Genomic DNA, 45,413 nt, shown 5'->3' with positions numbered 1-45,413 from the left:
TATGCGTCAGCGCGAGCCGCGGGCCGCTGCCTCGACGAAGTCCGAGAACGCCTTCGACGTCACCTTGAAGGCGGCCGCGCCACCACCCGCAGGCTAAGTAACGCCTACTTACGAGACAGCCCTTAGCCGTCCACAGCGGCTAGGCCGGCGAGGACCCTGCGCACCCGCTCCCCGAAGTCGACCTGCCCCACCTCGTGGTGCGCGGCCGGGAAGGACCGCGTCAGGGGCTTGTCCTTCCAGTCGAGCTGGGAGCGGGCGGCGCGGCGAACGTGCACCATGGCGCCGACCGCATTCTGCAGGAAGACGACCTCCAGCTCCCCGAGCCGGTCCAGGCCCCGCGCGGGGTGGGTGACGAAGAAGGTCTGATAGTGCGGGCGGTGCTGTTCGACGCCAGGGATGTAATCGAAGATCACCTGGGAGTCGGCGCCGCGGTAGCCCTCCTCGGCGAACGCGTCCAGGACCGCCTCGTACAGCGGCGGCGCCGTCACGTGCAGGAAGTCCAGGTCCCGGACCGGAGAGTTGCCCGTGTCGAGCTGGGTGGTCAGCGACAGGTCGACGCCGAGGGTCTGGCCGCCCAGTTCGGTGACCGGGCACTCCCACGGCAGGCGCCCGCTGAACGGGACCCGCTCCTCCGTCCCAGGCGCCACGCCGAAATGGCCGCGCCGGACGTCCAGCCTGGTCATCTCCAGGTCCTTGGGGGTGCCCCCGTTGTCACGGACCTTGGCCACGACCGTCAGGTAGAAGTACTCGATCGCGATGCCCCGGCTGCCGCCCTTCAGGACGATCTCCCCCTCGATGGGGTGTCCGGGCAGTGGGGCGAGCGTGGTGATCTGCGTGTCGATCTCCGGCGGCTCCGGGGCGTTCCCGTCGTCCCCGAACCCGAACAGTCTGCGGAAGACCATCCCCTGATCCCTCCCCTGTGATCGTGAGGGCAGCCTATCCAGGCTCCGTAGTCGGCGATCAGGATCCCCGCAGCCGTGCCCGGCAGGCCGCCGACCACGCCCAGCCACGTGAAGATGGCGAGCATGGTCAGCGTGATGTGCCGGTACCCGCCCGGACAGCGGCGGACGTTGAGGATTCCCCATCCGGGCAGCCACAGTGGGTGGGGCGCTATCGGTAGCCAACCGGCGGGGCGAGTGCGCCGGTCCAGGGTGTGAACAGGGCCTTGCAGAGTGATCCGATGTCTTGGAGGATCGGCTAGGCCTGCGATGGCCGCCACCCATCCGACGGGCCCGATCTCGACCAAGGAGAAAGACCGTTGAAGCTGCTTCGTGTGGGTACGGCAGGTGCGGAACGGCCGGCGCTGCTGGACCGGGACGGAACCCTGCGTGACCTGTCGGGAATCGTCACCGACATCGACAGCGCCCTGCTCGCCGACGATTCCGCGCTGGCGCGGGTGCGGGCCGCCGCGGCCGCGCCCGGCGAGCTGCCCGCACTCGACGCCGAGGGGCTGCGGGTCGGGCCGCCGCTCGCCCGCATCGGCAAGATCGTGTGCATCGGGCTGAACTACCACGACCACGCCACCGAGACCGGAGCGGCGATTCCGGCCGAACCGATCCTCTTCTTCAAGGCGCCGGACACCGTCGTCGGACCCGAGGACACGGTGCTGGTGCCGCGCGGCAGCGTCAAGACCGACTGGGAGGTCGAGCTCGCCGTCGTCATCGGCCGCACCGCCCGTTATCTGGACTCCGCCGAGCAAGCGCTCGGCCACGTCGCCGGGTACGCGGTCGCGCACGACGTCTCCGAGCGCGAGTTCCAGATCGAGCGCGGCGGCACCTGGGACAAGGGCAAGAACTGCGAGACGTTCAACCCGCTGGGGCCGTGGCTCGTGACGGCCGACGAGGTCCCCGACCCGCAGGCGCTGCCGCTGAAGCTCTGGGTCAACGGCGAACTGAAGCAGAACGGCACGACCGCCGACCAGATCTTCCCGGTGGGCGAGGTGGTCCGCTACCTCAGCCAGTTCATGACGCTGTACCCGGGCGATGTCATCAACACCGGTACGCCCGCGGGCGTGGCCCTGGGGCAGCCGGATCCCAAGCCGTATCTGCGGGCGGGGGATGTCGTCGAGCTGGAGATCGAGGGGCTGGGGCGGCAGCGGCAGGAGCTGAAGGACGCGTAGCCGTCGCGTAAAGGTCGGAGGGGTGGTGTGCCGCTGGTGCGGCGGGCCACCCCTCCGTCGTCTCATGTCGGCCGTCTCGGCCGTGTCAGCCGGCTCAGTCGGACATCGTGGTGGCGAACTGTTCCAGCGCCTCCACGACCAGCGCGTGGTCCTCCGCCTGCGGCAGCCCGGACACGGTGACCGAGCCGATCACGCCCGCGCCCTCGACCGCGATCGGGAACGAACCGCCGTGCGCGGCGTACATGTCCGGGTCCAGCCGCGAGGAGTCCTCGAACGTCGTCCCCTTCGCCCGGAACCGGGTCCCGACCAGGTACGAGCTCTCGCCGTACCGCTCGACGACCTTGCGCTTGCGGTCGATCCACGCGTCGTTGTCCGCGCTCGAACCGGGCAGCGCGGCATGGAACAGCTGCTGGGCACCGCGCCGGATGTCGATCGCGACCGGCGCGTGGCGCTCCCGGGCCATGGAGACGAGCAGCCCGCCGAGCGCGTACGCGTCGTCGTAACTGAAATGCGGCAGTGTCAGCCGGCGCTCCTGCGCGATGAGCTCGGAGATGGTCGGAGCGGTGGGGTTCATGCGGGCTGCTCCTCGGAAACGGTGGACAGGGTGACGGCGACGCCCTCGCGGGCCGAGCGGCGGGCGGCCTCCAGGACGTCCAGAGCCGCGGCGGCCTGCAGTGCCGTCACCGGATTCTCGCCCTTTCCGCGCACCGCGTCGGCGACCGCCGCGTAGTACGCCGGGTAGTCGCCCTGCAGGGTGCGGACCGGGATGCCGCCACCGGTCAGCGGCGACTCGCCCGAACCGGCCCGGCCCCACAGCGCCTCGGGCTCCTCGCCCCAGCCGGAAGCGGCGGCGGACGGGCGGTGGCCCTCACGCAGGGCGGCCTCCTGCGGGTCGAGACCGTACTTCACATAACCGGCCCGCGAACCGAGCACGCGGAAGCGCGGCCCGAGCTGGGCGGTGGTGGCGCTGACGTACAGATGCGAGCGGACCCCGTTCGCATGGGTGATCGCGAGGAACGTGTCGTCGTCGGTGACCGCGCCGGGCCGGCGTACGTCGGACTCCGCGTACACCCGCACCGCCGGGCCGAACAGCACGAGCGCCTGGTCGACGACGTGGCTGCCCAGGTCGTACAGCAGTCCGCCGATCTCCTCCGGGTCGCCCGACTCGCGCCAGCCGCCCTTGAGCTGCGGGCGCCACCGCTCGAAACGGGACTCGAAGCGCTGTACGTCACCGAGCTCGCCGTCCGCGATCAGCTGGGCGAGCGTCAGGAAATCGTTGTCCCAGCGGCGGTTCTGGAAGACGGACAGCAGCAGCCCGCGCTCCTGCGCCAGCGCGGCGAGCGCGCGCGCCTCGGCGGCCGTGCCGGCGATCGGCTTGTCCACGACGACCGGCAGACCGGCTTCGAGCGCGGCGGTCGCGATCGGGACGTGGGTCTTGTTGGGGGAGGCGATCACGATCAGGTCCAGCTCGTCGGCGCGCGCCCACAGCTCGTCGGGCGACGCGGCGAACCGGACGTCCGGGAATTCGGCACGGGCCTGGGCCCGCCGCTCCTCGTTCGACGTGACGACCGTGTCGAGGGCCAGTCCCTCGGTCGCGGCGATCAGCGGGGCGTGGAAGACGGAGCCCGCCAGGCCGTAGCCGACGAGTCCGACGCGGAGGGGGGAGCCGGGCGTCCCGGGTGTCGTGATGCCAGTCATGCAATCCACTTAAGCAACGCTGTTGCCAAAGTGCAAGCGAGGGAGACAATGGGGCGGTGAACATGAGTAACACCGGGGCGAACCTACCGACACTGCGCAGCCACAACGCGGCGCTCGTGCTGGATCTGCTGCGTGTCGCGGGCGAGCGCGGGATCAGCCGGCTGGAGCTGGCGGAACGGACGGGGCTCACCCCGCAGGCCGTCAGCAAGATCACCGCCCGGCTGCGGGCGGAAGGCCTGGCGAGGGAGGCGGGCCACCGCGCCTCCACGGGCGGCAAGCCACGCACGGTGCTGCGCCTGGTTCCGGACGCGGGACACGCGGTGGGGCTGCACCTGGACCGGGACGAACTGACGGTGGTCCTGGTCGACCTCGCGGGCACGGTCGTGGCGAGCCGCAGGGCACCGCTGGACTTCGGCGCACCGGCGGGCGAGGTGGTAGCCGCTGCCGTGCGACAGGTGGAGCTGGTGCTGGGCGAGTCGGGCTCGGGCGAGGCCGCGGAAGCGGGGCCGGGCGGCTCCGCGCCCACCACCCCCGACGGGACCGGCTCCGGACCGCACGCGGCCTCCCCGGTGGCTGCGCCGTCCACCGTGCTCGGGCTGGGTGTCGCCGTGCCCGGGCCGCTTGATCACCGGGGCGGTGTGCTGCATCGCGTCACCGGGTTTCCGCAGTGGGACGGGTTTCCGCTCCGGGACGCTCTCACCACGCGCACCGGGTTGCCCGTCGTCGTCGACAAGGACACCAATGCCGCCGCTCTCGGGCTCGCCCTGCGGGCCGACGGGCCGGGGGACTTCGCGTATCTGCATCTCGGGACCGGGCTCGGCGCCGGGCTCGTGCTCGGTGGGGCCGTGCACCGCGGGGCCCGTACCGGGGCCGGTGAGTTCGGGCATCAGACCGTGCTGCTGGACGGGCCCCTGTGCAGCTGCGGCGGGCGCGGCTGTATCGAGGCGCTCTGCCTCGCCGCCGTCTCGGGCGGCGACGCCGCGGAGGCCGCACGGGTGCTCGGGACCGGCGCCGCCAACCTTGTCGGGCTGCTCGACATCGACCGGGTGGTGCTGGGCGGCCGCACCGTCGACGCCGACCCCGATACGTACGTCAGTGGGGTCCGGGCCGTGATCGGTGAGCGCGTCCGGCGTGACGGCATCGGTGCGGCCGTGCCCCTCGTCATGACCGCGGGCGGGGACCGGCCGGTCGCCGAGGGGGCCGCCCAGCTCGTCCTTGCCCCGCTGTTCGGGCGACTCGGCGGCGCCGGGGTGTAGGGCGTGTTTCGACAGTCCTGCCTGCCGGGCGACGCCTGGCAGGCAGGACTGGGGCCGTTCGAGCGGTTCGGGTCGCTCGACTGGGCGGACCCCGGGCATGTCGGCGCCCGTTGGGTCGCGCCGGCGTGGCAGCGTCACTCCACAACCGGTGAACTCCGGGCACGGGGCGATCCGGCCGTTTCGCGAGCAGCAAAGGGTGTCCCCCCAATGCCTCCCACGCCTCCCCCTCCCCGGCCGCGCCACGGAATCGCCCTCGGACTGGCCGCGGTGTCCGTCGTCCCCGCCGTCGTGCTCGGCGGCGCGTCCGCCGACGCCGCCGCGGTGCCCGTCGCCGTCACCGCCGACCAGGAGCCCACCTGCGGTGACCCGACGGCGGCCGACTTCCCGATCGCGACCCGGATCCGCGGCGGCCCGGAGACGTATGCGTCCGGCGGGGGATACGGCACCTGGTTCCTCGATCTGACCAATACGACCTCGAAGCCCTGCAGCTCCATCCACCCGGTTCTGGTCCTCACCGACGAGGACCAGCAGCTGACCTCCGACCAGATCCAGATGGAGTTCTCCGAACCGGACCGCCCCGATGTCCCGCACCGCGTCACCTGGGAGACGACCGACCGCGATGAGCACATCGGCGTCTTCGGCGGCGACGGCGCCGACACCTTCGGCGGCTTCACCATCCCTGCGGGGCGCACCGTCAGCGTCCTGGTCCGGATGGCGTTCACCTCCGACACCGACCCCAATCGGATCATCGCCAAGGCCGCGATCGTCCAGCGTAAACAGGCCGCGGATGACGACGGCGGCAAGAGGACGTCGGCGGGTGACGACGGGGACTGGGTCGGCGAGTCCGACGACTACGTCTTCGACGTGGTCGAGGACGAGGGCGACGGTGGCGACACCGGTGGTGGCGATACCGGTGGTGAAGTCACGGGAGGTACGGGTGACGTCGGCGATTCCCGTCGAGAGGGGGACGTGCTGCCCGAACCGCCCCGCGGCAGCGCTGCCCCGAAAACCGGTGATGCGGGCGGTGTCGACGGTGGTGGTGGCATCGGTCGAACCGCTGACATGGGTGGAGCCGACGGCAATGGTGGCATCGGGGGATCCGGCGACACCGCTGGGGTCGACCGTGGTGGTGGCGTCGGCGGAACCGGCGACGCGGGTGGGGTCGACGGCGGCGACGGCGGAACCGGTGACACGTCCGGTCTCAGCGCCTCCGGAGAGGCGCCGACCACCGCCCGGGATCCGCAGGGCCCGCCCGAACTCGCCAGGACCGGACCAGGGGCCGTCGTCCGGGCCGAGGGTCTCGCCGCCGGGCTCTGTCTGGCCGGCGGTGTGACCGCCCTGAGAGGGGCGCGGCGGCTCCGCCGCACCCGCCGTTGACCTGCGGGCCCCGAAACGTTCACCGTCGTTCATGTCCGTCTGCCACCATCGCGCGGTGGACTACCTGCACGACCAGACACCTGGCGCACCGATCCGTTCCGGCATCCCGGAGCACGGCCGTATCCCCAAGTACTACGCCGTGAAGGCCCATGTCTCCGTCCTCATAGAGGAGTTGGGTGAGGGCGGCATGCTGCCCACCGAGCGTGATCTCGCGATCCGCTACGAGGTGTCGCGCGAGACCGTGCGGCAGGCGCTGCGCGAACTCCTGCTGGAGGGCCGCCTCGCCCGTCAGGGCCGCGGCACCGTCGTCGCGGGGCCCAAACTGGAGCAGCCGCTCTCCCTCGCGAGCTACACGGAGGGCGTACGCCGCCAGGGGCGGACGCCGGGCCGTCACCTCATCGGCCTGGAGCAGTTCCCCTGTCCCGCCGCACTCGCCGCCGAGACCGGCGTCGAGCGGGGCGATCCGGTCTGGCACCTGGAGCGTGTGCTGCTCGCCGACGACGACCGGGTCGGCCTGGAGAGCACATACGTTTCCGTCGCCCGCGTGCCGGACCTGGACACGGAGTTCGACCCCGACTCCTCCTTCTACGCCTACCTCCACGACCGGCTCGGGATCACTTTCGGCGACGCGGACGAGCGGATCGAGACCGTGCTCGCCACCCCGCGCGAGGCGCTGCTGATCGGTACGCCGCCCGCCCTGCCCATGCTGCTGCTCCACCGCGTTTCGCGGGACACGGGCGGGCAGCCGCTGGAGCGGGTGCGCACGCTCTTCCGCGGCGACCGGTTCTCCTTCACCGCACACCTGGGCCGCCAGGGCTGAGCGGCACAGCGCGGCAATCGACTCGCATTGATCACGAGAAGGTAACGGGTCTAGGCCAACATTGGGTCCCGGTTCACCTTCCCGTCGCCCTGCCGATCTGTACGAGTCATTCGCCGCCAGGAGCGTGGCCGTCGTGAGAGTCATCGTCGTAGGAGCCGGCGTGGTGGGAACCATGCACGCCTGGCACGCAGTGAACCGCGGCCACGAGGTCGTACAGATCGAGCGCGAGAGCGAGGCACGCGGAGCATCACTCCGCAATTTCGGACAGATTTGGGTCAGCGGCCGGGCCGGCGGCGAAGAGCTGGAGACCGCGCTGCGCGCCCGTGAACTGTGGGAGGGCATCGGCGAGCAGGTGCCCGGCCTGGGCTTCCGGCCCTGCGGTTCGCTGACCCCGCTCCGCACCGAGCTGGAGATCGCCGTCGCCGAGGCGGCCGTCGCCCGCCCCGACGCCGCGGCCCGCGGCTACAAGCTGCTGACGGCCGGCGAGGCCCGTGCGATCAACCCCGCGCTTCGCAGTGACTTCGTCGCCGCCCTGTGGTGCGAGCGGGACGCCGCCGTCGAGCCGCGCACTGCGCAACTGGCCCTGAAGCAGAGGCTGGTGGCGTCCGGCCGGTACACGTTCCTCGGCGGCCGCGAGGTCCGAGAGGTCGTCGGTACCGCCTCCGTCCGCGACGACCACGGCGACGTGCACACCGGTGACGCCGTCATCCTGTGCACCGGCGCCTGGCTCGGCGGCCTCGTCCGCGAGCTGGCCGGACCCGAACTGCCCGTGCGCCGCGTCCGCCTCCAGATGATGCAGACCGACCCGCTGGGCGAAACGCTCACCACGTCCGTCGCCGACGCCGACAGCTTCCGCTACTACCCGGCGTACCGGAGCGAGGCACTCGACGCCCTCAACGCCGGCCAGGCCCAGGCGCCGACCGCGGCCGAGCACGGGATGCAGCTGCTGATGGTGCAGCGCCGGGACGGCGGACTGACCATCGGCGACACCCACGAGTACGAGCACCCGTTCGCGTTCGACGTCGTCGAGGAGCCGTACGAGCACCTCACCCGGGTCGTCGAGTCCTTCCTCGGCCGCCCGCTGCCGAGGATCCGCCACCGCTGGGCCGGGGTCTACGCCCAGTGCACCGACACCAGCCGGGTCGTCCACCGCCAGCAGGTGCGGGACGGCGTCTGGCTGGTCACCGGGCCGGGCGGCCGCGGCATGACCTGCTCGCCCGCCATCGCCGAAACGACCGCCAACGAACTGGGCTGGTGAAGAAGTTGAGCAACACCGACAAGCTGAATCTCGTCGTCCTCGACATGGCCGGGACCACCGTCGCCGACGGCGGCCTCGTCGAGCAGGCCTTCGGCGCCGCCGCCGGGCGCCTCGGCGTGACTCCCGGCTCCGCCGACCACGCCGAGAAACTCGCCTATGTGCGCGCCACCATGGGCGAGTCCAAAATCTCCGTCTTCCGGCACCTCTTCGGCGACGAGGACAAGGCCCAGCGGGCCAACCTCGCCTTCGAGGAGGCTTACGCGGAGCTGGTCGACGGCGGCCGCATCGCGCCGGTCCCGGGTGCCCGCGCAGCCATCGAGCGACTCACGGGCGAAGGGCGGACCGTGGTCCTGTCCACCGGTTTCGCCCGCACCACCCAGGACGCGATCCTCACCGCGCTCGGCTGGCAGGACCTGGTCGCCCTGACCCTCTGCCCGGCCGACGCGGGCGGCCGCGGCCGCCCCTACCCGGACATGGTCCTCGCCGCGTTCCTGCGCACCGGGGCCGTGGACGGCGTCCAGCAGATCGTTGTCGCGGGGGACACCTCGTACGACATGCTCAGCGGCGTACGCTCCGGCGCCGGGATCGTCGCCGGTGTGCTGACCGGCGCACACGACAAGGACCAGCTGCAGCGCAACGGCGCAACGCACGTACTCGGCTCGATCGCCGAGCTGCCGGACCTCATCGCCCGGGCGGAAGCATGACCGGCGGGGCCACCCAGGGCAGCGGCATCCGGTTCGACCAGGTCAGCGTCGCGTACGGCGGGAACATCGTCCTCGACCGGCTCGACCTCACCGTGGAACCCGGCGAGGTCATGGCCCTGCTCGGGCCCTCCGGGTCCGGCAAGACCACGGCCCTGCGCGCCGTCGCCGGCTTCGTCCAGCCCGTCTCCGGGCGGGTCCGGATCGGCGACCGCGACGTCACCGGCCTGCCGCCGCACAAGCGCGGCATCGGCATGGTCGTCCAGCAGTACGCCCTGTTCCCGCACATGAGGGTCCGGGACAACGTCGCCTTCGGCCTCAAGGCCCGCAAGGTCGCGAAGGCGGAGATCCCCGAGCGGGTCGCCGAAGCCCTCGAACTCGTCGGCATGGCCGCGTACGCCACGCGCTACCCGCGCGAGCTCTCCGGCGGACAGCAGCAGCGCGTCGCCATCGCCCGCGCGCTCGCCATCCGCCCCGGCGTGCTGCTGCTCGACGAACCGCTCTCCGCGCTCGACGCCCAGCTGCGCTCCGGGATGCTCGCCGAACTGGCACGGCTGCACCGGGAGTTGCCGGACGTCTCCATCCTGTACGTCACGCACGACCAGGTCGAGGCGCTGACCCTCGCCGACCGGATCGCGGTCATGGACAAGGCGCGGCTCCAGGACTGCGGCACCCCGCAGGAGCTGTACCGCCGCCCGCGTACGGAGTTCACCGCGTCGTTCGTGGGCAATGCCAACCTGCTGCCGGTCACCGTCGCAGGCACCACCGGCGCCGTGGACTTCGCCGGGCACGCACTCGCCGTACCGACCGGCGAGGTGGCCGGCGGCGTCACCGCAACCCTCTGCGTCCGGCCCCATCTGGTCGGACTCGGTGACGGCCCCAACGCGCTGACCGGCACTCTCGCCGAGGTCCAGTGGCGCGGCTCCACCCACCGGCTGTACGTCGACGTCCACGGACACCGGATCAAGGCCGACCTGCGCGAGCTGCGCGAGACCCCGCCGCTCGGCGACAAGGTCACCCTGCACTTCGCCGCCGAGGACGCGGTGCTGCTGCCGACGGGCGCCGGATTCGGGGGAGGGGCTCATGGCTAGCGCCGTGGCCCCAGACGTGTCCTCGGGTGCGTCCGGCAGCCGCCTTGTCCCCAATCGCCGGACGGGCTTGAGTGGTCTCGTCTGGGCGCTCCCGCCCGTCGCCGTCCTCGCCGTCGTTTTCCTCTACCCGCTGGCCCTCGTCGTCCAGCAGTCCGTCAGCCCGGACGAGGGCGGTACCTCGCTCGCCCCGTACGGCGACGTCTTCGCCTCCGCGTCGTTCCGCTCGGCACTGACCACCACCGTCTGGCTCGCCGTCGGCTCGACGGTCGGCTGTCTGGTGCTGGGCTTCGTCCTCGCGCTGGTGATCGCCTTCGTACCGTTTCCCGGCGGCCGGGCGGTCGCCAAGTTCATCGACGTCTTCCTCTCCTTCCCGTCCTTCCTGATCACCCTCGCCCTGCTGTTCATCTACGGCACCGTCGGCATGGCCAACGGCGTCTGGACGGATGTCACCGGGGCGGCGGACGGGCCCTTCCACTTCCTCACCACCCCGTGGGGTGTCCTTCTCGCCGAGATCACGTACTTCACCCCGTTCGTGATGCGGCCGCTGCTCGCCGCGTTCTCCCAGCTCGACACCGCACAACTGGAGGTGGCGTCCTCCCTGGGCGCGAGGCCGGCCCGGATCGTGCGGCAGGTGATCCTCCCGGAGGCGCTCCCGGCGCTCGCCGCGGGCGGCTCCCTCGTCCTCGTGATGTGCCTCAACGAGTTCGGCATCGTGCTGTTCACCGGCGCGAAAGGCGTCACGACCCTGCCGATGCTGGTCTACAGCAAAGCGATCCTGGAGTCCGACTACCCGGCCGCCTGCGTCGTCGCCGTCGTCAACATCGCGATCTCCGTCGGTCTCTACAGCCTGTATCGGATGGTGAGCCGCCGTGTTGGTGCATAGCCGTACCGGGAAGTGGGCCACCTGGGCCGTGTTCTTCCTGCTCTTCGTCCCGCTGTTCGCGGTGCCGCTGCTGGTGATCGTCGCCGCGTCGTTCACCACCAACTGGTCCGGCGCCTTCCCGTCGGGGCTGACCACCGAGCACTACAAGGCCGCCACCAGCGGCGACTCGCTCCAGGCCCTCACCACCAGCCTGATCACCGCCGTCAGCGCCAGCCTGCTCGCCCTCGCCGTGGGCGCCTGGGCCGCGCTCGCCGCCGCCTCGCTGCGAAGGCGCGGACGCCGGCTCCTGGACGGGCTGTTCATGCTGCCGGTCGCCGTGCCGTCCGTCGTCGTCGGTCTCGCCGTGCTCGTCGCGTTCAGCAAGCCGCCGATGCTGCTCAACGGAACGCGCTGGATCGTGATCCTGGCGCACACCATTCTTGTCACAGCGTTTGCCTATCAGTCGGTTTCAGCCGCAATAGTGCGTCTTGACCCGATGTACGAACAGGCGGCGGCCAGTCTCGGCGCCCGCCCGTCCTATGTCCTGTGGCGGATCAGACTGCCACTCCTGCTGCCCGCCCTCACAGCGGCCGCAGGGCTCTGCTTCGCCCTGTCCATGGGCGAGTTGAGCGCCACGATGATGCTCTACCCGCCGGACTGGACACCGCTTCCGGTGCAGATCTTCGCGGCGACCGACCGCGGCTCGCTCTTCACCGGTGCCGCTGTCGCAGTGGTCCTCATGGGGACGACGCTGCTCGTCCTCCTCGGCGTCGCCCGCATCCGCACCAGGGCCTCGTACCGCTGACACCCCCGCACTGAGACCGCCCGCTCCTGCATCCACCCCACCCATATACGCGGTCTCTTACTCACCTCCCAGGAGATACGACACCCATGCGCAAGAACTTCCTCAAGCCGGCAGCCGCCGTCACCGGCTGCCTCGCCCTCGCCGCCACCCTCTCCGCCTGCGGCGGGTCCTCCACCGCCTCCGACGAGAAGGTCGTCACCGTCTACAGCGCCGACGGGCTCAAGGGCGAGAACGGCGACGGCTGGTACGACAAGGTCTTCAAGGACTTCGAGAAGAAGACCGGCATCAAGGTCAAGTACGTCGAGGGCGGCTCCGGCGAGATGGTGCAGCGCGCCGTCCGCGAGAAGTCCAACACCCAGGCCGACGTCCTCGTCACCCTTCCGCCGTTCATCCAGCAGGCCGACTCCAAGGGCCTCCTGGCGGCGTACGAACCGGCCGGCTCCGACCAGGTCGACGCCGCGGACAAGGCGTCTGACGGAAAGTGGACCTCGGTCGTCAACAACTACTTCGGGTTCGTCTACAACAAGAAGGAGTTGAAGACCGCGCCCACCACCTGGGAGCAGCTCCTCGACGGGAAGTACAAGGAGAAGATCCAGTACTCCACCCCCGGAGTCGCCGGTGACGGCACGGCCGTCCTCATCAAGGCCATGCACGACTTCGGCGGCAAGGAGCCGGCGATGGAGTACCTGAAGAAGCTCCAGGCCAACAACGTCGGCCCGTCCGCCTCCACCGGCAAGCTCGCCCCCAAGGTGGACAAGGGCGAACTCCTCGTCGCCAACGGTGACGTCCAGATGAACTACGCCCAGTCCAAGGACATGCCGAACCTCGGCATCTGGTTCCCCGCCAAGGCCGGCTCCAAGCCCACCACCTTCGCCCTGCCGTACGCGGCCGGACTGGTCGACAAGGCCCCGCACAGCGCCAACGGCAAGAAGCTGCTCGACTTCATGCTCTCCGAGCAGGCGCAGAAGGATGTCAGCGCGGTCGGCGGCGGCTTCTCCGCCCGCAAGGACGTCGAGGCCACCGACGCCAACGCGACCGCGCTGAGCGGTCTGATGGACGGCGTGGAGGTCTTCGAGCCGGACTGGTCGGACATCGGCACTCACCTGGACGACTACGTCGGCGCTTGGAAGACCGCCACCGGCAGCTGAACCCCTGCTCCGCGGGTCATCGCACCCGTAGGGACGACCGCTGATCCGCATCGGAAAGATAACGGGTCTGGACACAAGGCCGACCGGCACATGGGGGGCGGCGTCCCCCCATGTGCCGGTCGGTCCAAGCTCAACTCCCCGCGAAGGTGGGGAGTTGAGCGCATTTCCGCTGGGAGTCCGGATTCGGATTGTCCCGGATCGGGTACGGGACCGCCGCCGCCCTCTGCCACCTGCCCGTACCTCTAAAATCGGGGATGTCGGCGCTGCACAACGCGGTGCCGCCGGCGTCCCCGCACACGGCGTACGGCAGGAGTCCCACATGGTAGAGCGCAAGCCGATCACATCCTGGCTCACCGACATGGACGGAGTCCTCATCCACGAGGGCACGCCGATCCCGGGGGCGGACGCCTTCATCAAGCGGCTGCGGGAGTCCGGGCTGCCGTTCCTGGTCCTCACCAACAACTCGATCTACACGGCGCGCGACCTGCACGCCAGGCTGGCACGCATGGGTCTCGACGTCCCGGTCAAGAACATCTGGACCTCCGCACTGGCCACCGCGAAGTTCCTCGACGACCAGCGGCCCGGCGGCACCGCGTATGTCATCGGCGAGGCCGGACTCACCACCGCGCTGCACGACATCGGGTACGTCCTCACCGACCAGGAGCCGGACTACGTCGTCCTCGGGGAGACCCGTACGTACAGCTTCGAGGCGCTCACCAAGGCGATCCGGCTGATCAACGGCGGGGCCCGCTTCATCTGCACCAACCCCGACGAGACCGGCCCGTCGGCCCAGGGCCCGCTGCCCGCCACCGGGGCCGTCGCCGCGCTCATCACCAAGGCCACCGGTAAGGACCCGTACTTCGCGGGCAAGCCCAACCCGCTGATGATGCGCACCGGTCTGAACGCGATCGGTGCCCACTCCGAGACCAGCGCCATGATCGGCGACCGGATGGACACCGATGTGCTCGCCGGCCTGGAGGCGGGCATGCACACCTTCCTGGTGCTGACCGGCCTGACGACCCCCGCCGACATCGACCGCTACCCGTTCCGGCCCTCCACGGTCGTCGACTCCATAGCCGACCTGGTCGACCTCGTCGACGTGAGCTGAGCGCCGTGCGGGGAGGGCCGCCTGCGGGCCCTTCCCCGCACCCCTTCGTTCCCGGCGGCGCCCAGGGCCTGCCCTTCGGATCATGCCGGATCCGAAGGGCAGGCCCTGAATGGCCCAGTCCCTCACCCCTGCGGATGCGAAAAGCCGCCGGACGCGTGAACCTGCCATCAGGAGGTTCACGATGCGTTCCATACCCCTCACGTTCTGTGGGGCCGCGGTGATCGCGGCGACCCTGATACCCGGTCCCGCCGCACTGGCCGACTCCGGCTCCGGAACCGGCACCGGCTCCGGCTCCGGCACCGGCACCGGCACCGGTTCCGGCACCGCGAAGGACTCGAAGTCCCACACCACCCTCTCGGTGACCCCGTCCTCCCTCGCTCCCGGCGATGACGTGGACCTGCAAGTCGACGGCTGCAACGGCAAGGAGGCCAAAGGGATCTCCGACGCCTTCACCTCCGATGCGCGCCTCACGGCAGACGACCGCGGCGGGCTCTTCACCCGGGCCAGGATTCGCTCCGACGCCACGCCCGGCGCGTACGACATCTGGGTGACCTGTGACGGCGACAACGCCACCAGGGTGTCCGGCACCGTCACTGTCGCCGCAGGCGACGGCTCCGGACCGCTCGCCCCGGTCGCTCCGGTCCGGGCCGGTGGCGGAGGCACCGCCGTCCTCACTGAACAGACGGCCGAGCGGGACGGCCCCGGCGCCGGGCACGCCGTGCTCGGGCTGGCCCTGGCCACCGTCGCGGCCGGCGCCGTAGCCCTCCGCGGCGTCCGCCGCCGCCCGACCGCGGACTGAACGAGATGTCCGCCTCGGACCGCCCGGCAGGGACCGGCCGGCTGCTCACCGGAGTGGCCTGGGCCATCCTGCTGATGGGCCTGTGGCTCTGGGGCCGCGGCATCGCCGACGGCTCCGGAGCGAGCTCCGCCCCGACCACCGGCGACATCGCGGCAGTCGGGCGCCCCCACGGTGTACGGCTGCCCGCGGCGCACGCCCCGATCAAGGGTGCGGCGCCGGAACGCATCGAGATTCCCTCGATAGGAGTCCGGGCCCCCGTCGTCGCCCGCGGCCTGGACAAGGCGGGAGCGATCGACCCGCCACCGTTCGCGAAACCGCAGACCGTCGGCTGGTACGGCAGCGGCACCCGACCCGGCGCGGCGGGCGCCGCGCTCCTCGTCGGCCACGTCGACACCGAGACCAAACCGGCCGTCTTCTACGGACTGAGCGCGGCCCGCCCCGGCGCGAAGATCCGGGTCGTCCGGACGGACGGCTCGGTCGCCGAGTTCACCATCGAGGACGTCCAGGTCTTCACCCGGGAACGCTTCGACGCCCACAAGGCCTACGGGCCCCACAAGGACGGCCGGGCGGAGCTGCGGCTGATCACCTGCGGCGGCACGTTCGACCGCGCGTCGCACGAGTACAACGCCAATGTGGTCGTCTCGGCGTACCTGACCGGCGAGAAGCCGTCTGCGGGCAAGTCCGCGTAGCGGACCGCCCGGTGGACGAGGTGCACCTGGCCCGGCCGGCCGCCCGTTTTCCCGTCGGGCGCCGACCGGGCAGGAGGCGTGTGCGCCACTACGCGTCGCTGTAGGAAACCCAACTGCCCGCATCCAAAAGATATTTGATGATACGTCCAGAACCGGTCGTTCTGCGTCGTTCGACGTCTGGGTGTGTCAGGATGGATTCGCCCGGTCTTGTCCGGCGCCCAAGGGGGAGTGGATGTACGGCAATTACACCGGCCGGTCCGGCGCGGGGGCGGCGGCGCTGGCCGTGACACTTCTGCTCGCAGGATGTTCTTCGTCCCCGTCCTCCGGTGGCGACAAGAGCTCCGCCGGGAGCGCCCCCTACTGGGTCAACCCGGACGGGAACGCGGCCCGGCAGGTCGCCGCCTACACCAAGGCCGGCAACGACAGGGACGCCGGCCTGATCAAGAAGATCGCCCGGCAGCCGGTCGGGGAGTGGATCGGCCCGGACAACCCCGAGGCTGAGGCGAAGGGCTTCACCGAGGCGGCCCGGAAGGCCGGCCGGGAGGCGCTGCTGGTCCTCTACAACATCCCGCACCGTGACTGCGGCCAGTTCTCGAAGGGCGGCGCCGCGGACGGCGACGCGTACCGCGCCTGGCTGGAGGGCGTGGCGAAGGGCATCGGTGACCGCAGCACCACGGTGATCCTGGAGCCGGACGCGCTGCTGCACCTGATCGACGGCTGCACCCCGCAGGAGTTCCATGAGGAGCGGTACGACCTGCTCAAGGGCGCCGTGCAACGGCTGAAGCAACTGCCGCACACACGCGTCTACATGGACGCGGGCAACGCGGGCTGGCGCACCCCGGGCGCGCTCTTCCAGCCGCTCCGGCAGGCGGGCATCGCGGACGCGGACGGCTTCGCGGTCAACATCTCCAACTTCCAGACCACGGCGGCCAGTACGGACTTCGGAAAGCGACTGTCGGTGAAGGTCGGCAACAAGCCGTTCGTCATCGACACGAGCCGCAACGGCAACGGCCCGTACGACGAGGGCGACCCCAAGGAGAACTGGTGCAACCCACCGGGCCGGGCCCTGGGTGAGCCCCCGACCACGGACACGGGTGAGAACCTGGTCGACGCATACCTCTGGATCAAGCGGCCGGGGGAGTCGGACGGCGCGTGCAAGGGGGGCCCGAAGGCGGGGAAGTGGTGGCCGGAGTACGCGCTGGGGCTGGCCCGCAACACGAGGTAGTACCGGGGGCGTCCGGTGGCCGGTTCTTTGTCCTCAATCGCCGGACGGGCTTCAAGGTGCCACCCGGCGAGGCGGGACGCATGCCCGTCCAGCGCGAGGGGTCCGTCCTCAAACGCCGGACGGGCTCGATGGCGCCGCGCGGCACTGATTGTGCACCCGCAGCGGACACATCAAGCCCGTCCGGCGATTGAGGACAGCGAGGTCACCGGGGGCGCCCTAGGGGATCCGCACCCACGTCCCCTTCGACGGTGTCCCCTTCGCATCGGCCACGAACAGCATGTACCACCCCGACGGCACCAGCGCCCGATTCCCCGGCACCGTCACGGCGATACCCCCCGCCGTCCTCTTCAGCCCCAGCGCCACGGACCGCTGGTCCGTGTCCGTCACATGCGTCACCGCGCTCGGCCGCATCAGCTTCGCCGAGGTGATCGTCGGTCCCTGCCTGGTCGCGAACACCGCCGTGCCGCCGCGTCGAATGCTCTTCGGTCCGGCCGTCAGCTCCGGCCGTGAGCCGCGGTACAGGTAGGGCGGCGTGTAGATCTCGATGCGCTGCTCGAAGACGCCCGGGCGGGTGTTCGCCTTGTCGGCGTACAGCGAGTCCGAGCCGAAGATCATGACGCGCCCGTCGGGCAGCAGCAGCGACCCCGAGTGATAGTTCCGTCCGACCTCCGGATCCGCCACCCTCCGGTACGTGTCCGTCTTCGCGTCGTACAGCCGCGCCTGCAGGATGTTCGAGCCGCCGCGCCCCCGGTAGTCGCTCGACCCGCCGGTGACGAGCACCGAGTCGTCGGGCAGCAACGTCGCGCTCGGGTAGCGCGTGCCCTCGGTGAGCGACGGGCCGTCCCTGAATCTCGGCGCGGCGGCCTTCAGGTCCACGAGCCGGGACTTCTCGCTGGACCTGTCCGACTCACCCACCCCGCCTCCGCCGATGACCATGAACTTCTCGTCCTGGGCGGGTGGCAGCCGTACCGTCGCCGATGTCTCCATCTCACGGGCGTCGCTCAGGCCGGGGATCTCCTCGAACCTATTCGTCGCAAGGTCCCAGACGCCCGGCGCGCGGCCGACGTCCGCCGGACCGTACCCGGCGTTCGAGCCGGAGTAGAAGAGCCTGCCGTCGTTCAGCAGGAAGACCGCCGGGTAGGTGGGGAACTTCCGGACGATGCCGGTGTACGCCCACTTCTTCGTCCGAGGGTCGTAGATCTCGTCCTTGCCGGGCACGATCTGCCCGATCTCGTCGAGTCCGGACAGGGCGAGGACCCTGCCGTCCTTCAGCGTGGTCAGCGTCGGGTACCAGCGCGCCTCGTTCATCGGATCGACGGTGATGTACTTCTCCGCCACCGGGTCGAACTCGAACGCCTCCCGGATGCCCTGGAAGTCCTTCTTGTCGAGGGCGAGCTTCTGGGCGATCCCGTACACGTTCCGTGTGTCGGAGCCGGAGAGCCCGGAGATCCGGTAGTTGTCCTGGGTGCCTGTCTCGTACTTCGTACCGGACTTCTGGGCCTCGACGTAGATCCGGCCGAGCCCGGGGTCGTTGCGCAGGAACGCGCCGGTCTTCCTGTCGAAGACCTTGGTGGCCTTCTCGACCAGCACCGGGTCCTTGGAGACGAACGTCCTGCCGTTCTCCTTGCCGGTGAACCGGGTGCCCGCGGGCAGGGTGACCGGCTTGTCCGGGTCCTCGTTGTGGACGATCATCAGGCCGCCCGCCTTGGTGACATCGCCCTTCAGCTTCTCGTACCGCTTCGTGCCGCCGGCTATCAGCAGCCGGCCGTCCGGCAGTTGGGTGTGACCGGAGCAGAACATGTCCTTGGGCGTGGGTATGTTCGTGAACGTGCCGGTCCCCGGGTCCCACAGCACGGAGCGGAAGCTCTGCGCGTCGAAGTTCGTCTGGTTGTTGCCGGAGCCCGCGACGAGCAGCACCTTGCCGGTGTGCAGCAGCGCGGCATGGATCGTATTGATCCGGAACTCGGACGGGACGTCGAGGAAGTCCCAGTGGCCGTTGGCGGCCTTGTACTCCGGCTTGTTGATCGTGTACTCGTGGTAGCGCTCGCTGCTGACGCGGTACAGCCACGGCCCGTTCGTGCCCGCGAGCGCCAGTACCACCGCCGTACTGATCGCCATGCGGCGGGTGCGGCGGCCAGGACGGTACGTCATTGGTTACGTCCCCCCAGGGAGATCTGCACGGTCTGGCCGTCGGACACCCGGTGCGGTCTTTCCTGCGGGGCACGCGCCGGCTGCGGAGCCGGTGTGCCGTCCTGCGGGGGTTGTCCGCCGCGCCGCCGCTTCTCCGCGTGGACGGTGTACCGCCAGCCGAAGATCGGCGCCGCGGTGATCAGCAGCGCCAGCGCGGCCCAGATGAGCATCGCGGGATGGCTGTGGCCGAGGATGAAGGAGGCGGCGATCGAACCGCCGAAGACCACCATGAAGAAGAGATGGATACGGAACGTGCCGAACAGCGTGTCGGGGCTGGACGAGTCGCCCTTGGGGGTCACCACGAACGAGCTCTTGCGGCGCAGCACGGCATCCATCAGAGATCGCGCGTAGACCGGGGCGGAGAGCGCGGACATCATCATCCCCGCCAGACCGCCGGAGCCCTCCGGCTCGTGCGGGGACACATTGTGCCGCCGGTTCCAGATGTACAGACCGATCTGGAGCGCCGAGGCGTTGCCGTACAGCATCATCCAGACGACAGGGTCGATCTGCACGCCCGAGGCGCCCATGCCCAGGAACAGCGCGCAACTGAGCGCCGCCAGGATCCAGTTCAGGGCGGACATCGGATAGAAGATGATCATCATGGTGTAGTTGAAGAGTTTGCCGACGGGGAGCGTCCCGAGCCCTCTCCAGTACTGCTTGAGGATCGTCTCGTACGTCCCCCGTGACCAGCGCAGCTGCTGGGTGAAGAAGTCCGTCCACGCGGTCGGGCCCTCGCCGACGGCCAGCACGTCCGGGGTGTAGACCGAGCGCCACTTCCGGCCGGTGTGCGGGTTGCGCGCGCGGTGCATCTCGAAGCCGGTCGCCATGTCCTCGGTGATCGAGTCGTACAGTCCGCCGATCTGTTTGAGGGCGGAGATCCGCACGGCGTTGCTGGTCCCGACGAACATCGGGGCGCCGTAGCGGTTGCCCGCGCGCTGGATCAGCGCGTGGAAGAGGAACTGCTGGGACTCGGCGGCCTTCGTGACGAACGTGTCGTAGTTGCCGTAGACCTGTGGGCCGATGACGAAGCCGATGTCCGGGTCGCGGAAGTAGCCGAGCATCCGCTCCAGGTAGTTGGGCAGGGGTACGTGATCGGTGTCGACCGAGGCGAAGAACTCGTACGCGCCGCCGTGCGCGTCGAGCCAGGCGTTGTAGTTGCCGTGCTTGGTCTTCGCGCGGTGCGCGCCCTCGGCCTGGTTCCAGTGCGCGACGCCCTTGCGGGAGAAGTGGTGCACCCCGAGCCGGGCGCAGACCTCCTTGACCGCCGGGTCGTCGCCCTCGTCGAGCAGCCAGACGTGCATCAGCCCGCGGTGCCTGATGCGGACCGCCGCTTCGAGGGTCTTCGTCACCATCTCCAGGGGCTCCTTGCCCGGGACGAAGGAGGTGAGGAAGGCGACCCGGGTTCCGGGCTCCGGCACGACCGGGACCGGGTCGCGCGCGACCAGCGTCGCGTGCGCGTTCGACAGGACGTTCATGGTGCGGAAGAGCTCGATCAGACCGATCGAGACGAGCATGACGATGTCGAGGATCAACAGCGTGTCGTTCTTGAGGTTCGGATCGCGCTGGGTCCAGTGTGCGGGCTGCATCAGCCAGGCGAACAGGCAGAGCGAGACGAGCGGTGCGGCGCCGAGCAGGAGCGCCGCGCGGAGTCTGTGCGGTTCCTGCGAGAGCAGCGAGCGGTACCGCACGGAGTACGGTCTGCTCGGGTCGGGCTGGGTGAGTGGCCCGGCGAGTCGGCTGTAGTGCTCGTAGTCGTAGCGGGGCAGCGCCATCTTCGGGTGGCGCCGGCCCCCGGTCCGGGGCTGCGGGGGTATCCGCAGCTGCGTGGTCCGGGAAGGGTCGTTGTTCTGCCGGGCGCCTGTCGGCGTCGACGTCATGGGTCATCCCCCTGCGCGCATGCTCGCTGCGCGGTCGGTCGTCTCGTCCGCCACGCATCCCCTCGATCGCGGCGGACGACCTCTCTGGCGGACGCCTTCCCCTCACGAGAAGGCGTCCTTCCGGTCGCAAGGTGCCCCTTCGGCATCCGTCCATGAGCGGGACCCCCATCCCGCGGTACGCGCAAACCGGAACTTCCCCCTGTTGCTGCCCCCAACTGTGGGCGTCATCAGCTCGGTTGCGGCTGATGACCCCATGACAGGTTGTATGACCCAGGTCGTGATCGCAAGGGTGAAACGAGCTATTTGCCGGTCATATGTGCGATTTGGGCGTCTCTTGCTGAGGGGTGTATGGGGGTGTACGAGGGGAGCTTTTCGACCCCCGGGAGACGGCTCGGGGGGTCGCCCGCCGGGCGCGGGTGGGGTGGCATACGAACAAGGCCCCCTCACGTGGAGTGAGAAGGCCTTGACTCTGCGTGCGCCGCCAGGGACTCGAACCCCGGACCCGCTGATTAAGAGTCAGCTGCTCTAACCAACTGAGCTAGCGGCGCCTGCTGACTTCGAAAACTCTACCCGATCCGGGTGAGTGCTCCTGACCATTTCCCGACCGTCACGGCCTGTCGGATGGTCTTTTTGTCTGCTTTATAAGTCAAAATGCCGTATGTCGGGAGAGTTGGACACTGACGCCCGTACAGATGCGCCCAAAGATCTTGACGAGTGCGGAGGGAATTCGCATGACCGTGCCGGCCTTCGAGGAGTACGCGCCCGCCGTCGACTGCTCTTGCGCGGGGTGCGCCGCGCAACGGCGCGCCGCCGCTCGCGCCCTGCCCACGCGGTACGGAGGGCACCCCGCCGCGCGTGGTGCGCGGCGTGTGCTGGTGCTGGCCACGGCGGCCGGCGTGGTGCTGAGCACCGGTGTGACCGAGGCGGCGAGCAGGCATGCGGCCGGATCCGCCCGGGCGGACGGGACGACGACCTCGGCCGATACGAACCCGGACGATACGAATCCGGACGGTACGGCCCCGGGTGATACGGACCCGGACGACAGGTACCCGGACGGTACGGACGCGGCCGATGCGGACGCGGCCGATACAGGCATGGTCACTCCGCAGGGAGAACCCGGCCCGCTGAGGGGTGGGGGGGCCTCCGGCCCGCCGTCGTCCACGGGCTCTGCCTCGGCGCTGCGCAAGTCCACGCGGGCGGACATCATCAACCGCGCCAAGAAGTGGGTGAGCGCGAAGGTCCCGTACAGCGTGGCGAGGTACTGGTCCGACGGATACCGACAGGACTGCTCCGGCTATGTGTCGATGGCCTGGAAGCTCGGCGCCAACGAGTGGACGGGCAGCCTCGCCAAGTACGGAACCCGGATCGCGCGCGCGGAGTTGCAGCCCGGCGACATGCTGCTCTTCCACAACCTGGCCAACCCTTCGAAGGGCTCGCACGTCACGATCTTCGGAGGCTGGACCGACTATACGCACACCCATTACACGGCCTACGAACAGACTCCTCCGCACACGCGCAAGCAGACGACGCCCATGGCCTACTGGACCAACTCGAGCAAATACGTCCCCTACCGCTACAAGGGGCTGGCCACCGGTACCGGAGCGGCGGGCAGCAGGTCGGCGGCGTTCCCGGGCGCCAGGACATTCGGTCCGGGCGTCAGCAACACGTACGTCACCCAGCTCGGGCGGATGCTTGTGGACCGTGGCGGAAGGCGCTTCTACAAGGTCGGACCCGGGCCGGGCTGGGGCGACGCCGACCGGCGTGCGACCCAGGCGTTCCAGAAGGCGCAGGGCTGGAAGGGCAAGGAGGCCGACGGCATCCCCGGCCCGCACACCTGGCGCCTGCTGATGAACAGGACCGGCCGCAGCATCCCGGTGAGCGGAAGCGGAAGCACGGGTGGCGGCAGCCGGGGGAGCGGTTCGCATGCCGCCCCGGCCTTCCCGGGCCGGGGTCATTTCCGGCCGGGTCGGTCCAGCAGCCATGTCGACAGGCTCGGCAGGCAGTTGGTGAAGAAGGGACACGGCACGTACTACACGTCGGGCCCCGGGCCCCGGTGGACCGAGGCGGACCGGCGCAACGTCGAGGCCTTCCAGCGGGCCCAGGGCTGGCGGGGCAGCGAGGCCGACGGTTACCCCGGCCCGGAGACCTGGCGGCGACTTTTCGCGTGAGAACACGGACATGACGGAGGCGGGAATGCGATCCATGGTGTCGGGCAGCTCCGGAGTGCCGGAGGGCGGGAAAGAACGGGAGCCGGTGAGCGGCGGAGCGGACGGCACGGAGGGTGCCGCAGGCGCCGGGGCCGGCTGGGAGGCGGGTGCGGACGAGGGTCCGGCATCGGTTGCGGGTAGGGAGGTCGGGGGTGGCTCCGGTGCGGGGGCCCAGGCGCGGGCCGGCTCGGATGCTGCCCTCGACCTCGTGCTCGACCTGGTCCCGGGCGACGTGACGGACCCCGCCTTGGGTGCGGCCTCGGCCTCGGTGTCGGTTCCGGCTTCGGCGCCTACCCTCGACCCGGACTCGGGCCCGCCGGCCCGTCCGCTCCTGGACGCCCTGTCCGACACCACGCAGCCGGCTCGGACCGAACCCGGCCCCGATGCGCCGTACAGCACACCGCCCCCCGCGGAGCCGGTGCCCGCCTCGGCCGCCGAAGCCATCCTCGTGGAGGAATCCGAATCGGCCCCCTTGTCGGTGCCGGAACCCGACGACGCCGTGACCGGGCGGCGGCGCGTCGTCATCGCCCGTGAACATCCACCCTCCATCCCTGGGCACCCTCTCTTCCGTGGCGGGTCCGAGCCCCCCGAAGCCGCCGAACCCGCCGGTGGGAACGGCGTCGGCGAGCAGGTGGCGGGCCCGCGTCGGGTGCCTGTGGCGCCCACCAGGCCCGCGCCGGTCGGCGATCCGCGGCTGACCGAGAAGCCGTGGACCGCGCTGCCCGGGTGGGCGGGGCTGCTCACCGGGCTGGCCGGGATCGCCGGCGGTGGGGCGGTGCTGTGGTGGGTCGGCGCGCTGCCCGCCGGGGTGCTCGCCCGGCTCGAGATCGGCTCGCGTCCGTACGACGGCATCGGCAACGGGGCATGGGCGGCGCTCGCCGCCCTGGTGACCGTCGTGTTCTTCGCGCTCGGCGGTCTGGCTCGCGGCCGCGTCGGGCACGCATGGGTGATGACGCTCTTCGGCGACTACCGGGGGAGCGTGCGGCGGACGGGGCTCGTCTGGGTCAGCCCGCTGCTGCTGCGCCGCCGGGTCGACGTAAGGCTCCGGCACTGGCGCAGCGAACCGCTGCCCGCGGTGGATGCGAACGGTACGGCGCTGCGCGTCGTCGTCCTCGTCGTGTGGCAGATCAAGGACACCGTGCGGGCGACGCTCGGGGTGGCGGACCACGAGAAGTATCTGCGCGAGCAGGTCGAGGCGGCGATGGCGCGGGTCTTCTCGCAGCTCCCCGCCGACGCGTTCCACGAGGACGCCCGCACGCTGCGCAACGCGGAGGCGGTCGGTGACGCGCTGACCGGGATGCTGAAGGCGGAGTGCGAGCCGGTGGGCATCGAGGTGTACTCCGCGCAGCCGACCGGCATCGACTACGCACCGGAGATCGCCGCCGCGATGCAGCGTCTCCGGATCGCCGCCATTGACGCCCAACACCGCGACGCTGTGCTGACTTCGGTGGTCGACGCGGTGGACGACACGGTCAGCCGGCTGACCGCCCGCGGCCTCGTGGAGCTCGACGACTACGAACGGAAGGCGCTGGTCAAGGACTTGACGGTGGCCTTCTACACCGGACGCAGCGGTGCGGGCGGGCCCTGACGGCGCGTCCGTGCGGCGTCCGCGGCGAACACGTTCCATGCGTGCTCCGATGTTCAGTTCTGACGTGTAGTCGGTTACCGTGCGGCGCCATGGGGAGCGCAGGTACCGTCGCGGAGCTCGTACAGCGCCAATGGGGCGACCACCGGCCCGGGTTGAAACACGAGGACACCGTCCTCAGCCACCACCAGGTCGCCTCCGGAGCTGCCGCGCGGGCCGCGCTCCTGGCGGATCTGCTGTCGGCGGACAGCGAACCGCACCTGGGGGTACTGCTCGACAACACGCCCGAATTCCCACTCTGGTTGAGCGCGGCGGCCCTGGCCGGGGCCGCCGTTGCGGGCATCAACCCGACCCGCCGCGGGGCCGAGCTGGCCCGCGACATCCTGCACACCGAATGCCAGGTCCTGGTCACCGAACGCGCACATCTGCCGCTGCTCGACGGGCTCGATCTGCCGGGCGTACGGGTGCTGGTCACCGACACCGACGCGTACGCCGCGCTGCTCGCCGGATATGCCGGGGCGAAGCCGGGCGAGGCGGTGCTCCGGGAGATCGGGCGCGGGACCCGGATGCTGCTCTACTTCACCTCGGGGTCGACCGGTGCGCCCAAGGCGGCGATCTGCACCCAGGGGCGACTGGCGGCGGCCGGGCAGTCGCTGGTCGACCACTTCGGGGTGCGGCGCGACGACGTCCACTACATCTGCATGCCGATGTTCCACGGCAACGCCGTGATCGCCGACTGGGCTCCCGCGCTGGCGGGCGGCGCCGCGATCGCCCTGCGCCGCCGGTTCTCGGCTTCCGGCTTTCTCGACGACGTGCGGACGCACGGGGCCACGTACTTCACCTATGTCGGCCGCGCCGTGCAGTACCTGCTGGCCACCCCCGAGCGCCCCGACGACCGTGACCATCCGCTACGGCTCGGTTTCGGCACGGAGGCGGGCGCCGCGGACGCGGCCCGGTTCCAGGAGCGGTTCGGGGTGCGGCTGGTGGAGGGATACGGATCCTCCGAGGGCGGCGCGGCGATCCAGCGGACCCCGGACACCCCGCCGGACGCGGTCGGCCGGGCGTCCCCCCGGGACGATCTCGCCGTCGTCGATCCGGAGACCGGCGAGGAGCGGGCCGCGGCGGTCCTCGACGCGCGCGGGCGGCTGCTCAACGGGGACGATGCGATAGGGGAACTGGTCAACCGGGGCCGTACGCCCTTCGAGGGCTACTGGCGCAACGCGGAGGCGGACGCGGCCCGGGTGCGCGGCGGCTGGTACTGGACCGGGGACCTCTTCTTCCGCGACCCGGCCGGCTTCCTCTACTTCGCGGGCCGGACGGACGACCGGCTGCGGGTCGACAGCGAGAACCTGGCCGCCGCGATGATCGAGAACATCCTGGCCCGCTGGGCGGACGCGGCGGCCGTCGCGGTGTACGCGGTGCCGGACCCGGTGGCCGGCGACCAGGTGATGGCGGCGCTGGCGCTGCGCGAGGGGGCGGTCTTCGATCCGGGTGGGTTCGCCGCGTTTCTGGCGGCCCAGTCGGACCTGGGCACGAAGATGGCGCCCCGCTTCGTACGCATCGTCCCGGCGATGCCGGTCACGGCGACGAACAAGGTGCACCGGGTGGCGCTCCGACGCGAGGGCTTCCGGAGCGCCGACCCGGTCTGGTGGAGCGGGGCCGACGGATCCTACGAAAGGCTGCGGGGCGCGGTGCTGGCCGCCCTGCTCGGCGAGTACGAAGCGCACGGGCGCGCTCACCTGGTGTCGTCCGGCGAGGAAGGACGACACGCCTGACTGTCGTCCGGTACGCCGCTGCGACACACGTGTACGGAGCGGCGGACGACGAAAAGCGCCCAGGGCGGTCACGTGTGTACGTGACCGCCCTGGGCGTTGTCTGTGCGCCGCCAGGGACTCGAACCCCGGACCCGCTGATTAAGAGTCAGCTGCTCTAACCAACTGAGCTAGCGGCGCCTGCTGACTCGAAAATAATACCTGGTCCTCAGGGGTGCTGATGACACGTGCCGACCGAGGCCCTCGTGCCCTTCGAAACACGCCCTAGAGGGCCAGTGACAGCAGGACCGGAGCTGCCCGCCGGTTCAGCGTGTCCGCCGCCGAGCGCAGCCGGTGCGCGTGCTCGATCGGCAGCGACAGCGCCAGGCAGCCGGCCGAGGAGCCCGCCGTGAGCGGCACGGCCGCGCAGACGGTGCCCATCGCGTACTCCTGGAGGTCGAGCACCGGGACCGTCGCCGGCTGGCTGTCCAGCTTGGAGAAGAGGACCTTCTCGCTGGTGATGGTCCGCGAGGTGAGCCGGGCGATCTTGTGGCGCGCGAGATGGTCGCGGCGGCCGTTCTGGTCGAGCTGGGTCAGCAGACACTTGCCGATCGCGCTGGCATGCGCGGCGGACCGGAAGTCCACCCACTCGTTGACCGCGGGGGTGCGCGGACCGTCGGCGTACTGCGTGACCCGGATCTCGCCATCGACGTACCGGCTTATGTACACCGCGGCGCCGACCGAATCGCGCAGCCGGTCCAGGATCTGCTGGAGCTTGTTCTCCAGTGCCTGCCTGCGGGCGGCCCCCGAGCCGAGCAGCAGGAGTGAGGCGCCGATCACATAGGCGCCGTCGGACACCTGCTCGACGTAGCCCTCGCGGCGCAGCGTCAGCAGCAGTGAGGCGAGATGCCCCACCGGCAGTCCCGTCTCCCGGGCGATCTGGGTGTCCGTCACACCGGTGCGGTGCTTGGAGACCGTTTCGAGAACACGAAGGGCGTACTGCACCGAGTGGAACGGTGTGGTCGGTTCGGGCTTCAACGCCACGGTTTCCCCCTACCAGGTTGTGACCGCAACCTTCGGCACCACGATAGCCGCCAAGAGGCTTTTGACGGGGGCCTGTTGATGAGTTCTTGGTGCGCCCCGGCGCTGTCAGCAGGAGTGGACCCGCTTGGCATATGTCAGAGTCAATGACGATCGACGGACGGCGAGGTCGCAGCGGTCGCAGGATCGTGGTCCTGCCCGAGCCGCTCGGCCCGATCAGTGTGACGTGCCCGCCGCGCCGCACCGAGAAGGCCGGCTCGTCGAGGACGACATGGTCGCCGTACGTGTGACCACGTGTTCCGAAGGTGGCCTCTCCGTTTCTCAACTCGGAGACATGTCAACGCCGTTCGGCGCGTCAGGGACATCCGGGGAGGGAACGTATCCGCGCCGCATGTCGACCACGTTCGGCAACGGCTCCCCGGCCGCCCACCGTTCGTACATCTCCACGAACTGCTCGCCCAGCCGGTCCCGCCAGCCTACGGTGTCGCCGCTCATGTGCGGGGAGACGATCAGCCCCGGTACGTCCCACAGTCCACTGCCCGGAGCGAGCGGCTCGTGCTGGAAAACGTCGAGCGCCGCGCCCGCGATCCACCGTCGGCGCAGCGCGTCGGCGAGATCGTCCTCGACGACCATCGGGCCTCGCCCCACATTGATGAAGCGGGCCGAAGGCTGCATCAGCCCGAAGAACCGCGCGTCGAACATTCCGCGCGTCCGTTCCGTCAGGGGCGCCGCGCAGATCACCCAGTCGGCGAGCGCCGCCAGCCGGTCCAGATCCTCGGCCCCATGGATGGTGCGCCGCGCCGTACGCCCCACGAGCGCCACCTGGACGCCCAGTGCGTTGAGCAGCCGGGTGATCTCCCGGCCGATCGGCCCGGCCCCGACGACGACCGCGCGGGCGCCCGCGAGCTGCTGCGACTCGCGGTGGTGCCAGCGCCGCCGGCGCTGCAGCTCCAGCGTGCCGGGGACATCTTTGGCGAACGCGAGCACCAGGCCCAGCACGTATTCGGCGATCGGCTGCTCGAAGATGCCCCGCGCGTTGGTCAGCACGGTGCCGGACCCGGCCAGCTCCGGGCAGAGCAGCCGGTCCACTCCCGCGCTGGCCGTGTGCACCCACCGGGGGCGCGGTCCGTCGCCGGGCCAGGCGGCGCGTACCGCGTCCGAGGCGAGGTCCCACACCAGCAGGGCGTCGGCGTGCGGCAGCTCCCCGGCGAGGCCGGCCTCGTCCACGTAGCGGATGCGGACCCGGCCGGTCAGCCGGCCGAGGCGCGGTGACGGGGCGGCGTCGAGTACGAGGAGGGTGGGCTCTGACATCAGGGGGTGGTCGCCTCGTCAACGTCTGAGATGTGCGGATTGACCACGTTCGCACCCGGGCCCGCGCCCGTCAACGCCAAGGCCGGCAGGTGCGGGCGCCGGAGGAATACTGGGCAGTGGGGAGGGCAGCGGCAGTGGACCGGTCCAGCAGTGCAGGAGGGTGAATATGACGACCGTCGGTTTCCTCTACCCGGGCCATTTCGCGGACGACGACTTCCCGCGCATGGAGGTCATGCTCGACACCACCATCAGGCTCGTCGTCAACCGCACGGAGCCGGGCGAGGACGACCGCCGCACCGAGATCCTGCGGCAGCGGGGCGCACCCGAGCGCCTCGCCGCCGGGGTCGAGGAGCTGCGGCGCGCCGGTGCCGAGTCGGTGGTCTGGGCCAGCACCGGCGGGAGTCTCGTGTACGGGTGGGAGGGCGCCCATCAGCAGAGCACCGCCCTGGCCAGGGCGGCGGGGCTGCCCGCATCGAGTACGTCGCTCGCCTTCGTCCACGCGGTACGGGCGCTGGGCGCCGCGCGTGTCGCGGTCGCCGCTCCGTACACCGAGGAGATCGCCGGGCTCTTCGGCGACTTCCTGGCCGCCGCGGGCGTCGAGGTGGTCGCCGTGCGCAGTGGTGGCGTCACGTCCGCGGCCGCGGCCGCGGGGTGGGGGCTGGACCGGCTGAAGGAGCTCGCGGTTGCCGCGGACCGGCCGGACGCGGAGGCGGTACTGCTGCCGGACAACGCCGTGCACACCGCCGCGCACGTCCGTGACCTGGAGGAACTCCTCGCCAAGCCGGTCCTCACCGCGAACCAGGTGACGGTGTACGAGGCTCTGCGGCTGGCCCGGCGCCGCACCTGGGCGCCCCAGCTCGGCACGCTGTTCGCCACCCGGGAGGCGCCGCCCGCACCGGTCGGCCGGTAACGCCCTCCCCCGCGGTAGGGGGTGGGCTCCCGACGCCCTGCGACCCCGCTTGCTGATCCACTCCCTCCCGCGGGGAGGCCGTGACCGGCCGGGAATAAGCGGAGACAACCTCCTGTTAGGTTTCGCCGGACGCACGAGCATCACCGGAGAGGCCTTCACGTGGACAAGAACCGAGGCGACAAGAACCGAGGCGACGAGAACCGAGGCGACGGGAGTCGCGGCGACGGCATTCGGGGCAGGGCCGAGGGAACGGCCTCGGTGCCGCTGTCGGTGCTCGACCTGGTCACCGTCGGCCAGGGCAGCACCGCGACCCAGGCGCTGCGCACCAGCGTGAACATCGCCCAGCTCGCCGAGCGCCGCGGCTACCACCGCCTCTGGGTCGCCGAGCACCACTCCATGCCCGGCGTCGCCTCGTCGTCCCCGGCCGTGATCCTGGCCCACCTCGCCGCCCGCACCGAGCGGATCCGGCTCGGCTCCGGCGGGGTCATGCTGCCCAACCACGCCCCGCTGGTCATCGCCGAACAGTTCGGCACGCTGGAGGCCATGGCCCCCGGCCGCATCGACCTCGGCCTCGGGCGCGCCCCCGGCACGGACGGTGCGACCGCCGCCGCGCTGCGCCGCACGGACCGGCTGGGCGAGGGTGCCGAAGACTTCCCGCAGCAGCTCGCCGAGCTGACCCGGTTCCTGGACGACGACTTCCCGGACGGCCACCCCTACGCCCGGATCCATGCGGTTCCGGGCCCGGTGCAGGGTCCCGCGGGCCGCCCGCCGATCTGGCTGCTCGGCTCCTCCGGCTTCAGCGCCCGGCTGGCCGGGGTCCTGGGTCTGCCGTTCGCCTTCGCCCACCACTTCTCGGCGCAGAACACGATTCCGGCGCTCGACCTGTACCGGGACTCGTTCAAGCCGTCCGCGGTGCTGGACGCCCCGTACGCCCTGATCGGCGTCTCGGCGCTGGCAGCCGACGAGGAGCGCGAGGCCCGCCGCCAGGTCCTGACCGGTGCCCTGTCGATGGTCCGCCTGCGCACCGGCCGCCCCGGTCTGATCCCGACGCCGGAGGAGGCGGAGGCTTATGTCTTCAGTCCGCTGGAGCGGGAGTTCGTCGACAGCTGGCTCGGCAATGTCATCCACGGGACGGCGGACGAGGTGCGCAGCGGTCTGGACGACCTGGCCAAGCGGACCGGGGCGGACGAGCTGATGATCACGGCCAATGCGCATGGCGGGGAGGCGCGGCTGCGCAGCTACGACCTGATCGCGGACGCCTACGGGTTGCGTGGCTGAGGTCCGTGCTGACCGTGCCTCAGCGCCGGGCGGGCCTGAACACAGGCCCGCCCGGCGCTGAAGGCACCGTCGGCTTCGTGTTCCGGGGCGTGGCTCTCTCAGAGCCCCAGGGGGCTCGTCCCGATGAGTTCCGCGATGCGCTCCGGGGCCACCGCCCGGGAGTAGAGCCACCCCTGCCCCGTGTCGCAGCCTATCCGCCGCAGCCGTTCCGCCTGGCTCACGGTCTCCACGCACTCCGCGGTGACGGTCAGCCCCAGCCGGTGCGCCAGCTGCACCATCGCCTCGACGATCGTCTCGTCGGCCGGGCTGGGGTGCGCGCCGTCCTCGTATCGGAAGCCGCGTACGAACGAGCCGTCCAGTTTCAGTACGGAGACCGGCAGCCGGCTCAGATAGGCGAGGTTCGAGTAGCCGGTCCCGAAATCGTCGATGGCGATCCGGACGCCCATGTCGCTGAGCGTCTGGAGCGCCTCCAGCGGGCGGCCCGCCGGGCCCATCACCGCTGACTCGGTCAGTTCCAGCTGCAGCAGTCCGGGTGCCAGGCCGGTCTCGGCAAGAATCTCGGCGACATCGGTGACCAGGTCGGAGTCCCAGACCTGCCGCACGGCGACATTGACGCTGATGAAGAGCGGCGGCTCGGCCGGATGGTCCAGCTGCCAGCGCCGGGCCTGACGGCAGGCCGACCGGAGCACCCAGCGGCCGAGCTGGACGATCGAGCCGTCCTCCTCGGCGATCGCGACGAACCGGTTCGGTGAGAGCATGCCGAACTGCGGGTGGTTCCAGCGGACCAGAGCCTCCACCCCTCGTACGACTCCGTCGGCCATCCCGACAAGCGGCTGGTACTCGATGGTGAACTCGCCGCGCTCGACGGCGGGCCGGAGCGTGGAGGAGAGCGCCTGCCGTGTCACCCGGTGCGCGTTGCGCTCGGGGTCGAAGAGGGTCCAGCGTGCCTTGCCGTCCGCCTTCGCCCAGTACAGCGTGGTGTCGGCGGCCTGCATCAGAGCGGAGGCCGAGGTTCCGGCGACGCTCCGCTCCACCACCCCGATCGACGCCGACAAGGCCAGCCGTGTCCCGGCCAGGTCGAACGGCTTCTGGAGGGCGGCGAGCACCGCGCGGGCGAGATCGGTGAGCTGCTGCGTCCCGGCGGACTCCTCGACCAGGATCGCGAACTCGTCGCCGCCGAGGCGCGCCACGAGTGTGCCGCCGGTGCGGTTCAGGCTCTCCTGTTCGGCGCAGTCGGTGAGCCGGGCGGCGACGGCGGCGAGCAGCCGGTCGCCGATCCGGTGCCCCATCGTGTCGTTGACGGCCTTGAAGCCGTCCAGGTCGAGGTAGCACAGCCCGATCCGGCCGTGCCGCGGGAGGCTGTCGTCCTGGTACGGCGGAGTCTCCAGGGCGGCGGAGAGCCGCTCGAAGAACAAGGTCCGGTTGGGCAGCCGGGTCACCGGGTCGTGCGTCCGGAGGTGGCGCAGCCGCTTCTGCAGCTCGTGGCGGTCGCTGATGTCGGCGACGGAGAGCAGCACGGGGGAGGCGCCCGGAGTGATCCCGGTTCCGGTCTCCGCGCCCGTCCCGGCCTCCGGCTCTGTCCCGGCACCCGTCTTCGCGCCTGTTGCCCCGGTCTCCGGCATCGGCACGACGGTGATCTCGGCCCACATCGAGCGTCCGTCGGGGTGCTTGAGCCTGCGGGTGCAGCGGAACCGGGATCGCCGGCCGCGCAGCACCTCGCGGTACGCATGCCAGGTCCGGACGTCGGCGGAGAGGTCGAGCAGATCGGACGCGGACTGGGCGGTCAGCGCCGCGGCGTCGGCGCCGAGCAGCCCGCCGAGAGCGTCGTTGGCGCTCAGGACCAGGCCCTCGTGGTCGACGACGGCCATCGGCAGCATGGCGCCGCGGAAGGCGGCGCGGTAATCGGCCGGACGGGAGCCGACGGCTCCCGGGCCGACCGGTTCCATGTGACGCTCCGTGACGGATGGTCGCACGGTAGAGGGTGCTGTGCCTGCCGCGGGCCTCGGCCCTTCGGAGGTTCCGCTCACCGCTCGCTCCCGCCGTGCAGTTCTGTCCCGAACAGTTGTGGTCGGACTGGCCCGCCGCGCGGAGCGCCGTTGTCTGAGGCGGGAACCACGCAGGAAAGCGTGGTGAAGCATAGATGCTGTTGTCTGACCCGTTCCAGCTTCCCGTCCGTTGTGACCCTGGGGAGCACCCCGCATGGGTCATTCGCGCGTCTTTCCGGTTTGCCCATGACTGATTATTTCTGCGCGGCTCTGTTCCCTCACGTCGATCTTGAGTCTCCTTCGCGTTGCCGCAGTGAGCATTTGTGACTGTCCGTGAAAGGGCTCCGAGAGGCCGACTGCTGACCCGAGTGGGGCAGCACAACAGGGCGAATGCCTACGAACCGGCACAGGGTGGATTGCGTGTATCCGCATCCCGCACCCGGAGGTCGATGTGCCGCCTCAGCGCAGGCTCGGGGAATGGGAGAGACCGAGTCCGCGTGGTGTGGTGGCTGGTCTGATCTCTCTCCTGGCGCTTGCCTCCACCTCCCTCGTCGCGGGTCCGGCCGTGGCGGCCACGGGTGAAGTCGGCCCCTGCGCCCTGTCCAGGACAGGGGCACACCACTCGCTCGGCCTGGACGAGTGGGACGGCGCATACCCGCGCCCCGACCACACCCTCGACGCGGTCATGATCTTTCTCTCGTTCCCCGACGCCCGCCCCGTCACCACCCCCGACGAGCTCGCCGCCGACTACTTCCCCGCTACCACGCAGTTCTTCCGGCGCGCCTCGTACGGGAAGTTCACCCTGCGCCCGCACCCGCAGCACCAGTGGGTCCAGATGCCCCACAAGTCCACGTCGTACGGCATGAAGCGCGACTGGGGCGACAAGCAGCGCAGTTCGTATCTGCGCGACGCGATTGCCGCAGCCGACGACCAGGTCGACTTCTCGAAGTACGACATCGTTTACCTGGTCGCCGACCCGGACGCGCCCGGCGTCGACTCCGACGCCACCAAGGTCGTCAACTTCGACCAGCCGCTGCACGCCGACGGCACGGACATCAGGCGCGTCGTCACCGTCTTCGAGCAGCATCCGCCGGACCGGAACGTGCTGGCCCACGAGACCGGGCACGTCTTCGACCTGCCGGACCTCTATCACCGTCCGTCGGACGGCAAGGGCGACTGGGACACGTACGTCGGCGACTGGGACGTGATGGGCAGCCAGTTCGGTCTCGCGCCGGACCTGTTTGGCTGGCACAAGTGGAAGCTGGGCTGGCTGGACCGCAGGCAAGTGGTGTGTATCCAGCACAACCAGGACATCACGCTGGAGCCGATGGCCGCCGTGCCTGCGCCCGGCGCCTCCATCGGCACGCGGCTCGCGGTGATCAGGACCGGTGAGGGCAGTGCCGTGGCGCTGGAGGCCCGCAGTGCCACCGGCAACGACCGGGAGACGTGCAGCGAGGGGGTGCTGATCTACCAGGTCCGCAACGAGACACCGTCCGGCGGCGGGCCGATCCAGGTCATCGACACCCACCCCCATACGGACGCCTGTTGGGACCGGTCGGTCTACCCGCCGCTCGCGGACGCCCCGCTGCGGGTCGGCGAGACGTACTCCGTCCCCGGCGAGCACACCCGGATCGAGGTCGCGGACCGGACGCCGTCGGGTGCGTGGACAGTCCGTATCGCCACGGGCACGTAACGCTGCCGTAGCGGTGAACGAAAAAGCCCCCCGCTTCCGCGAGGGGCTTCTTCCGTCTGTGCGCCGCCAGGGACTCGAACCCCGGACCCGCTGATTAAGAGTCAGCTGCTCTAACCAACTGAGCTAGCGGCGCCTGCTGACGTCGTAGACATTAGCACTCTGATCGGCGAGAGGAAAAATCGAAATCCGAGCCGACCCGGTGGGCGCGGAGCGAGTCACGCGCACACAGGCCCAGAGCAGTACGTCGGGGCCCGGCAGCCAAGGGGTACGGGTGTCGGGGGCGACCACCCAGCGGGGCCCCGACGAGGAGGAGTCGTAGGCCAGGGGCGGGACGGTTACCGCGTCACCGGTGCCGTGGCAGAGCAGCGGCGGGACCCTGCCCTCGCGGTCCTCGCTCTCCCAGGGGGCCTCGGGGCCGTGCTCCGCCGCCTGCTCGTGGCTGGTGCCCCACTCCTCCCACTCGAGCAGCGACGGCAGCCGCTGGGCGGTGCCGGGGGCGGCGAACAGCAGCATCCGCCCGCGGTGCGTGGCGACCGGGCCGGAACCCGGGCCGTCGGCCCACAGGTGCTCCAGCATCCGCCGCCCGAAGAGCGCCGGCACATTGATCACGTCGAACGCCGATCCGCACGGCAGCACGCCGGGGGAGCCGGGGTGGGCCTGCCACTGGGTGAGCGTGGAGCGCGGATACGCGGCGGCGCCGGCCAGCCAGGCCGCTCCGGCCGCGGTGACCTGAGCGGTCTGGTCACCGGCTCGGTCCCGCAGGACCGCGAAGACATCGGCACCGTGGCGGGTGCCGGCGCGCGGCCCGGCGCAGGTTCCGATGCCGGGATGCAGGGTGGTCTCGTCTGGCAGCCATGCGCTCATGACTACCGGTGTACCGGTAGTGACACTGCGAATTGCAAGAAACGTCGGAAACCCGGACAGGGTGAGGTGGGGAGGAGTATCTTGCGCGCGGGCATATGCCACCGGCTGTGCCCGGAGTCAGAACCGGAGCGAGAACCGGTGCCGGACCCGGAGTCCCCGTCGCCGGATACGGACCCGGAGGCGGCCAGGGGCCGGACGCTCCGGCGTCACGGCCGCGCGCCGCCCAGCAGACTCCAGCCGAACTCGACCATCTTCTTCGCGTAGTCCTCGGTCCATTCCGCGCGCTGTGCGATGTCCGCAGTGGTGAGCCGGTCGAACCGGCTCGGATCGGCCAGCTGCGCGGCGGCGATCGCCTGGTACTCGACCGCCCGGTCGGTCGCGGCGCGGAAGGCCAGCGTCAGCTCGGTGGCGCGGGCCAGCAGCTCCTCCGGGTCGTCCATCGACTCCAGGTCGAAGAAGTGCTCGGGGTCGGCGACCGCCGCCGTCGGCTCGAAGAGCAGGGGCGCGGGGCGCAGCCGCTGCTGCTCTTTCCGCTCGGGTTGTGCCATGTGGTGTTCCTCCTTCGGTGGGCCCGACGGCCACCCTCCATTGTCCAACCGCCCGCAAGTGGGCTTCGGGGGCAGTGCGCGGGGGCGCACCGGGACACCGCCCGGCACGGCGCACGCCCCCGACGGCCCATCGCCCGTGATCCGGCGGTGTTACGGCCTCTCCCGCGGTAGGGAGTGGGCGCCCGACGCCCTGCGACTGCGCTCGCTGATCCCCTTCCTATTCCTACCGCGAGGGATGCCGTTACGGGCGCCACGGGACGCGGTGTTCCGCGAGGTGGGCCAGGACCGCGTGGTTCGCCTCCCACCCGTCAGGAAACTTGACCGTGACGCCGAGCTGGACCGGTTCCGTCGACGGGTGCTCGTCCAGCAGGTCCGCGACGCCGGCACGGCAGACCACGATGCAGGCGTGACGGTGGCGCGACGCCAGGACGCACAGCCGGCCCGTCTCCAGATGGAACGCCGTGGCGTCCGGGCGCCCGGACAGCGGGTGCAGGACCACCGTCACATCGAACTCGCGGCCCTGGAGCCGGTTCGCCGTGTCCACCGCCACACCCGTCACACCGAGCTCGGCGAGCGCCGCCCGTACCGCCGCCGCCTGGTCCCGGTGGGCCGTGCCGACCGCGACCCGGTCCGCCGTCACCGGGGCCGGGTCGGGGGAGCGCTCGCTCGTCGCCACGCCGCCCCGGTCCAGCAGCCGGCGGACCACCAGGGCCACCGCCCGCACCGCCTCCGGGTCTGTGCGCGGGGTGTGCCGGGCCGGGAGTTCGAGCAGGCCCCAGCCGGACTCCGCGGCCTCGTCCAGCACCCGGTCCGGGGCGGAGCCGTCCGACGGGACCCCGAACGCCAGCCGCCGGTCGCCGTGATCCGTACCGCTGCGGAACGGCGTGTACGGGTAGAACGCGTCCGAGACCAGCCGCGCGGCCGACGCGGGCAGCCGCCACGACACCGGCAGCCGGCGCTGCGGCAGCTCGGGGTTGTGCGCCAGCAGCGTCGAGACCGCGCTCGCCGACGGGTCGTACGACAGCCCCGCCCACTGATCCGCGCCGACGATGGAGAACGGGTCCAGCTGGCCCGGATCGCCGACGAACAGCGCCCTTTCGAAGAGCCCGGCGACGGCCAGCAGCGCGTCCGAGCGCATCTGGTACGCCTCGTCGACGATCGCGTGCCCCCACGGCTCGACGTTCTTCACATGAGCCCACTTGGCGGCCGTCGAGATGACGACATCAAGCCCGGCCAGATCTCCGGCCTTCGCCGACTTCCGTACGTTGGCCAGGCCGTCCAGCACCTTGTCGTACGGGTCCGCGTCGTTGCTGTGCAAGCGCCCGACGGGCAGCCCCGGGTCCTTCTCGGCCAGCCGCACCACCAGGTCGTCGACCTGGGCGTTGGTCTGCGCGACCACCATCAAGGGGCGCCCCGCCGAAGCGAGTTCGAGCGCGGCGCGCACCACCAGAGTCGACTTTCCCGCACCCGGCGGGGAGTCCACCACGATGCCGCGGGCCGTGCCGTTCAGCGTGTCGTCCAGGATCTGGGCGGTGGCCCGCCCCGCCTCGGCGCCCGGATCGAATACGGCCGTCACAACAGGTCCTCCGGGGTCACGGGGTCGGGGTTCTCGGAAGGTCCGGCGGCGCCCGGCGGGCCGCCGTGCGTCCACGGCGTCTCCTCCGGGTCCGGCAGCTTCGGGCCGCCGCGCTGGTCGTGCTCGAACAGGGTCCAGACGATCCGGTCGCCCGGCTCCGGCAGCGACCCCGGGGCCGGTTCCTTGCTCCGGCCCATCCGGTCGGTGATCCGCAGCACCAGCAGCCGCTCCTCCGCGTCCGGGAGATCCTCGGAGGCGTACGCCACGAACTCGGCGGTCTGCGGCTTGCCGTCCAGCGTGCGGTACACCTTCGTGCGCTCACCGAGGTGAGGGCGCTCGCCCGTCCGGACCGTGACCAGCGGACGCGGCGAGGGCCGCTTCGACTCGCTGTACGCCATCACCACCTCGGTCACCTCCCCGACGAACGCCTCACCGGCCAGCCGGCGCCCGGCGAGCACCAGCGGGTCGTCCAGGGCCTCCTGCGCCTCCAACTGCGCCTGCGCCGTCTCCCGCGAGGCCAGCTTCGCCGCCGCCGTCACCGCGTCGTCCCGGCGCGGCTGCGGCGGCTCCCCGGCCCGCACCCGGTCCCGGTGGCCGGTGAACGACCACCGGTCCCGGGTCCACCGGTCCTCGGTCCTGGACCCGGCCGGCAGCTCCCGCATCAGGTCGAGCCCCCGCCACACCGCGTCCCAGGTCGGCCGCGCCACCCCGGCCAGCAGCGACCTGATCTCCCGCTCGGCGGCGGTCAGTCCGGCGAGCCGGGCGTCGGCCGCGAGACCGTCCTCGGCCGCCGCGAGCGACGTGCGCGCCCGGTCGTACTTCTCGATCGCGGGCGCGAGCAGCCGGTTGTCGAACGCCGGGTCCGTCGCCGGACCGGCGGGCGGGCAGAGCAGCTGGCCACCGGCGTCCCGCTGCAGCTCGGCCCGGAGCGCGGCCTCCGCACCGGACTCGCCCACCGCAGGGTCGATCCAGGCGAGCAGCGCCCCCAGATGCTGGTCCTCCAGCGTGGACTGCCCGGTCGCCCAGTGCCGGTTCAGCAGATCGGTCATGGCCAGGAGCAGCGAGGAACCCGGCACCCGGGCCCGCTCCCCGTAATGCGTGAGCCAGCGGCCCAGCAGCGGGACCCTGGCCGGCGCCGGGTACGGGGTGTCCGGGTCGTCCTCGGCGGTGCGCCGGAACCGCATGGACCGGCCCAGCAGCCGTACGAAGTCGAGACCCGCCCGGCTCGGCACGATCAACTGCGGCGCGTCCGTGCACAACTCGACCTCGACCTTGACCTTCTTTCCGGTCCCGGGATCGGTCTCGCCCCGCTCGGCGGGCTCCACCACGTCCGTGTACGTCTCGATGTGCGGCAGGACCACCTCGGCCAGCTCGGCGAGGAAAGCGAACCGCAGATCGCGGTCGCGCGGCTGGGCCACGGCGAGCAGCCTGGGCGCGTCCCGGTCCGTTCCGACGAGGGCGCCGAGCGGGGCGCCCGCCTCACCGGCGGTGGTCAGCGGTACGAGAACGAGCGGCGCACCGGTGAGATGGCGGTGCCGGACGGTGGCCATCGGCTGCGCCCGCCCGCTCTCCACGGCCTCCAGCCGGGCCAGGGTGCTGATCAGCGACATGCCGGGCTTCCTTCCACAGACGCGCCCCGGTGCTCCAGCGCCTCCGCGCGCAGGGCCGCGGCGCGGCGCAGGGCGGCGACCGTGGGGTCGGCCGGATCGCCTTCCTTTCCCGCCGCCGCGGCCAGTACCGCGCCCACCGTCGTCAGACCGCCGAGTTCACCCCGTACGCTCCTCCCCAGCGCCTCCACCGCACCGGCCGCACGCGCCTTCGCCCGGCAGTGGAAGGCCAGTTCGCACGCGGCCAGGCACTCCGGTGCGTACGCCGCCGTGACCGCGTCGACCGCGGCGGTCAGCTCCTGCGCGGAGCACTCCGGGTCGAACGTGGTGCCTTCGGGCAGGGCGGCCGCGATGTCCTCGACCCGGGTCAGCCGGGTCAGCTGGCGGCGGGTGACCGCGCGCTGCTTGCGCACGTCGACGACCGACGCCGTCGGCAGGTTGGAGAAGTCCTTCGGGCAGACCAGCAGCACCCGGTGGCCGACCTCCGCCCCCGCCGTGACCGCCGCGACGCGCTCCAGCGCCAGCACATACACCGCCGACTGCCGGGCCGCCGCGCCGACCTTCGCCGCGTCCGCCGAACCGTCGATCACGGGAAACGACTTGATCTCCACGACCGTCCACCGGCCGTCGGGGTGCACCACCACCGCGTCCGGCTCCAGATAGGCGGGCGAGCCCGCCACCTCCAGGGCCAGCATCGGGTGATCGAGCAGAGCCCAGCAACCCGCCTCGGTCGCCTCCCGCAGCGCCAGTGCCGTACGCGCCGCACGGCCCTCGGGACCCGCCGCCGCCAGATCCGGCACCCGGACCTCGTGCGGCACCTCGCCGCCCCCGCCGAGCCGCTCGTACAGCAGGCGCATCAGCTCCGTGCCGCCGTCGGCCTTGACCCTCGCCTCGAACGCGTTGCCCCGCATGAAAGCGAACTGCGACTGACCGAACGCGGCGGGAGAGCCGAGCGCGGCCGCCAGCACGGCCTTGTCCACCCCGGCGCCGTCCAGCAGCGCGCGCCGCTTGCAGCCGGGGTTGGCGGCGAGGGCGGCCAGCGCGCGGGCATCGAGCGGATGCGGCGCGACGGCGGGACCGCGCAGTTCAGCGAGCCGCTGCCGGAGTGTCGTCGCCTGCTGCGTCGGCCGGTGCCGCGACATCGATGGAGTCTGCGGAGAAGGTCCGCTGGACGGGGATTCGCTCACCCGCGGAAGTCTTGCATCCGGCACTGACAACAGGGGACTTCGTGACCGGGACGGCCGCAGCGGTGCGGGCCCCCACCGCTGCCCTGATCCGGTCGGCGAGCCGCATCACCGGCCTGGTGAGCAGCGCCCCGACGCCCATCACCGCGGCGCCCGCGACCGCGTCGAGGAAGTAGTGGTTGGCCGTGCCCATCACGACGAACGTGGTCAGGAGCGGGTACACGACACCCGCGGCCCGGAGCAGCGGGTGCCTGCCGTGGCGCCACAGCAGGATCCCGCACCACAGCGCCCAGCCGACGTGCAGACTCGGCATCGCCGCGTACTGGTTGGTCATCCAGCCCATACCGCGCGGCGCACTCGCCTCGGCGCCCCACCAGCCGTACGAGCTGTACTGGGCCATGGTGTCGACGAAGCCGTGTGTGGCGTGGAGCAGCCGCGGCGGGCAGGTCGGCATCAGCGCGAAACCGAACAGACCGAGCAGCGTGGAGGTCATCAGCCAGGTGCGGGCGGTGCGGTACGCGGCCGCGCGCCGCCGGTAGATCCAGACCAGGACGGCCGGGGTGACCACGTAATGCAGTGAGGCGTAGATGAAGTCGGAGGGTATGCCTATCACCGGATGGGCCGTCATCAAGCGGTTGAGCGGGTGCTCGGCGTTGAGGAAGAGCATCTGCTCCAGATGAAGTATGCGCAGCCCGTGGTCGACGGCGGTCGACACATCGCTTCGGACCAGCAGTCGGCCCACCGAGTAGATCGCGTACACGATCGCGATCAGCGGCAGCTCGGCCCACCATCGAGGCCGGTCCCGCGACGCGGGCGCGGCGGTGGCAAGCGACATCCGGATGCTCTCCATCATGAGTTCATGCGCCCGACGGTGGGCGTTCAACCGTACGGCGCAGGTCGGTGGCGAATCCCCCCGGGGGTCCCCTGTGGATGCCCCGTGCGCGCGGAGCCTTCTCCGCGGGGGGAGGGACGCCGGTGCGGCTCCAGAGGTTGCCTCCCGGATGCGTGAGCGATGATGAACAAAGGCGGATGACCCGTCCCTGTTGCCGTTTTCTCCTATCCACACCTCAGGGGGGAGCCGTCATGGCACCGCGTATCCTGCTCGCCCGGCACGGCCAGACGGAATGGTCCGTCAAGGGCAATCACACCGGCAGGACGGACATCCCGCTGCTCGACGCGGGCCGCGAGGGCGCCAAGCTGCTGGGCGAGCGGCTGCACCGGAAACCGTGGGCGGACCTGCCGGGCCTCGAGGTCCGGACCAGCCCGCTCGTCCGCGCCAGGGAGACCTGCGAGATAGCCGGCTTCGCGGACCGGGCGCAGCCGTGGGACGCGCTCATGGAGTGGGACTACGGGGCGTACGAGGGCATGACCCCGGCCGAGATCCAGGCGATCCGGCCGGGCTGGTTCATCTGGCGCGACGGGGTGCCGCAGGGCGAGACCCTCTCCGAACTGTCCGCCCGCGCGGACGAGATCGTGGCCTGGGCGCGCTCGGCCGACCGCGACGTGCTGGTCTTCGCGCACGGTCACATCCTGCGGGCGCTGGGGGCGCGGTGGCTGGGCGAGGACGTGTCGTTCGCGTCACGCATCCGGCTGGACCCGACGTCGCTGTCGGTCCTGGGGTGGGCGTACGGGGCGCCGGCGCTGGAACGCTGGAACGACACGGGTCACCTGGACCGGTAGTGCCGTGACCGGCATGTCTGCCCCATGAGGAGCGTCGTCCGGTGCGTGCGGTCGCACGGCGGCCGAGGTCCTGGGGTGGGTTCTCCCCGGTGGGCGCTTCGCGGGGGCGGCGCCGCCTCCCATGTGCCGGCCTCTTACACCCCCATCTCTCCGCACCGCTCCAGAAGCCCCGCCACCTCCGGTGACCCGCGCTGCGCCCGCAACACCCGCACCGCCCCCGACAGCATCGCCCGGATCCGGGACGACTGCACCTGGTCGAGCAGGTCCAGCACCTGGTGCCCCGTCGCGGCTGCCTCCGCCACGGCGCCGCCATGCGCCAGGTCCGTCGTCAGCTCGGCCCGGTACAGCGCCAGGTTCCGGGTGAAGTGCGGATCCTGGAGCTGTGTGGCCCGTCGCGCATGACGCGCCGCGCGCCGCCAGTCACCCAGCGCCGACCAGCATTGCGCCTCCAGCATCTCCAGCTCCGCCTCCCGGAAGAACGTCATCCACTCCGGGTCGGCATCGCGCGTCCCCCGTCCGAAGGCCTGGTGCGCCCGCCCCAGCGCCTGCTCGCAGCCGCTGCGATCGCCGAGCCCCGCCCGGCCCCCCGCCTCCCGCAGTGCGAGCAGCGCCAGCAGTCGCGGTGAGCCCAGCGGCGTCGCCACCCGCAGCCCGGCCTCCGCCGCCCGTACCGACTCCCGCGGCCGCCCCGTGTCCCTCGCCAGGAATGACGCGTTGCAGAACGCATGTGCCTCCAGCGCCGCGTCACCGGCCAGCCGCGCCGTCGCCAGCGCCTCCGCGTAGTGCGAGCGCGCGTCCTCGAAACGCCCCGAGTCGTGGGCCAGCCATCCCACCGAGATGGCCAGCTCACCCGCCCCGGCATGCAGCCGGTCGGACGTGGAGCGGCGGGTGGTCGTCCCCTCGTCCAGCAGCGCGTACGCCGCCTTCAGCGGCTGCGCGGCCCGTCGGTAGAGGCCGTCGCCGCCGTGCCGGTCGTCCAGCAGCCTGATCTGTCGTACCGCCTTCTCGACGGCGGTCACCTCGGCCTCGCCGACCCGTCGCCGGGTGGGTCGCTGTGCCGGTACGGCAGCGGCGGCGGTGCCGAGGCCGAAGCCCAGGGATGCGGCCGCCATCGTGGCGGTGCCGCTGGTCATGAATACGCGACGCAGCACGTCGCTCTCCTCGTCGGTGTCGCTGTGGAGCGTGGGGGGCAGTGGGGTGTCGGGGATCTCGGCGGTGGCGCGCGCCCCTCGGCCGCGTACGGTCTCGCGCGACGAGAAGCCCAGGTCCGCCAGGGTCGTTCCCGGGAACATGTGCAGGAAGACTCGTTCGTACGCGTAGTTGGGGCAGCGGATCTCGCCGGACTCCACGCGTCCGATGTACCGGGCGTCGCACGCGACCTGCTCGCCGATCTCGCGGGCGGATCTGCGCACCGCGGCAGCGAACTCCCCGGCGGAGCGCGGTCCGCGCAGCCGCCGGAAGGCGAGGTTGGGAACTGCCCCTGTCGACACCATGGCTGGGCCCTCTCTGGTGCAAGCCAGGCTTGTTTCCGGTGTCCCGGCGGAGCAAGAAGGTACCTGCTGTGACGGACCGCACACGCAGTGTTTGCCCATCAGACCTTCTTTCGAGGGGACCACCGGCTTCAGAGGCCGCGCACAGAGGTGGGGTGGCGTCGCGTGCCGATGGGCGGCGCCTGGCGGCGTTGTCGTCGGTCGACGACTCCTCTACGACGGCGGCGCCGCAGGAGAAGCCCCCGGATTTATCCGGGGGGGGAGGAGCCATAAAACGGGTATCTCGGCCGCGATCCGCCATGAACTGCCATCCTTTGCGGCGGCGTGGCACCGTAGCCCTTGACGTAGTTGACGCGTTGGTTGATGTGGAGACGGAGTCTGGCTCCGCCCGGCGATGAGAGGAGAGGTCCCTTGTTGCATCTCGGCACGGAGACCGGCTCGCGGACGACTGCGACGACGACCACCGGTTCCGGGGCTGCGGAGCGTGAGCCCGCCACCCGCGAACCCGCCCCACCCCGGCCCCCGGCCCCCGAGCCCGCCGTGGCGGAGCCCCTGCCGCTCCCCGCCCCCGGGCCCTGCGAGCTGGTGACCGTCCCCGCCCGCCAGGGCCTCGAGGCCGTCGACATCCTGCGCCGCGGCGCCGATCAGGAGGCAGTCGGCCCGGTCCTGCACGACGACGCCTGCGACACCCTCGGCTTTCTGGTGCCGCCGGGCACCGCCGAGGCCTGGGACGTACCGGGCAGTGCCTGTACGCAGACGAGCGGCCGCGGGCTCCGCATTCCCGCCGAGCCGCCGGTCTCCGGCAGCGGCTGGCTGCTGCCGCCCGCCGCCGACGCCCCGGTCACCGACCCTGCCGCGCTGCGGGCTGCCCTCGACCAGGCGGCCCGGCTGATCGAGGCGGCCGACAACTGCTGCTGAGCTCATAATGGCCGGGGGCGTGTTCCCCACCGATGCCGGTCCGGCACCGGGGCGATGAGCAGTGAGCAGGGGAAACAGCAGTGGCACGTCGAGGAGCATCCAGCGGTGGCGCGAACGCCCGGAAGCGTTCCGACCGCAGGCCGGAGACCCTCGCCGAGGCGGTCGACGGTGGTCTCGCCGAGCTGATACCCGACCGGGAGCGCCCCCATGCCTGGACGCTGAACCTCGACGGCGCCCCTCAGTCCCATGTCGACCTCGACGACCCCACGCACCTCTCCTTCTCCTACCAGCGCCGGATCGGCCACATCGCGGATCTCGTCGCTCCCGCGCAACAGCCCCTGCACGTCGTGCACCTGGGCGGCGGCGCCTTCACCCTCGCCCGCTACATCGCCGCGACCCGCCCCCGTTCCACCCAGCAGATCGTCGAGCTGGACGCGGCGCTCGTCCAACTGGTCCGCCGGGAGCTGCCCCTGGACCCGCAGGCCCGGATCCGGGTCCGCTCCACCGATGCCCGCGCCGGGCTCGGGAAGATCCCGGACGACTGGGCGGACCTCGTCATCGCCGACGTGTTCAGCGGATCCCGCACCCCCGCCCACCTCAACAGCACCGAGTTCCTCAGCGACGTGCGCCGGGTGCTGAAGCCCACCGGGCAGTACGTGGCCAATCTCACCGATGGCCCGCCGCTGGCCCATCTCCGCGGCCAGATCGCCACCGCCGCCGCCGTCTTCCCCGAACTGGCCCTCGCCGCCGACCCGGCGGTGC

37 protein-coding genes, 3 tRNA genes and 1 pseudogene (1 of these 41 cut by a window edge) are annotated in these 45,413 nt (G+C 71.3%); 23 read left to right on the top strand and 18 right to left on the bottom strand.

The window, feature by feature from the left end:
* Positions 1–122: 122 nt before the first annotated feature.
* Positions 123–902, bottom strand: coding sequence for a sporulation protein (locus tag AB0N06_RS01115; RefSeq protein ID WP_366132682.1), 780 nt, complete (start codon positions 900–902; stop codon positions 123–125).
* A gap of 356 nt (positions 903–1,258) precedes the next feature.
* Between AB0N06_RS01115 and AB0N06_RS01110 the strand changes: the two genes are divergently transcribed.
* Positions 1,259–2,119, top strand: coding sequence for a fumarylacetoacetate hydrolase family protein (locus AB0N06_RS01110; RefSeq protein ID WP_366132681.1), 861 nt, complete (start codon positions 1,259–1,261; stop codon positions 2,117–2,119).
* Positions 2,120–2,213: 94 nt separating this feature from the next.
* On the opposite strand, the gene AB0N06_RS01105 is transcribed toward AB0N06_RS01110, so the two are convergent.
* Both AB0N06_RS01105 and AB0N06_RS01100 read right to left on the bottom strand, forming a co-directional pair.
* Positions 2,214–2,693, bottom strand: a complete 480-nt coding sequence (locus tag AB0N06_RS01105) for a heme-degrading domain-containing protein (protein ID WP_366132680.1) — start codon at positions 2,691–2,693, stop codon at positions 2,214–2,216.
* Positions 2,690–3,817 (bottom strand): Gfo/Idh/MocA family oxidoreductase, encoded by a 1,128-nt coding sequence (locus AB0N06_RS01100; RefSeq protein ID WP_366132679.1) that lies wholly within the window; start codon positions 3,815–3,817, stop codon positions 2,690–2,692. Before AB0N06_RS01100 ends, AB0N06_RS01105 begins: the two co-directional genes overlap by 4 nt.
* A 62-nt stretch (positions 3,818–3,879) precedes the next feature.
* Here AB0N06_RS01100 and AB0N06_RS01095 point away from each other — a divergent pair, with 62 nt between their 5' ends.
* The 13 genes from AB0N06_RS01095 to AB0N06_RS01035 all read left to right on the top strand — a co-directional run bounded on the left by AB0N06_RS01095 (position 3,880) and on the right by AB0N06_RS01035 (position 16,956).
* A complete protein-coding gene (locus tag AB0N06_RS01095) occupies positions 3,880–5,073 on the top strand; it encodes an ROK family transcriptional regulator (protein WP_366132678.1) in 1,194 nt (397 codons plus the stop codon).
* Between the two features lie 207 nt (positions 5,074–5,280).
* Positions 5,281–6,450, top strand: a complete 1,170-nt coding sequence (locus AB0N06_RS01090; protein WP_366132677.1) for a hypothetical protein — start codon at positions 5,281–5,283, stop codon at positions 6,448–6,450.
* Between the two features lie 55 nt (positions 6,451–6,505).
* The gene (locus AB0N06_RS01085; protein ID WP_366132676.1) at positions 6,506–7,270 is read left to right on the top strand and encodes a GntR family transcriptional regulator; all 765 of its coding nucleotides are present in this window, start codon (positions 6,506–6,508) and stop codon (positions 7,268–7,270) included.
* 133 nt (positions 7,271–7,403) lie between these two features.
* Positions 7,404–8,528, top strand: coding sequence for a TIGR03364 family FAD-dependent oxidoreductase (locus tag AB0N06_RS01080; protein WP_366132675.1), 1,125 nt, complete (start codon positions 7,404–7,406; stop codon positions 8,526–8,528).
* Positions 8,525–9,232: a phosphonatase-like hydrolase gene (locus AB0N06_RS01075; protein ID WP_366132674.1), complete on the top strand. Its 708-nt coding sequence runs from the start codon at positions 8,525–8,527 to the stop codon at positions 9,230–9,232. The genes AB0N06_RS01080 and AB0N06_RS01075 overlap by 4 nt, the downstream gene beginning before the upstream one ends.
* The gene (locus AB0N06_RS01070) at positions 9,229–10,320 is read left to right on the top strand and encodes an ABC transporter ATP-binding protein (protein WP_366132672.1); all 1,092 of its coding nucleotides are present in this window, start codon (positions 9,229–9,231) and stop codon (positions 10,318–10,320) included. Before AB0N06_RS01075 ends, AB0N06_RS01070 begins: the two co-directional genes overlap by 4 nt.
* Positions 10,313–11,203 carry a 2-aminoethylphosphonate ABC transporter permease subunit gene (locus AB0N06_RS01065; protein ID WP_366132671.1) on the top strand — a complete coding sequence of 297 codons (891 nt, stop codon included), beginning with the start codon at positions 10,313–10,315 and terminating at the stop codon, positions 11,201–11,203. The genes AB0N06_RS01070 and AB0N06_RS01065 overlap by 8 nt, the downstream gene beginning before the upstream one ends.
* Complete coding sequence (locus tag AB0N06_RS01060) at positions 11,190–11,987, top strand: ABC transporter permease subunit (RefSeq protein ID WP_366132670.1); 798 nt, start codon at positions 11,190–11,192, stop codon at positions 11,985–11,987. The genes AB0N06_RS01065 and AB0N06_RS01060 overlap by 14 nt, the downstream gene beginning before the upstream one ends.
* An 86-nt stretch (positions 11,988–12,073) precedes the next feature.
* A complete protein-coding gene (locus tag AB0N06_RS01055) occupies positions 12,074–13,135 on the top strand; it encodes a 2-aminoethylphosphonate ABC transporter substrate-binding protein (protein ID WP_366132669.1) in 1,062 nt (353 codons plus the stop codon).
* Between the two features lie 319 nt (positions 13,136–13,454).
* Positions 13,455–14,243: an HAD-IIA family hydrolase gene (locus tag AB0N06_RS01050; RefSeq protein WP_366132668.1), complete on the top strand. Its 789-nt coding sequence runs from the start codon at positions 13,455–13,457 to the stop codon at positions 14,241–14,243.
* A 181-nt stretch (positions 14,244–14,424) separates the two neighbouring features.
* Positions 14,425–15,042, top strand: a complete 618-nt coding sequence (locus AB0N06_RS01045) for a hypothetical protein (protein WP_366132667.1) — start codon at positions 14,425–14,427, stop codon at positions 15,040–15,042.
* Positions 15,043–15,047: 5 nt separating this feature from the next.
* Positions 15,048–15,731: a class F sortase gene (locus tag AB0N06_RS01040; RefSeq protein ID WP_366132666.1), complete on the top strand. Its 684-nt coding sequence runs from the start codon at positions 15,048–15,050 to the stop codon at positions 15,729–15,731.
* Positions 15,732–15,963: 232 nt separating this feature from the next.
* Positions 15,964–16,956 carry a glycoside hydrolase family 6 protein gene (locus tag AB0N06_RS01035; protein WP_366132665.1) on the top strand — a complete coding sequence of 331 codons (993 nt, stop codon included), beginning with the start codon at positions 15,964–15,966 and terminating at the stop codon, positions 16,954–16,956.
* A 216-nt stretch (positions 16,957–17,172) separates the two neighbouring features.
* Here the strand turns inward: AB0N06_RS01035 and AB0N06_RS01030 are convergent, their stop codons facing one another.
* The 3 genes from AB0N06_RS01030 to AB0N06_RS01020 all read right to left on the bottom strand — a co-directional run bounded on the left by AB0N06_RS01030 (position 17,173) and on the right by AB0N06_RS01020 (position 21,571).
* A complete protein-coding gene (locus tag AB0N06_RS01030; RefSeq protein WP_366132663.1) occupies positions 17,173–19,107 on the bottom strand; it encodes a kelch motif-containing protein in 1,935 nt (644 codons plus the stop codon).
* Complete coding sequence (locus AB0N06_RS01025) at positions 19,104–21,023, bottom strand: cellulose synthase catalytic subunit (RefSeq protein WP_366132662.1); 1,920 nt, start codon at positions 21,021–21,023, stop codon at positions 19,104–19,106. The genes AB0N06_RS01030 and AB0N06_RS01025 overlap by 4 nt, the downstream gene beginning before the upstream one ends.
* Positions 21,024–21,497: 474 nt before the next feature.
* A tRNA-Lys gene (locus AB0N06_RS01020) sits at positions 21,498–21,571 on the bottom strand.
* A 183-nt stretch (positions 21,572–21,754) separates the two neighbouring features.
* Here AB0N06_RS01020 and AB0N06_RS01015 point away from each other — a divergent pair.
* The 3 genes and pseudogenes from AB0N06_RS01015 (at position 21,755) to AB0N06_RS01005 (ending at position 26,590) form a co-directional block, all read left to right on the top strand.
* Positions 21,755–23,191: a peptidoglycan-binding protein gene (locus AB0N06_RS01015; RefSeq protein ID WP_366132661.1), complete on the top strand. Its 1,437-nt coding sequence runs from the start codon at positions 21,755–21,757 to the stop codon at positions 23,189–23,191.
* Positions 23,192–23,735: 544 nt separating this feature from the next.
* Positions 23,736–24,818: pseudogene (locus tag AB0N06_RS01010) on the top strand (SPFH domain-containing protein); the annotation flags it as partial.
* Between the two features lie 89 nt (positions 24,819–24,907).
* The gene (locus AB0N06_RS01005) at positions 24,908–26,590 is read left to right on the top strand and encodes an AMP-binding protein (RefSeq protein ID WP_366132660.1); all 1,683 of its coding nucleotides are present in this window, start codon (positions 24,908–24,910) and stop codon (positions 26,588–26,590) included.
* Positions 26,591–26,693: 103 nt separating this feature from the next.
* Here AB0N06_RS01005 and AB0N06_RS01000 read toward each other — a convergent pair.
* From AB0N06_RS01000 to AB0N06_RS00990, 3 genes are all read right to left on the bottom strand, one after another.
* Positions 26,694–26,767, bottom strand: a tRNA-Lys gene (locus AB0N06_RS01000).
* A gap of 84 nt (positions 26,768–26,851) precedes the next feature.
* Positions 26,852–27,610 carry an IclR family transcriptional regulator C-terminal domain-containing protein gene (locus AB0N06_RS00995; protein ID WP_366132659.1) on the bottom strand — a complete coding sequence of 253 codons (759 nt, stop codon included), beginning with the start codon at positions 27,608–27,610 and terminating at the stop codon, positions 26,852–26,854.
* Positions 27,611–27,928: 318 nt separating this feature from the next.
* Positions 27,929–28,918 carry a D-2-hydroxyacid dehydrogenase gene (locus tag AB0N06_RS00990; RefSeq protein WP_366132658.1) on the bottom strand — a complete coding sequence of 330 codons (990 nt, stop codon included), beginning with the start codon at positions 28,916–28,918 and terminating at the stop codon, positions 27,929–27,931.
* A gap of 166 nt (positions 28,919–29,084) precedes the next feature.
* On the opposite strand from AB0N06_RS00990, the gene AB0N06_RS00985 reads away from it, so the two are divergent.
* Positions 29,085–29,828, top strand: a complete 744-nt coding sequence (locus AB0N06_RS00985) for a decarboxylase (protein WP_366132656.1) — start codon at positions 29,085–29,087, stop codon at positions 29,826–29,828.
* A 159-nt stretch (positions 29,829–29,987) separates the two neighbouring features.
* Entirely contained in the window at positions 29,988–31,106 is a 1,119-nt protein-coding gene (locus tag AB0N06_RS00980; RefSeq protein ID WP_366132655.1) for an LLM class flavin-dependent oxidoreductase, read from the top strand.
* Positions 31,107–31,204: 98 nt separating this feature from the next.
* Here the strand turns inward: AB0N06_RS00980 and AB0N06_RS00975 are convergent, their stop codons facing one another.
* Positions 31,205–33,133, bottom strand: a complete 1,929-nt coding sequence (locus tag AB0N06_RS00975) for an EAL domain-containing protein (RefSeq protein WP_366132654.1) — start codon at positions 33,131–33,133, stop codon at positions 31,205–31,207.
* 463 nt (positions 33,134–33,596) lie between these two features.
* Between AB0N06_RS00975 and AB0N06_RS00970 the strand changes: the two genes are divergently transcribed.
* Complete coding sequence (locus AB0N06_RS00970) at positions 33,597–34,784, top strand: M6 family metalloprotease domain-containing protein (protein ID WP_366132653.1); 1,188 nt, start codon at positions 33,597–33,599, stop codon at positions 34,782–34,784.
* A 59-nt stretch (positions 34,785–34,843) separates the two neighbouring features.
* Here AB0N06_RS00970 and AB0N06_RS00965 read toward each other — a convergent pair.
* From AB0N06_RS00965 to AB0N06_RS00935, 7 genes are all read right to left on the bottom strand, one after another.
* Positions 34,844–34,917: transfer RNA gene (locus AB0N06_RS00965), tRNA-Lys, on the bottom strand.
* Positions 34,908–35,648 (bottom strand): hypothetical protein, encoded by a 741-nt coding sequence (locus AB0N06_RS00960; RefSeq protein ID WP_366132652.1) that lies wholly within the window; start codon positions 35,646–35,648, stop codon positions 34,908–34,910. Before AB0N06_RS00960 ends, AB0N06_RS00965 begins: the two co-directional genes overlap by 10 nt.
* 206 nt (positions 35,649–35,854) lie before the next feature.
* Positions 35,855–36,196 carry a hypothetical protein gene (locus AB0N06_RS00955; RefSeq protein ID WP_358862460.1) on the bottom strand — a complete coding sequence of 114 codons (342 nt, stop codon included), beginning with the start codon at positions 36,194–36,196 and terminating at the stop codon, positions 35,855–35,857.
* 241 nt (positions 36,197–36,437) lie between these two features.
* Positions 36,438–37,772 (bottom strand): AAA domain-containing protein, encoded by a 1,335-nt coding sequence (locus AB0N06_RS00950; RefSeq protein WP_366132651.1) that lies wholly within the window; start codon positions 37,770–37,772, stop codon positions 36,438–36,440.
* On the bottom strand, positions 37,769–39,382 hold the full coding sequence (locus AB0N06_RS00945; RefSeq protein WP_366132649.1) for a hypothetical protein: 1,614 nt from the start codon (positions 39,380–39,382) through the stop codon (positions 37,769–37,771). Before AB0N06_RS00945 ends, AB0N06_RS00950 begins: the two co-directional genes overlap by 4 nt.
* Positions 39,373–40,566, bottom strand: coding sequence for a hypothetical protein (locus AB0N06_RS00940; RefSeq protein ID WP_366132648.1), 1,194 nt, complete (start codon positions 40,564–40,566; stop codon positions 39,373–39,375). Before AB0N06_RS00940 ends, AB0N06_RS00945 begins: the two co-directional genes overlap by 10 nt.
* The gene (locus AB0N06_RS00935; RefSeq protein WP_366132647.1) at positions 40,466–41,398 is read right to left on the bottom strand and encodes a phosphatase PAP2 family protein; all 933 of its coding nucleotides are present in this window, start codon (positions 41,396–41,398) and stop codon (positions 40,466–40,468) included. Before AB0N06_RS00935 ends, AB0N06_RS00940 begins: the two co-directional genes overlap by 101 nt.
* 248 nt (positions 41,399–41,646) lie before the next feature.
* On the opposite strand from AB0N06_RS00935, the gene AB0N06_RS00930 reads away from it, so the two are divergent.
* Complete coding sequence (locus tag AB0N06_RS00930; protein WP_366132646.1) at positions 41,647–42,243, top strand: histidine phosphatase family protein; 597 nt, start codon at positions 41,647–41,649, stop codon at positions 42,241–42,243.
* 134 nt (positions 42,244–42,377) lie between these two features.
* On the opposite strand, the gene AB0N06_RS00925 is transcribed toward AB0N06_RS00930, so the two are convergent.
* A complete protein-coding gene (locus AB0N06_RS00925) occupies positions 42,378–43,736 on the bottom strand; it encodes a tetratricopeptide repeat protein (protein WP_366132645.1) in 1,359 nt (452 codons plus the stop codon).
* Positions 43,737–44,144: 408 nt separating this feature from the next.
* Between AB0N06_RS00925 and AB0N06_RS00920 the strand changes: the two genes are divergently transcribed.
* Complete coding sequence (locus AB0N06_RS00920) at positions 44,145–44,651, top strand: hypothetical protein (protein WP_366132644.1); 507 nt, start codon at positions 44,145–44,147, stop codon at positions 44,649–44,651.
* 80 nt (positions 44,652–44,731) lie between these two features.
* Positions 44,732–45,413 carry the 5' portion of a fused MFS/spermidine synthase gene (locus AB0N06_RS00915; RefSeq protein ID WP_366132643.1) on the top strand. It continues 209 nt past the right edge of the window, so only the first 682 of its 891 coding nucleotides appear in the window; the start codon lies at positions 44,732–44,734; its stop codon lies off the right edge, out of view.

It is taken from the genome of Streptomyces sp. NPDC051020 (assembly GCF_040683105.1).
GTDB lineage: Bacteria > Actinomycetota > Actinomycetes > Streptomycetales > Streptomycetaceae > Streptomyces.
Note: the sequence above shows the minus strand (reverse complement) of the source record. Positions and strands in the feature narration are given on the sequence as shown.

Coding starts and splice junctions, on each gene's coding strand:
- AB0N06_RS01040 (WP_366132666.1), top strand. CDS start 15,048: ATGTCCGCCTCGGACCGCCCGGCAGGGACCGGCCGGCTGCTCACCGGA.
- AB0N06_RS01030 (WP_366132663.1), bottom strand. CDS start 19,107: ATGACGTACCGTCCTGGCCGCCGCACCCGCCGCATGGCGATCAGTACG.
- AB0N06_RS01115 (WP_366132682.1), bottom strand. CDS start 902: ATGGTCTTCCGCAGACTGTTCGGGTTCGGGGACGACGGGAACGCCCCG.
- AB0N06_RS00990 (WP_366132658.1), bottom strand. CDS start 28,918: ATGTCAGAGCCCACCCTCCTCGTACTCGACGCCGCCCCGTCACCGCGC.
- AB0N06_RS01005 (WP_366132660.1), top strand. CDS start 24,908: ATGGGGAGCGCAGGTACCGTCGCGGAGCTCGTACAGCGCCAATGGGGC.
- AB0N06_RS01045 (WP_366132667.1), top strand. CDS start 14,425: ATGCGTTCCATACCCCTCACGTTCTGTGGGGCCGCGGTGATCGCGGCG.
- AB0N06_RS00960 (WP_366132652.1), bottom strand. CDS start 35,648: ATGAGCGCATGGCTGCCAGACGAGACCACCCTGCATCCCGGCATCGGA.
- AB0N06_RS00925 (WP_366132645.1), bottom strand. CDS start 43,736: ATGGTGTCGACAGGGGCAGTTCCCAACCTCGCCTTCCGGCGGCTGCGC.
- AB0N06_RS00935 (WP_366132647.1), bottom strand. CDS start 41,398: ATGTCGCTTGCCACCGCCGCGCCCGCGTCGCGGGACCGGCCTCGATGG.
- AB0N06_RS01035 (WP_366132665.1), top strand. CDS start 15,964: ATGTACGGCAATTACACCGGCCGGTCCGGCGCGGGGGCGGCGGCGCTG.
- AB0N06_RS00930 (WP_366132646.1), top strand. CDS start 41,647: ATGGCACCGCGTATCCTGCTCGCCCGGCACGGCCAGACGGAATGGTCC.
- AB0N06_RS01025 (WP_366132662.1), bottom strand. CDS start 21,023: ATGACGTCGACGCCGACAGGCGCCCGGCAGAACAACGACCCTTCCCGG.
- AB0N06_RS01070 (WP_366132672.1), top strand. CDS start 9,229: ATGACCGGCGGGGCCACCCAGGGCAGCGGCATCCGGTTCGACCAGGTC.
- AB0N06_RS01055 (WP_366132669.1), top strand. CDS start 12,074: ATGCGCAAGAACTTCCTCAAGCCGGCAGCCGCCGTCACCGGCTGCCTC.
- AB0N06_RS01050 (WP_366132668.1), top strand. CDS start 13,455: ATGGTAGAGCGCAAGCCGATCACATCCTGGCTCACCGACATGGACGGA.
- AB0N06_RS00955 (WP_358862460.1), bottom strand. CDS start 36,196: ATGGCACAACCCGAGCGGAAAGAGCAGCAGCGGCTGCGCCCCGCGCCC.
- AB0N06_RS01105 (WP_366132680.1), bottom strand. CDS start 2,693: ATGAACCCCACCGCTCCGACCATCTCCGAGCTCATCGCGCAGGAGCGC.
- AB0N06_RS01100 (WP_366132679.1), bottom strand. CDS start 3,817: ATGACTGGCATCACGACACCCGGGACGCCCGGCTCCCCCCTCCGCGTC.
- AB0N06_RS01015 (WP_366132661.1), top strand. CDS start 21,755: ATGACCGTGCCGGCCTTCGAGGAGTACGCGCCCGCCGTCGACTGCTCT.
- AB0N06_RS00945 (WP_366132649.1), bottom strand. CDS start 39,382: ATGTCGCTGATCAGCACCCTGGCCCGGCTGGAGGCCGTGGAGAGCGGG.
- AB0N06_RS00985 (WP_366132656.1), top strand. CDS start 29,085: ATGACGACCGTCGGTTTCCTCTACCCGGGCCATTTCGCGGACGACGAC.
- AB0N06_RS01095 (WP_366132678.1), top strand. CDS start 3,880: ATGAGTAACACCGGGGCGAACCTACCGACACTGCGCAGCCACAACGCG.
- AB0N06_RS01065 (WP_366132671.1), top strand. CDS start 10,313: ATGGCTAGCGCCGTGGCCCCAGACGTGTCCTCGGGTGCGTCCGGCAGC.
- AB0N06_RS01090 (WP_366132677.1), top strand. CDS start 5,281: ATGCCTCCCACGCCTCCCCCTCCCCGGCCGCGCCACGGAATCGCCCTC.